Below are 56,385 nucleotides of genomic sequence, written 5' to 3'. Positions count from 1 at the left end.
GGAGAATTACACACAGGCCCAAGAACCCTAAGCCTATAGAAGAATACCTCAAACTTCAGGGAAGGTTTAAACACTTGTTTAAGCCGGAAAATCAAGATAAAATCAAAGAGCTTCAGGAAGAGGTCAACAGGCGTTGGGAGTGGCTCAACAAGATGGAGGAAATCTCTAATAGGGAAGAGTGATGCTGAGTTTAAGGCCGGAAGAGGATAGGAAGTTAAGGGAGCTCCTAACAGAGCTTAACAAGGAGAGCAAGTCAAAAATAGTTCTCCTCATAGACAAGTCTGGACAACTTATTAGCCGGAGTGAATCTCCGGCTTTCTCTTCAGACGACATAACTTTTGCTTCTTTAACTGCAGGAAATGTTGCAGCTTCGGAGGCTCTCTCTAAACTCCTTGGGGATAAAAATCTCAATCATATGTTTACAGAAACAGAAGAAGAAGGTATTTATATGATTCTTATCGCTGATAAGTATATTTTGGTTTCTATCTTTGATAAGAGTTCATCAAACTTGGGAATAGTGAGAGTTAAAATTAAAAAATATTATGAAAATTTACTTGAGATTCTCAATCAAATAGAGGACAGGATAAAGGGAGAATCTTCCGTTACCGAGCATATAGACATTGAAGATATAGACCTTGATACTCTCTTTGAGTAGGGGATTGAATGCCGTTTGTTAACTTTGCTACAAAAGAGATAAACTGTAAAATTGTTTACTACGGACCAGGGCTATCAGGGAAAACTACTAACATTAAGTGGATTTACGATCACATAAAACCGGAAAACAAAGGTGAGATGATTACTCTTGCTACAGAGACTGAAAGAACTCTCTTTTTTGACTTTGTTCCCATTGAAGTTTCAAACGTAAAGGGTTTTAAAGTGAGGTTTCACCTCTACACAACTCCCGGTCAGATCATTTACCAGGCAAGTAGGAAACTCATATTAAAGGGGGTTGACGGAGTAGTTTTCGTTGCTGACTCTCAGGAAGAGAGGCACGATGCCAACTTAGACACTTTAGACGATATGTTGGAGAACCTTAAGGAGTACGACATAGATATTGAAGAGCTTCCCCTTGTTTTCCAGTATAACAAGAGAGACCTTCCCAACATCCTTCCTGTTGAAGTTTTAAGGAAGGACCTTAACAGGTGGAACAGGCCAGACTTTGAGGCGGTTGCTACTAAGGGAATTGGAGTTCTTGAAACATTTAAAGAAATAACCCGTCAAGTTCTGAAGAAGCTCAAAAAGTGAGAGACCTAATCTTAGAAGTTTTAAACTCCGAAACAGAGGAGTTTTACGAGTTTCTGTTTAAGGCAGGCCGTTTAAGGTTTAAACGCTTTGGGAATTTTGTAGAGACCTGTGCCATTTTAAACGCAAAGAGTGGCCACTGTCCTTCAGACTGTAAGTTCTGCGCCCAGTCTTCCCACTTTAAACTTAAGGTAAAGGTTTACCCGTTACTTCCGGAGGAGGAGTTCCTCTTAAGTGCCCTCTCCGCCTTCGATTTGGGGATAGACCGATTTAGTTTTGTGACCAGCGGAGTTTCTCCAACCAAGGAGGACTTAAAAGTTATTGGAAAGGTCGTTGAACGTTTAAAGTCTGAAAGGCCTGATTGTAAAGTCTGTGCCTCTTTGGGACAGTTGAGAAAAGAGGAGCTTTCCTTTTTAAAGTCCTGCGGTTTAGACAGGTATCACCACAACCTTGAAACCTCAAGGGAGTTCTACCCGAAAATCTCTACACTTCAAAAGTGGGAAGACCGATACAGGACAGTTTTAGAGGCTAAAGAGGTCGGTCTTTCAACCTGCTGTGGCGGTATATTTGGACTTGGAGAGAGTGAGGAGGATGTAGTTTCCCTAATTGAGAGTTTGAGAGAGCTCTCTGTTGACTCAATTCCCGTCAACTTTCTCCACCCCATAAAAGGAACTCCGTTGGAGAGAGCAAACTATTTGACTCCTTTAAAGTGCTTAAAGATTTTAACTGCCATAAGGCTTTCAATTCCTGAGGCAGAGATAAGGATTTGCGGCGGAAGGGAAAAAAACCTGAGGGAGCTCCAGCCCCTTTCACTACTTCCTGCCAGCGCCCTAATGGTTGGAAACTACCTGACTACTAAGGGTAGGAACCTTAAAGACGACTACCAGATGATTAAAGACTTGGGGTTAAACTCCAACTTAAGACTTTCCTCAGGTTAAAAAATTCCTTATATTATTGCCAGCTCGGGGCGTGGCGCAGCCTGGTTAGCGCGCTTGGTTCGGGACCAAGAGGTCGGGGGTTCAAATCCCCCCGCCCCGACCATCTTTAGAAATAATTCTCTTTATCTCCTCAGCCTTTTTAATGGCAGCTTCTACAACTTCAGGGTCAAACAGTTTACCTTCTTCTTTCTCTATATACTCTAATACCTTTTCAAGGGAATGCGACTTCTTGTAAGGTCTTTCAGCAGTCATTGCCTCTATAACGTCTGCAACAGCAACTATCTTTGCTAAAAGAGGTATCTGATTGCACTTAAGCCCTTCCGGGTAGCCGCTTCCGTCACACCTTTCGTGGTGGTATAGAACTATCGGTATTATCTCCTGAAAGGCTTTTACCGGATTTAGAATTCTATATCCCCAAACCGGGTGTTCTTTAAGTACTTCATACTCTTCAGGTGTTAGCTTTCCCGGTTTGTCCAGTAATTCCGGAGGGATTCCGAGCTTTCCTATGTCGTGGAGGAGAGCTCCCAACCTGAGCTTCTCAATCTCCTCTTCACTGAGCCCCAAAGCCTTTCCTATTTCAACGGAGATCTTGGCAACTTTTTCGCTGTGCCCCCTTGTCCAATGAGATGTTGCGTCTATTGCATTTGCAAGGGCTCTAACTGCTCCGAACAGGAGTTCTTCTTTCTCTTTCCTCTCTTCTACTACCTTCAGGGCTCCCGAGACTATTTTTCCGATGGTTTCCAAAACCGTTTCCGGGAGGTCTACTCCGTTGGTAATTAGGAACTTAATTTCTGGAGTGATAGATATTACTTTTCCACCCTTACATTCCTTACACAATTTCAAGTCCTTAAATTTGAAGAGGGCCTTTAGAGAAGGAATGATTTCCTTTAAGAGCTCCTCTTCACTAGTTGCTGTAATGAGAACGTTTAAAACTTCCCTTGTAAAGAAGAGTAGTTTTCTGTCAATCTCCCGTTCCTTCTCAAGTTCACTATACATGTTAAGAACTTCAGAGACGATTTTCTGGAGCTCTAAACTCCACTCTTTACCCTCTAACTTCCTGAGGCCTCCCTTTTTCCAGCTGTCAATGGCTTCAACGATCTCGTTAACTGAGGATTCGCCTCTCCTGATGATTAAGTAAACCAAGAGTTCTAAAATTCCGAACAGGACTAACAGGAAAGCGCTTAAAAAGTTCCTGATAAAAGAGAGCAGATTGGCAAGTTTCTCCGTTGAGAATGAAACCTCTATTTTCGCAGGAACTGGGTAGGGGAGATCTTTTAATACAGTGAAGTAGCAGGGGGTAAAGAGGTCTTTTTCACACCTTTTAAACTTTACAGGTTTTCTAACCTCTACCAGCGGCTGAGTTGAGAACTCTTTAATGCTTATTCCGACGACGTCCGGGTCGTTCTCTACAACCTTTTTCAGAACAAAGTAGATTTCCCCGTAGTTGTAGCTCTTCAGAAGGGAGCTTACGTAAGATGATATGAGCTCTGCTTCAGTGTTTGCCTTCCTCTTAAAGTCATTTTCGGTGCTTATCTTCACCAGGTAGGTCGTTCCGGAAAATAGAACGAGGAAGAAGAGTAAGAAAAGAGTAGCTGTAGGGAGAAAAATTCTTCCAAACAGTGTTTTAGGATTTATCAGCCTTGATAGCATCCATTAGCCCCACAAGCCTTGAACGGTGAAGTTCCTCTCTCTTGAGGAAACTGTAAATTTCGTCTCTGTATCTCTTTGACTCCTGAAGGTCAAGTATCTGAGTGTAGAGTTTTATGGCTGCATTTTCTCCCTCAATGTCTTCCTCTATCAGCTTTTTGATTTCTTTACCTGTTTGAGGAGGCCATAAAGATACCGTTGGATTAGCTCCTTCTTTTACCAGTATCTCTGTAAGCCTTCTGGCGTGGACTATTTCGTCGTACATATTCCCTTCCAGTGTTTTTTTTATCTTTTCGTCAGATATCAGGCCGCTGTGGTTTATATACTGGACGATTGCTCCATATTCGTGGGCTATCGCTATGTTACACAGGAATACAAACGGAGGGTCTCCCTGTATAGAGGCCTTGGCATTAACGGGAACCACGAATGGGGCAAGGGAACCGAAAATTAGTTTCAGAAAGCCTCTTCTTTTCATTTCTCCTCCAGTTCTGAGAATCGGTATTCACTAATAATTTTATTGCTATTTTATTGCTAATGTATAATGAATTAGGGATGGTATTGGAGAGAAATAGTTGAACTTAACAGAACCTGAAGTCTATAGGCTTCTTTCCTCTTACTCAATTCCTGTTCCCCGCCACTTGGTCTTTAAAAAGGGAGAGCTCCCCGACTGGAACACCTTTCCTGCCGTAGTTAAAGTCGTCTCAAGGGAAATTTCCCACAAGAGTAACGTTGGAGGAGTCCTCTTTGTAGACAGCAGGGAAGAACTTAAAGAGGCGGTTTCTCTACTTAAGAGGAAATTCCCTCAGGTCAGCGAGTTTATTGTTGAGGAGAAACTCTCAGGTATAGAGGCTTTTATCGGCGTTAAACGGGACTCTTCGTTTCTACACGTTCTTGGAGCAGGAACGGGAGGAATTTTTGTTGAGCTTTTTAAGGACGTTGTGTTCATTCCCGTTAAGTCGACGCGGGAAGAAACTGAAAACCAGTTAAGGAAGACGAAACTCTATAGGCTTATTAGAGGTTTCAGAAACTTTAAGGGGAACCTGGAGCTCTTTTTAGACTTTTTAGAAAAACTGAAAAAACTGCTCCTTAAGAATCCCCAAATTTACGAAATGGACTTAAACCCGGTCTTCATAGCCGAGAACTACGTAGTTCCGGCCGACGGAAGGGCAGTTTTAAAGGAGGTTGAGAGGAGGAGAGAGTTTATTCCACTGCCAGACAAACTGTTCAGACCGAAAAGCATAGCAGTCGTTGGAGCTTCTACAAATCCCAAAAAAGTCGGATACGCTTTAGTTAGGAACTTAGAGAGGTTTAAGGGAAAGGTTTTCCCGGTTAACCCAAAGTATGACAGGGTTTTAGGGTTTAAGTGCTACCCTTCCGTTAAGGATATTCCAGAGCCCGTTGACTGCGTCCTCGTTGCCGTCCCCGCTCCTGTTGTCCCTTCCGTCTTAAGGGAGTGCGGTGAGAAGGGGGTAAAGCTTTCAGTTGTTGTCTCTGCGGGTTTTAAAGAAGCCGGTAGGGAGGACCTTGAGAGGGAAGTTGTTCAAGTTGCAAAGGAGTTTGGAATAAGGGTTTTAGGTCCCAACACTCTCGGCTTTATGGTTCCTTCACTCGGCCTTAACGCTTCCTTCTCAACTACACTTCCGCCTGCCGGAGAAGTTTCGTTTCTATCTCAGAGCGGAGCTCTTATAACTGCCGTAGTTGACGCAGCGGCTAAAGAAGGCATCGGTTTTTCAGAGGTTATAAGCCTCGGAAACCAGTCTGACGTTGAGCTTACCGAGTGTTTTGACTTGGCCGTTCGGAGCCCCGACACGAAAACGGTCCTCTCCTACGTAGAGGGGTTGGAGCTGGGGTGGGAGCTCCTTGACTTTGCCGGGAAGAAACCGGCCGTATTCATAAAGGCAGGCAGGACTGAGAGGGGTAAGAGGGCAGCCCTTTCCCACACAGGTTCTTTAGCTGGGGATTATAAAGTCTTTAAAGATGTTCTTGAGTCTAAAGGGGGAGTGGTCGTTGACTCTTTAGAGGAGGCTTTTGACTGTTGCCGCTTCTTCACAAGCTACGGCAGACTAAAAGGAAATAGACTCTTAATCGTTACTAACGCTGGAGGTCCCGGAACTTTAGCGGCAGACTACGCAGCTGAATTCAGCCTTGAGCTTATTTCTGTTGAGCCTGTAGTTGAGGAGCTCTCCAAGTTTCTTCCACACAACTGGAGCAGGATAAACCCGGTTGACCTGATTGGAGACGCAACTTCAGACAGGTATAGGAAGGCCTTTGAAGTCCTTGAATCCCTTGGCTGGGACTGCTGTCTCGTAATCGTAACTCCTCAGTCTATGACAGATGTACCGGAGATTGCATACGAGGTTGTAAAGCTCAGGGAGAGGAGCGGCAGGGCAGTTGTTGGCTGTTTTATGGGAGGCCGTTCTGTTTCAAAAGGCGTTGAAATACTAAAGAGCGAAAAGATTCCAGTCTATCCAGACCCTTACAGGGCAGTTAACTCAATAAGGAGGGGAGTATGGAGTTCTCAGTTATCATCGGAGGAGAAGCGGGAGAGGGAATAAAGGAAGCGGCTAACCTTCTCTCAAAAGTTTTAGTCAGTATAGGCTATTCTGTCTTTACCTACCACGACTACCCTTCTCTAATTAGAGGAGGCCACAACTTCTCAACCGTCAGGTTCTCTAACGAGGAGGTCTACGCCCCCGTAAAAAAGGCAGATTACATTGTGGCTTTAGACGACAGGAGCGTTAGACGCCATAGGGAAGACGCAAAAGAGAACACAGTTTGGTTCTTAGACGAGAGGGTAAAGGAACCGGTAAACGGGAAAATTATAAGGCTTCCCTTTAGGGAGAAAGCTAAGGGTGTTATGAGGAGTTCTGCCGTTCTGGGAGCTCTCTTAAAGGCCTTCAGGATTTCCAAGGAGGAGGGTTTATCACTCCTCAAAGACCTTAAGAACTTTGAAGAAAACAGGGAAATCTTTGAGTTCTTCTACGACTCATCTGAAGAGCTGGAAGAAATCGTTGAAGTTGAAGGAATTAAAGGGAAATACTTCTCTGGAAGTGAGGGAGTAGCCCTTGGAGCGGTAGACGGAGGCCTTAACGTCTACGTTGCCTACCCTATGACCCCAGCCTCTCCAGTTCTCCACTACCTTGCAGCACACAAGAAAGAGTTCGGAATAAAGGTAGTTCAGCCTGAGAACGAGATTGGCGTTATAAACATGGTTCTTGGGGCAGCCTACGCAGGTGGAAGGGCGATGACGGGAACTTCCGGAGGGGGTTTTGCCCTTATGACAGAAACTTTAAGCCTTGCCGGAATGAGTGAAACTCCGTGTGTCATATACCTTGCCCAGAGGGGAGCTCCCTCAACTGGCGTTCCAACCTATACAGAACAGGCAGACCTTCTCTTCTCCCTCTTTGCAGGTCACGGAGACTTTCCCAGAATCGTTGTTGCTCCCTCTAACGCTTTGGAGTCTTACCTCTTAACTAGGGAGGCTATGAACCTTGCCTGGAAGTTCCAGGTTCCCGTGATAGTCCTCTCAAGTAAGAACGTTGCAGAGAGCTTCTTTACCCAGCCCTTAGAGAGGGAGATGGTTATTGAGGAACCAAAGCTGTGGGACGGAAGCGGAGAGTACAAGCGCTACTGGATAACTGAAGACGGCGTCTCACCCTTGGCCTTTCCGGGAACTAAAGGAGCAGTCGTTAAGGCTACGAGCTACGAACACGACGAGTTTGGAATAACAACAGAAGAACCGAAACAGATAGTTGAGATGAAGGAGAAGAGGGAGAAGAAGAGGGAGACCATAAGGAAGTTCTTTGAGGAGAAGGAGAACACCGTTTCTGTTGGAGGAGACACGAGCTCCAAGAGAGTTCTCTTAACCTGGGGAGAGAACTGGGGAGTCTGCTGTGAGGTTGGAGAGGAGCTTGGCTACAAGGCAGTTAAGCCCAACTACATGGAGCCTTTTCCGGCTAAGAGGTTAAAAGAGGAGCTGAAAGGTGCAGAAGAGGTTGTCGTTGTGGAGCTCTCCCCGGCAGGCCAGTTTGAAAAGCTTTTAAACCTTTACGGGATAGTTCCAACCGGCAGGTTCAGGAAGTACGACACGAGGCCAATTTTTAAAGAAGAGTTTTCTGAATTCCTTTCAAGGAGGGAGAGATGAGCGGATTGAACCTTAAAACTTACGCCGAGAATACCTGGTGCCCCGGATGTGGGAACTTTGGAATACTGAAGGCCTTTGAGATGGCAGTTGAGGAGCTCTCCTCTGAAATCCCAATTGAGAACCTCGTAATTGCCTCTGGAATAGGCTGCCACGGAAAGATTGTTGACTACATAAACCTTAACAGCTTCTACTCAATCCACGGGAGAGCTCTAAACAACTTAGAAGGTATGAGGCTTGTAAACGATAAGCTCGTCTGTGTAGGATTTGTGGGAGACGGAGATATCTACGCAGAGGGGATCTCCCACCTGATATTCGCCGCAAAGAGGAATGTAAACATTACTGCAATAGTCCACGACAACCGATCTTACAGCTTAACTACAGGTCAGTTTACCCCTACGAGCCCTTCACACTTTAAGGGAAAGTCAACCCCCGAAGGTCCCCCCGAAGACCCAGTGAACCCTGTATTAGTTATGCTGTCGGCCGGAGCCACATTTGTAGCAAGGGGTTTTGCCGGAGACATTCCCCATCTGAAAGAGCTGATAAAGGCGGCGATAAAGCATAAAGGCTTTTCCTTCATTGACGTTCTCCAGCCTTGCGTAACCTTCTACAACACTTTCCCTTACTACAGGAAGCACTGCTACAAGCTGGAGGAAATAGGCCACAACCCGAAGGACTTTGACGCTGCAGTTAAGAGAGCTCTTGAGTGGGACTACTCTCAGGACAGTGAAGACTCAAGGATTCCAATAGGAATCTTCTACCAGGTGGAGAAGGAGACCTACGAGGAGAGAGTTTGACACTAACCTATAACTGGTCTATATTTTCCTCTGCAAGTGGCGACGTGGCTCAGGTGGTTAGAGCGGGCGGCTCATACCCGCCAGGTCGGTGGTTCGACTCCACCCGTCGCCACCAATTTTCTTTTTTACCTAACCTATGGAAAACATTAAGTTAAAGGTCAAGAGGGCAGTTGCCCGGTTCTCCCTATTTCCTGAAAACTCCCGCGTTCTCGTAGCCCTATCTGGAGGTCCCGATTCAGTTACGCTCCTTCACGTTCTCCTTTCGCTAAAAGAGGAGATGAACATTACCGTTGGAGCCGTTCACGTTAACCATATGCTTCGGGGAGAAGAATCGGAGAGGGACGAGGCCTTCGTTAGGGAGCTCTGTAGAGACTGGAACGTTCCCCTCATAGTTAAGCGGGTCAACATCCCTGAGGTATCTAAGGGCAAGAACGTTGAGGCTACTGCCAGAAGGGAGAGGTACAGGCTCTTAAGGGAGGCTTTAAGTGAGTGGAACGGAGACTTCGTTGCCCTTGGACATACGGCCTCTGATCTTACAGAGACCGTCCTTTTAAACCTTACGAAGGGTTCCGGAATTAAGGGCTTAAGGGGATTCCTTCCGAAGAGAGACATCTTCGTTCGCCCCCTTTTCCTCGTTACGAGAGAAGAGGTTGAAGCTTACGTTGAGGAGAACAGACTACCCTTTGTTATTGACAGCTCAAACCTGAAGACTGACTACGACAGAAACCTCATAAGGCTGAAGGTTGTTCCTGTTCTCAAGGAGATAAACCCCTCTTTAGAGGAGGCAGTTCTCAGGGAGACGGAACTCCTTAGAGAGCTTGAAGACTTTATTAGTGTTCAAGTTGGTCCTATAGTCTCTTCTCACTTGAAGGACGGGACTTTCTGCGTACCCTTAAAGGTTTTAAAGGAGCTCCACCCCTTTCTCCTGTCGGAAGTGTTCAGGGAGGCCTACAGACAGGTTTCCGGTAGGGAGCTCTCCTACAGAAGCGTTGAGGAGATAAAAGAAGCCCTTAAAAAAGAGGGTTTTAAGCGGTTTTCCTTCCATTCTGGAGTTGTCGTTTATAAAACTCAGGAGCTCCTCTGTATTGAACCGGAAAGAAAAGACGTTGAGGAAGGTTTCTACTACGAGGTAAATCAAGTTCCTTCAACTGTTAAGACGCCTCTCTACACACTTAAGTTCCGGCTCAACTCGGGGGTTCCTCTTGCTCCCCTCTCTTCTTTTAATGAGACAGGTATAATTGTCCGGAGCAGGAAACCCGGGGACAGATTGAGGTTAAAAGGTTTCTCAAAGTCTTTGAAGAAGTTTTTAATTGAGAAGAAGGTTCCTGCCCACTTGAGAGATCGACTCCCCGTTGTTGAAACCAGAGGAGAGATTATTTTTATTCCTCACCTCTACAGGAAGGAGATAGAGGTAAACGGAGACTTTGTTGGAGTTGAACTTGAACCGGAAAGTAAAGGTTTTAATAGGGGAAGAGGAGATTGAGAAAAGGGTAAGGGAGCTCTCAGACGAAATATCCCATAGCTTCCCGTTTAACAACCTGGTTCTCGTTTCCCTTCTTAAAGGGGCGTTTGTCTTTACGGCAGACCTTATCAGGGCTTTAAACCTTGACGTAGAGGTTACTTTTATGGCTTTAAAGAGCTATAGGGGTGAGAAGAAGGAGGAGCTCCGTTTAACCTACCTTCCTGACCTTGATCTTAAAGGAAAACCCGTTCTGATAGTTGACGATATATTTGACACGGGGGAGAGTTTAGAGTTTGCCTATAAAACAGTTGTAAGTATGGGAGCTTCTACCGTTAAAACATGCGTTCTCCTTGATAAGGAAGTTCCAAAGAAGACGGAGCTCCGCCCCGATTTTGTCGGCTTTAAAATCCCAAATTACTTTGTTTTAGGTTACGGATTAGATTTAAACGAGAAGTTTAGAGACCTGCCGTTTATAGGATACTTTGAAGGAGCGGAGAATGGATAAGATGAAGGAAATAGTAAAGAACTTGGTTCTCTGGCTGGCCATAGCCCTTATGATTATTCTGGCCTTTAACTTCTTTAACTCCGGCCAGATGAGGACATCCCAAGAGCCTTTTTCTACTTTCGTTTCCCAGGTAGAGAAAGGGGAGGTTAAGAAAGTTGTAATTCAAGGCCAGAAAGTCGTCGGTATTACGAAAGAGGGAACGCCTTTTGAGACCTACCTTCCCCCTGGCTACAACGACATCATAAAGAAAATGGCAGAGAAGGGAGTTGAAATTCAGGTTAAGCCGGAAGAGGGGAGCCCTTGGTATATAACAGTCCTCGTTTCGTGGCTTCCTATGATCTTCCTGATTCTTCTTTGGCTCAGTATGATGAGGCAGATGAGCGCAGGTAGCAACAAAGCCCTCTCCTTTGCGAAGAGCAGGGCTAAAGTTTTCATAGACAACAAACCGAAGGTAACGTTTAAGGACGTTGCCGGAATTGACGAAGTTAAAGAGGAAGTTTCAGAGATAGTTGACTTCCTTAAAAACCCTAAAAAATACCAGCAGCTCGGAGGAAGGATTCCTAAGGGAGTTCTCCTTGCAGGACCTCCAGGAACCGGTAAGACTCTCCTTGCAAAGGCTATAGCGGGAGAGGCCAATGTCCCCTTCCTATCCGTCAGCGGTTCTGAGTTTGTTGAGATGTTCGTCGGCGTTGGAGCCTCAAGGGTTAGAGACCTCTTTGAGCAGGCAAAGAAACACGCTCCCTGCATTGTATTTATAGACGAGATAGACGCCGTTGGAAGGAGGAGGGGAGCAGGAATCAGTGGAGGCCACGACGAGAGAGAGCAGACTCTAAACCAGCTCCTTGTTGAGATGGACGGTTTTGAGAGCTCTGACGGAATAATCGTAATAGCTGCAACGAACAGGCCAGACATCTTAGACCCTGCCCTTCTGAGGCCTGGAAGGTTTGATAGGCAGATCCACGTTCCCCTTCCGGATGTTAAAGGGCGTTTTGAGATACTCAAGATTCACACGAGGAATAAGCCCTTAGCTGAAGACGTTGACCTTGAGGTTATAGCCCGTTCAACTCCCGGCTTTTCCGGAGCAGACCTTGCAAACATCGTAAACGAGGCCGCCCTTATAGCTGCAAGGAAGAACCACGGAAAGATAACTATGGAGGACTTTGAAGAGGCTAAAGACAAGGTTACTATGGGTATAGAGAGGAAGAGTATGGTTCTCTCTGAGCAAGAAAAGCTCACAACTGCCTACCACGAGGCAGGCCACGCCCTTGTAGCTAAACTACTTCCAAATGCAGATAAAGTCCACAAGGTTACAATTATCCCACGGGGTAGAGCCCTCGGAATCACACAGCAGCTTCCTGAGGAAGACAGGTATACCTACACGAAAGAATACCTCCTTGACAGGCTGGCTGTTCTCTTTGGAGGAAGGGTTGCTGAAGAGCTTGCCCTTGGGACTATATCAACTGGAGCCGGAAACGATATTGAGAGGGCAACAGAGATTGCAAGGAAGATGGTTGCCGAGTGGGGAATGAGTGAGAAGATAGGCCCCCTTGCAGTTAAAATAAGGGAGCAGTTTGGCGAACCTGTGGAGCTTGTAAGTGAAGAGATGAGGAGGCTCATAGATAAGGAGGTTAAGAGGATAATTACGGAAACTTACAACAGGACGAAGGAGCTCCTTTCACAGAACATGGACAAGCTTGAGAACCTGGCCAGAGCTCTCCTTGAGAAAGAGACCCTAACGGGAGAGGAAATTGATAGGGCGATAAACGGGGAGCTCCTTAAAGAACCCCCTGAAAAGGGAGATTCCGGAACTTCAGGTGGGGATTCAGAAAAGAAAGAGAAGAGAGAAGGTAATTCCTCTGTAGAAGGGTTCGGTCTTAATCCACAGCTGGAGGCTTAAGAGTTGGCGTTTGACAGAGAGAGAATAGAGAGAGCAGTTAGGGAAATCCTCATTGCCATTGGTGAAGACCCAGACAGAGAAGGCTTAAAGGACACTCCAAAGAGAGTTGCAAAAATGTATGAGGAAGTTCTTGGGGGGTATAACGACTCTCCCGAGAATCACCTGGTTCTCTTTACGGAAAAATACGACGAAATGATAATTGTTAAAGACATCCCCATCTACTCAATGTGTGAACACCACATGCTTCCTTTCTTCGGAAAAGCTCATGTTGCCTACATTCCCGGAGACAATAAGGTAACCGGTCTTTCAAAACTTGCTAGAATTGTTGACGTTTACGCCAAAAGGCTCCAGCTTCAGGAGAGGATGACAGAACAGATAGCAGATGCTATTATGGAAAAACTCGGAGCCAAGGGTGTTATGGTCGTTGTAGAGGCACAGCACCTCTGTATGATAATGAGAGGTGTAAAGAAGCCCGGTTCCTACACGGTAACCAGCGCAGTTAAAGGGGTGATGAGAAACGAACCTACAAGGATGGAAGCCCTTTTCCTCATAAAAGGTGGGTCATGAGATTTTTAAAGTCGGTTTCTCTTTCTCTGATCTTATTTTCCCTCTCCTCTTGTGCATCTCTGTGGGGAAACGGAAAGAAAGAGAGCCGTCGTCCAGCTCCTCCGCCACCTTCACCTGCTGAACAGAAGGTAAGCAAAAAGGATAAGGCAGAAGGCTACTACCAGATAGGAATAGCCTACTTAGAGTTGGGGGAGATTCCCCTTTCTCTTAACTACCTTTTTAAGGCGAAGAAACTGTCTCCTGACGATCCAAAGATATACAACGCTATAGGCTTGGCCTTTATAAGGAGGGGAGATCTTAACAGTGCAGAGAAGTATTTGAGGAGAGCTCTATCCCTAAATCCCAACTTTTCAGAAGCTTGGCTCAACATGGGAATACTCTACGAGGAGAAGGGGGACTTTAAGAAAGCAAGGGAGTGCTACCAGAGAGCTCTATCTAATCCTCTCTACTTAACCCCAGAAGTCGCCTACTATAGGCTTGCTCTCTTAGACGAAAAACAAGGAAACCTTGATAAGGCTAAGAGAGAACTGATTCTCGCCATAAGGAACAACAGCGACTACGTTCCGGCTTACCTTGAGCTGGCAAAAGTTTTGAAGAGCCAAGGTAATGTTGATAAGGCAAAGGAGGTTTATTATAGGCTAATAGAGCTCTATCCCAACCTACAGCAACCTTACTGTGAGCTTGGTAAAATTTACAAAAAAGAGGGAGACTTAGACAGAGCAGTGAAGTTCTTTAAGAAGTGTATTGAAGTAAAGCCCACTTCTCCACTTGCAGCAAAGGCCAGAATGGAGCTTGATGAGTTAGATGAGAACAGTCCTTAACGGGTTGATAGTTCTGTTTATTATTATCACGGCTGTTTCTTTAGGCTTTTTTATTTACTACCGTTTAACCTTTAATCCATCTGCCTCTTTTACCGGAAAAGTCAGTGCTGTTACGAGTTTAAATTCTGAAAGAAGTTCTGTTTCAAAGCCAACTTTAGAAAAGGATAACCAGGAAAGTGTTCCTGAAGACCTTCTCTCTCAGGTAGAAAATCTGTCATCTGTCGTTACTTCTTACTTTGTAAAAGTAAAAAATGGAACATCAGTTTACCCGGCGCTGGTTTTTAAAATTGTTCCTTTAAGTGGGGGATTGAAAGTTTACCTTTTGACCTTTTATCCTATGGAGTGGCCGTTTGTTAAGGTTTCTATTATGGGTGAGACTTTGGGAGCTCCCCAGGAAGTTTATCAGTGTCCCGGAGGTTTTCTCCTATTGGGTTATAGCGTTAGAGGAATTTTCCCCGTGGAGGTTGAAAGGGGAGAGTTGGGACAGTATGGAGTTCTGATTACTTGGACTGGAAGTGATTTTTACCCAGAACTCTTTGATGAGAGTAAGGGCTGTAAAGACATCGGTTTTGTTTTTAACCTATCGGGAGATTTTTCTGGAGTTTGCTTTGGTGGAGTTTTCTACACCGTTAATGAGCTCTACAGCTCTGTTCCCGACAGTTGTAAAATAATCTTTCAACAGGAGGGAGAAAATGGCAATTTACAGGGCTAAAACAGACAGCTGGTATGTAGAGAGGATAACCTCTTTTCTTGCCGGTTTCTTCGTCTTTGTAAGCGTTCTCTTAGGCCTTATAACCGGAAACAAATATTTCTTCTACTTTACGCTTTTTGTAGGCTTTATGCTCATGTTCTACGCAGTTACAGGAATATGCCCTTCTTCCATTCTCATCCACAAGCTTGGCGTCCCTTCCCTCCTTGAACGTTACTGTAAAGAGGAAGACAAATGAGAAAAGTCCTTGTTCTTCTGCTTCTTCTCTCAAGTGCCTCTTACGGTGCTTCCCCCTACGTTCCTTTAGAGCGCTACCAGAGGGAGTATAAACTCTTAGAGAGAGCCAGAGAGATAGGTCTTGTAAAGGAGCTTGATCTCACTTGTAGACCTCTTACTGAGGAGGACTTTGCGAGGGCTCTCGTTGAAATTTATAACAACAGGAGTTTAGACCCTTCGCTTGCCAAGAGAATATTTGACGAGCTGTACCCAGAGTTTAAGCCGACTGTTGATTCCCTTTTGAGGAGAGAATCTTACAATTACATTAAGCCTTTAAACGACCTATCTCTTGAAGCCTACGGTCTTTCAGATGTTAGCCAGTATAAACTTCCCTACAGTGAAGGATTTGAGGTAGATAGGGGTTTTAACGGAAGGTTTCGTTTCTCTTCATCAGCAAAGTGGGACAGTGTTGTTTTTTACTTAGAGCCGGAAGTCAGAAACACAACTGTAAGGCTTAACAGGGGTTATATTCTCTTTGAGAAGAAAAATATTAGGGTCTCTTTTGGAAAGTCAAGTGTTGTGTGGGGAGCTCCCTATAACGGTGGCCTTCTCTTTACCGATAACGTTAGACCTTGGCTTATGTTTAGACTTGAGAACCCCCATTTTGAGAAGTTTCCCTGGTTTTTAAAACCAATAGGGGATTGGAAAATATCAACTTTTGTATCTCAGCTTGAGAAGGAGAGACCTCGCTCTTACGCTCACGTAATAGGAATGAGGTTTACTTGGCGTCCCTTTGGTTTAAAGAGCTTGGAGATCTCTGCTTCAAGGGCAATTCAGTTTGGGGGCGCTGGAAGGCCTAACTACCATTCTCTCAACGATTATTGGAACGTTTTCCTGGCAAAGCAGGAGAACGAGTCCGGTTCAAGATACGATAACAACCAGTTGATGAGCTACGAAGTTGTCTACTATATGGACTGGCTCAACAGGTTCAAGTTTCAGCCTTTTAAAGGGGGTAAATTCTACTTCATTTACGGTGGAGATGATGCAGTAAAACCCCGAGGTCCAGGAGGTTTTCCTCTACCTCTTGCTTCTGGTCACATTGCTGGGCTTTCCCTTACAAATGGTTACACCGATATGAACATTCAGTATACGGAAACTACAGATTCTGCTGCCCACTGGTATGCACACCACAACTATCCGGCAGGGTTTACCTACCACGGTTTTGTTATAGGTTCAGCAATAGGTGGAGATTCAAAGGAGATAAAGTTCTCCATCAGTCGTGACTTTTCCTTTGCCAATTTGGGGCTTTCCTATTCCTACCAGAGACACGGTGTCTACCACGCTGTTGCCGAAGAGAGGGTCCATTCTTACACTTTAAATCTTGACAGGAAGCTGAATCTGACACAACTTTTCCCTTTGAAAGTTTTCTCATCTCGGCTCTACTTTAGCCTTTCTTACAACCGGGCTGATAACTACTTAAACAGACCCGGAGAGGATAGAGACTACGTGGTTTCTGGCTTAGGTTTGCAGGTTAAGTTCTAAGCTGGCGTAGCTCAGTTGGCAGAGCGGGGCACTCGTAATGCCCAGGTCGGGGGTTCAAGTCCCCCCGCCAGCACCATTTCCTTTAACAACAATAACGTATAATTTCCGTAAATTCCCTTTCAGGAGAATCTATGAGTAGATTTGCCCTTATGCTTGATTTTAGTTTCTCTTCTGTTTTTAAAAACTGGAAGGCTGTTTTGGTTTTCTTCCTGATTATAGTTCTCCTCTTGATTTTTCACTTTGTTCCCGTTCTATCGTTTGTCGGGCAGGTTCTTACGTCACTTCTTCTTACTCAGATTGAGGTTTACTACGGTATAGGTTTTTTAAGGTCAAAGAGTAGAGAGGAGCTCCTCAATTTTCTCAACACTTCAACTGTTAGAAAGATATTCACTGAAAACCTTCAAATCTCGTCCGGAATCTTTTTGGCTTCGTTTATAACAACGACGGTTCTTAGCCTTATAACTGTCGGTTTTCTTATCCTAACCGGGGTTATCTACGATCTTAAAAGTGTGGACAACGTTGAAAACGCCCTTGTTTATGGTTTACTCTACTTCCTTGTTATTTCAACTGTATGGATTGCCTATTTTTACCTGTTTCCTCTTGGCGTCGGTTACAGTATGAGCAGGGAGAGTTTCGGAGAGGCTTTTTTAGGATTCTTCAGAATTTTTACCCCTACCTTCTGGAAAAAGTCAATGAGTTTTCAGTATTTTAAACTTGTAACTTTAGGTGGAATACTCCTTACGGTTTTTTCACTTCTTGCCTTTGTTTTCCTAATAACAGTTGTTCTCTCTCCGCTGGGAGCGGCCGTTCTCTACCTTACAGTCGTTTTCTGGGGTTCCCTATGTGCAGAGAGCTACAGAGTTTCTTTTTTAGAGCCTAATAACGGAGCTCCCGTTAACTAACGACTGAACCACGTCGTAAGCGTTTGAAGCCACTCCCACTTCAAGCTGGTCAAGGAGGCCGAAGTAGTCTAAACAGGTTCCGCAGCAGATTATCTCAACTCCCTTTTCAGAGAGCTCCTTCAGTGCATTCAGTATCTCTTCGTCGGCCCCTTTACAGGCCAACTTAACGGCCGTATTAATCAGAACTATTTTCTCAAGCATAGGGTCTGCGTTGAGGAAGGTCTTTATAAAACCCTTTATCAGTATCTTTCCAAGCTCCGGGTCTTCTCCAACGTAGGAAGAGGCAATGAGAACAACAGGTCTTCCTTTCTTATCTTTTTGAGTTTCTTCCTCTTTACCAGATTCTTTCTTTTCTCCCTTTACTGCAGCTCCCTTTATGATTTTTATGTAGAAAAGTCCGTCTCTTTCCTCAACTTCAACTGAACATCCCTCTTTCTGGGCGAACCGTTTTACGTTCTCCCTTGAGGCTTTGTTGTCAACAATTACGGTTATATCTCCCTCTTCTATCTGTGACAGAGCCTCTTTTGTTCTAAGAACCGGTATCGGGCAGGCCTGACCTCTACAGTCAACTACTTTCACTTTTTACCTCCTTAATCAGTTCTTTAAACTCCTTAAGCCTTTCAAAAGTTAGTCCCAGCTCTGCAACGGAGTTTTCCCCTTTTAAAACTTTCTGCTCTAAACAGAGTAAAAGCTCACAGGGAAGGCAGTAGTTGGCATCTTGTAAATGTCTTTCCCACATTTGGTTAAGGGGAAGTTCTCCTTTAGAAACCCCCAAGCTTTCTGTTCCCTGGAGATTGTCTTTTAAGTAGATAAACCTGCTCCCGTTCCACTCTGATTCAATGAGCGTATACCTACTGTCTCTGAAGGTTCTTATAACCCTCAACGTAGAGCCTCTCTGCGATTTCTCTGAATATCTGTTCTCCTATTCTCCTCAGGCACTCTTTCCTTTTTTCCTCAATTTCAGAGGCAGTTCCGTAGGCGTCGTAGAAGTCGTATCTGCTTATCTGGAAAACTGCTAAAGGTCTTTTGAAACCATACCTTATTAACTTTACGGTTGCTCCAACAGTAACCTGATATTCCCTTGCTACGTCTCTTCTGTCAAACCCAACTGCAGTTGATGAGATGTAGTCTACAGAAGTTTTTACAACTATTGAAACGTCTGGAATCGGTTTTAAGTCAACCTTGAAGCGGGGGTCTTCTGCAAATACATCGTTTGCGACCTGGGTGAATATTGCGTCTAAGGCCTCTTCGGAAGTCCGGTTGGTGACGGGTTCAAGGTAAACGTGTTCAAGTTTTTTAGGTGCCTCCACCCTCTCTGGAGTAGAGGCACACCCGAAGGTAAACAGACCGATTAAAAACAGAATTAGTAATCTCAAAACTACCTCACTACGATGTTAATAATCCTGCTGGGTCTATAGATAAACTTAAAAATCTCTTTCCCTTCTACGGCTCTTTTAACCTTTTCGCTTGAGAGAGCAATCTCTTTAGCCGTTTCCTCGTCTGCGTTTACGGGGAGTGAAACGACGTCTCTCACTTTGCCGTTAACCTGAACAGGAATTTTAACCTCTTCCCTTTCCAGGGCTTTCTCTTCAACCTCCGGCCACCTTTCACAGGCGAGAATTGTTACGTGGCCTGTCATCTCCCACATTTCCTCTGATATGTGGGGAGCAAAGGGTGAGAGCATGATTATTAGCTTTTCTATGGCCTCTTTGAGAGCTCCGTAGTCCCCTTCAGTTTCCGGTTTAAAAGAGGAGATTGCGTTAAAGAGCTCCATAATTGCTGCAATAGCCGTGTTGAACTTAAACCTCTCTGAGAGTTCTCTTGTAACTTTCAGGAGGGTCTCGTGAGTCTTTCTTCTGAGCTCTTTTCCACTCTTTGAGAGCTCACTTGGAAATTCCTGCTCAAAGAGGGAGCTCTTCTCAGAGACGAACTGGTAGACCTTCCTTAAAAACCTGTAGGCTCCCTCTATACCTTCAGTTTTCCACTCAAACTCTGCCTCCGGGGGAGCTGCAAATAGAACGTAGAGCCTCGTAGCGTCTGCTCCGTATTTCTCAACCATATCCTGAGGGTTAACAATGTTGAGCTTAGACTTACTCATCTTAGAAACTTCACCGTATTCTCTCTCAAGCCTATCCATCAGGCCTTCAAAGTCGTCTATAAACTTCTTAACCTCTTCCGTTCCAAGGAGTAAAACGGCGTTGTCTCCGATTGATATGTGATACCTCTTCATCAGTGATCCAATGGTTTCCGGGAACTCTGCTTTCTTTCCTGTTAAAGCCTCTATCAGCGCAGAAACGGGACTGTTCTCTTCTAAATTAAACGCTCTGAGCAGGTTCTTAACGCTTAACCACCTCTTGTTTACCATTCCTTGGGTTAAAAGGTTTAGGAAAGGTTCACCGGCCTTAAAGAAGAGTTCCTGCTCGTCCTTCCTCTCTGCCTTGAAAAGCCCCAAGTCCCTTAAGACTTTCGTAAAGAACCTTGAGTAGAGAAGGTGTAAAACTGCGTGTTCAATTCCCCCTATATATTGGTCAACCACCATCCAGTAGCCTGCTTCTTCTGGGTTGAATGGGAGCTCCGTCTCCTTCGGAGAGCAGAACCTTAGGAAATACCAGGAGGAATCAACAAAGGTATCCATTGTATCCGGGTCTCTCTTTGCCGGAGCTCCACACTTTGGACACTTTGTTTTTATGAACTCTGGGACCCTCTCAAGTGGAGAGCGCCCTTCACCGAGGAGTGGGGCATTTTCAGGGAGTTTAACCGGGAGCTCTTCCTCCGGGACTGGAACGATTCCGCACTTTTCGCAATGGACGACGGGAATTGGCGTTCCCCAGTAGCGCTGCCTTGAGATGTTCCAATCCCTGAGCCTGTACTGAACGGCCTTCTCTCCCTTCCCTAACTTTTCAAGCTCCTCTGTAATCCTCTTCTTGGCTTCTTCGCTCTTTAACCTTGAGAACTTTCCGCTGTTTATGAGGACTCCCGGTTCTGTGTAGGCTTCCTCAAGCTTTTCGGGGAGCTCCTTGCCTTCTGGAACGATAACCACCTTAACTGGAAGGCCATATTTTTTTGCAAACTCAAAGTCCCTCTGGTCGTGGGCTGGAACGGCCATAACGGCTCCAGTTCCGTATTCCATCAGAACAAAGTTTGCAGTGTAGACGGGGACTTTCTCTCCAGTTAAAGGGTGAACTGCGTAGACTCCTAAAAAAACCCCTTCCTTCTCAAGCTCTCCGCTTTCCCTCTTCCTCTTTTCAACTCTCTTCATTTTTTCAACAAACTCTTTAACTGCCTCTTCCTGCTCCGTTCCCTTAGAGAGCTCCAGCGTTAACGGGTGTTCCGGAGCAAGTGCGACGTACGAAACCCCAAATAGGGTGTCCGGCCTCGTAGTAAAAACCTCAATCGTTTTTTCCTTTTCGGGAACTTCAAACTTTACCTTTGCTCCTACACTCTTTCCTATCCAGTTTCTCTGCATCGTTATTACGGGGTCTGGCCAGTGGCCTTTGAGGAGCTCAAGGTCCTTTAGGAGCTCCTCTGCGTAGTCGGTTATCTTAAGAAACCAGCTGTCAATCTCCTTCTGAACAACCTCAGTTCCACACCTCCAGCACCTTCCTTCCTCGTCTACCTGCTCGTTTGCAAGGACTGTTAAACAGGAGGGACACCAGTTGACCGTTGCTTTTGCCCTGTAGGCAAGCCCCTTCTCAAGCATCTTTATAAAGAGCCACTGGTTCCACCTGTAGTATTCCGGAAGGCAGGTTGCTATTTCCCTATCCCAGTCGTAGGAAAGACCTAACCTTTTAAGCTCTTCCTTCATGTTCTCAATGTTTGAGAGAGTCCAGTCCTTAGGGTGAACTCCGCTCTTAATGGCGGCGTTCTCTGCAGGAAGGCCAAAGGCGTCCCAGCCCATCGGATGGAGAACGTTGTAGCCAAACATCCTCTTAAACCTTGCAACTACGTCCCCTATTGAGTAGTTCCTCACGTGTCCCATATGAATCTTTCCAGAAGGGTAGGGGAACATCTCAAGGACGTAGTATTTCTTCTTTGAAGGGTTAGGGGAACTTTTAAAAACACCTTTCTCTTCCCAGACTCTCTGCCACTTTCCCTCTATCTTTTTAAAGTCGTATTTCATCTAAACCCTCCAGTTGGTAAACTCTACTGCCGTAATGATATCCTATTCCACGGAGGTTTGTTATGGCAATTCCGGAGCCTCTCTTAAAAGTTGCTGCAATCTTCTTTGATGTCATCTTTGTTCTGATTGTTGCTTACGTTCTCTTCATCTTCGGCATAAGGATCTACTGGGCTTTTAAGTCAAAGAGGATGAAAGGGAAAGAGATTCCCGAAATTCCCGAGTTCCACAGGCTTAAAAAAGGTAAAGGGGTTATTTACGTTCACTCCCCCAACTGTAGGCCTTGTAAGTTTGTAGACCCTGTCATAAAGAAGCTCTCAAAAGAACTAAAGGGAGTTGTTTTTGTAAAAGTTAACGCGATGGAAAAGCCGGAGGTGGTAAGAGCTTTGGGGGTTCTTGCTACTCCTTCAGTCATCATAACTAAAAACGGTAGAGTTGAAGAGATACTGATAGGACCTGTAAACGAGGGAACTTTAAGGGAGAAGCTAAAGTGAGAATAACTTTTAACGGAGCTGCCCAGGTAGTTACGGGAAGCTGTCACTTTGTTGAGACAAACGGGGTTAAGTTCCTCTTAGACTGTGGTCTATTTCAGGGAAGCGAGGAGCTTGAGGAGTTAAACCCTAAGTTCACGTTTAACCCGAAAGAGGTTGACTTTGTAATCCTTTCCCACGGCCACTTGGACCACTGCGGAAGGCTTCCTTACCTCGTTAAGAAGGGCTTTAGGGGAAAAATCTACGCCACCTCCGGAACTATTGATATTTCTCGGCTCATTCTGATGGATGCAGCTCAAGTTCAGGAGGAGCAGCTTAAAACGGTTAACAGGAGAAGGCTCAGGGAGGGGAAGAGACCGAAGGAGCTCCTCTACACCTTAGACGAAGTCTTTGATACCTTTAACCACTTTAAAGCCTGTGAATACCACAGGTGGTATCAAATCGGATCCGTTAAGTTCCGCTTTTTAGACGCCGGCCACATTCTCTGTTCTGAAACTGTAGAGCTTGAAATTGAGGGAAAGAGAGTTGTTTTCAGCGGAGACATAGGGAACAGAGGGAAGCCCCTCATCAGAGACCCGGAAATTCCCGAGAGGGCAGACGTTGTCATTATGGAGACCACCTATGCAAACAGGAAACACAAGGGTTTTAAAGAGTCTGTAGAGGAGTTTAAAGAGGCAATTCTTTCAACCTTTAAACGGGGAGGCGTCGTTTTAATTCCAACCTTTGCGTTAGAGAGGGCTCAAGACATCCTCTACATCTTAAAAAAGATGTACGAAAATGGGGAGCTCCCACCGTGTAAAGTCTTTTTAGATTCTCCACTTGCCATATCTATAACAAAAACCTTTCATCGCCACCCTGAGTGTTTAGAGGAGAGGGTTTTAAGGGAGCTCCGCGAGAGGGGAGACATTTTTGACTTCCCCTATTTGGAGTTTACCCGCAGAGTTGAGGACTCAAAGAGAATCAACGACTACAGTGGAAGGGCAATAATTATTGCCGGAAACGGAATGTGCACAGGTGGAAGGATACTCCACCACCTCAAACACAGGGCCTGGGACGAGAGGAACTCAATAATCTTCGTAGGATACCAGGCAGAAGGGACGATTGGAAGGCAGATAGTTGACGGAGCTAAGAAGATAAAGGTTTTCAATGAAACCATTGCTGTCAAGCTTAAAGTTTACACGATAAACGGCTTCTCTTCCCACGCCGACCAGCCCCAGCTTCTTGAATGGGTAAAGAGAACTGCCGATAGAAACAGCCGAGTGGTTTTAGTCCACGGAGAAAAGCCCGTAATGGAACAGTTCGTTCCTTTAGTTGAAAGGGAAGTTGGCGTTAAACCGTTGATGCCGGAGCTCTACTTTTCCTTCACAATTTGACAATTCTGTCATCTCTTTTTGACAAAATTCGTCAACTATGCTGAATGGTCTTGATGAAAATCCCCCTCTGCTGGGCTGTTCAGAATTTGGCACATATTTTGCTTAAAGTATTGTACAAAAAAAACTTTATTTAGGAGGTAAAAATGAGGAAACGCTCAGGTTTCACACTCATTGAGCTGATGGTTGTTGTAGCCATTATTGCAATTCTGGCGGCAATTGCCATACCCCAGTATAGAAAGTTCCAGCTGAGGTCTAAAACAGTAGAGGCTAAAGAGAACATTGGTGCAATTGTAACTGCTGAGGAGAGTTTTGCTGCAGAGCACGGCCAGTATGCACAGTGTAGTGGAGCTCCAACTGAGGGAGAAGGAGGGAACGTTGTAACTCCAGGTCCTACAAAACACACCTGGAATGTAAAGACTCGTGGGGCAGGGTTTGACCTGATTGGCTTTAGGCCTGCTGGGGACGTTTACTACGTTTACGGTGTAAAGGGAGGTGAGCCTGAGTCCCCTGCTAAAGCAGGAAACAGTATGGCTAATGATGCTACAGGCTACACCACTGATACATCTATTGATGACAGTGGTAATCTTCAGGATGGAGTTGCTGTTACTGGTGGCCCAGACATTACAATTGCTGCTACTGGTGATCTTGATGGAGATGGTACTAAAGCAGGGTTTTACAGAGATGATGAAACTACCGAGATCAAACCTGATCCTGTTGATGCAGGAGCAAATGAGTTCTAATGTGGTTGATTACTTTGAGGGTACGGGGGAATTTCCCCCGTTTTTTATTTTGGTAAACTTCATTTAATCCAGGAAAAAGGAAGGGTAGTTGGGGAGGAGAGGTTTCACCCTTATTGAGCTTTTATTAGTTGTATTAATTATAGGTATACTTGCAACTGTTTCCTCTTTTTACTATAAACGTTACTCCTTGGCTGCAAAGCGTTTAGAGGCGATTACGAACTTGGGTCATATAAAACAACTTGAGGAAGTCTATAGGGCAGAAAAGGGGAAGTATGTCACCTGTAACTGGTCTCCTACAGACATACCTCCACCTCAAGGAACTTCAGATTGGAACAACGATTCATATTTTTACTTGATCGGTTTTCATCCTGTGGGAATTTTGAGGCATAGATATGGAGTAGCTAAAAGTAACGGCAACTATACCGTGTCCCAGTGTAGGGCAAACGTGGAAACCTGTTACGACAACTCTGTTGTAGAAAACGGTTTTACCAATTCAAGGGATAACATTATTGATATAATTGCAAAGGCAGAAGGGGATCTGGACGGCGATGGAGAGGTGGGGAAGCTTTTTATCCCGGATGAACCTCCTGAAAGAGTTGTTTATGTTAACTATTCTGTTTTTTAGGTTCTCTTATTTTGAAATGGGAGGAGACTTTGGGCGTTCTTGTTCTTAATGATTTAAAAAAAAGTTTCAAGAAAAGTTCACTTTTTGGATTAAAAAAAAAGACGTTCTTAAAGGAATAAGTTTTGAGGTTTTTGAGGAGATATTTGGATTTATAGGACCAAATGGGGCTGGAAAGACAACAACAATTAAGATAGTTATGGACTTTGTTAGACCAGATTCCGGGGAAGTTTTGATATTCGGACGACCAAATACGGACATTTTTGTAAGAAGTAGTTTAGGATTTCTACCGGAGAAGCCTTACATTTACGGTTCTATAACCGGCAAAGAATACTTGGACTTCTGTGCTGATGTTTACGGAATTCCCTATCACGAGAGGAAAAAACTGTTTACACGGCTTCTTGAGTTGGTTGATCTGTTAGGTGTTGAGGAGCAGTCTATCTCTTCCTACTCAAAAGGAATGGTTCAAAGGCTTCTGTTTGCTTCTACCCTTTTAAACGACCCAGACCTCCTTATCTTAGACGAACCGATGAGTGGTCTTGATCCCGTTGGAAGAAACATTATTGCCTCTGTGATGAAGAGCTTAAAGGAGAAAGGAAAAACTGTTTTTTACAGCTCCCATATTATTCAAGACGTTGAAAGACTTTCAGACAGGATTGCAGTTATTGTTGACGGTGAAATAAAGCTTTTAGATAGCATTGCAAACATCGTTCATAAATTCCTGAGGGGTTACGTTATAACGGCAAGAAAGATAGGTAGTAATAACCTAAGAACTTTTAAGGTTAAGGTTGATGGGCTGTGGTCTTTTTTTGAAAAGTTGAGATCTGAAGGTTATGAGATTATAAGCGTTGAACCGGATAGACTTTCCCTTGAGGAGATTCTTGTTTCATACATTGAGGAAAGTAGGAGGGTTAGTTGAGCTGCCTCTCTGTGGCAAAACTTACGTTTAAGGAGCTTTTGAAAGAAAGAGCATTTGTAGGTCTTTTAGTGGCAGAGGTTTTTCTGGTCTTTATCAGTAAACTTATCTCCGACGTTGTTGCCGGCGATACTGTAAAAGTGGCAATGGACTTTTCTTTGGCCTTTTTCTTTTTTATAGTTGCCCTCTACTCTATCTTTTCCTCTGTGGGAAGCACTTTTAGGGATGTTTCAGATAAAGTCATCTACCTGATTTTCTCTAAGCCGGTAAGGAGAAGCGATTACGTTCTTGGTAAGTTTTTCGGGTGTGCAGGAGCTGTAGTTCTTTTTACTTTTATTTCTTTCTTTTTGGTCACTTCGGGGATTTTGATAATTGGAGACGTTGCCCAACTTTACGTTCCCCACGTTGTCGTTGTTGAAAGGGTTTTTCTGGTTTCTCTCTTAACTTTTCTTATGGGTGTTTTTCTCTCTGCCTTTGGAATCCTTTTTGCCCTTTTCTTTACAAGCCACGTTTTAGCCATTCTTTCTGCTGTTTTCCTGTTTGTGGTAGGGCTGGAGCTCTCCCCCGTAAAAGAGCTTGTCGTTTCGTCAAAATACGTTTCCTCCCTCAACAAGTTGATTGTTCAAGTAGCCTACTACCTACTTCCCAACTTTTCTCTCTTTGATATAAAGGACTACGCCGTTCACTTCTCTATAAATGTTTCTCCCATCTACTTTTTGCTGGTCTTTGTATATTTCGTCATTTACACCTCTGCAGTTCTTTTGGTTGCTACCTATCTGTTTGACGGGAGAGAGTTATAGTGAAACGCCTTTTTGTCGCTTTTCTTTTCGTCTTGGTTTCCGTTCCGTTTATGTTGAAGGCTGACCGGATTAAGCCTCGGGTAGATGAGATAATGCCCGTTCTTCCATACTCTTACAGTCAAGTTCTTCTCTCATCTCCCGGTTTTAGGAGCCCAGCTGCTGACCTTCTCTTTATGAACATTTGCTACCTTACCGGAAACGATGTTTTTAACAGGTGGAAAGAGAGGAAGTTTACGGAAGAGGAGTGGAAGCGACTGATTGAAAACGTAGGAGTAGTGGAGAAGTTAGACCCTTACTACTTTGATCCTCTTTACTACCTCGGTGCTTATGTTCCTTGGAACATTGAGAGGAACAAGGAGCTCCTTCTTAGAATCAATTCCATTCTCATTAACGGAAGCCGTTACGTAAAGGATTGGAGAATCCCTTTTTTGGTAGCTTTTAACTACTTCTACTTCCTAAAAGATAAGGTTAAAGGTGCAGAATACCTGAAAATGGCCTCTGAGATGGAGGGAGCTCCCACCTACCTGAAGCTCTTAGTTCCGCGCTTCTATGCTGAGTCGGGAAAAGTTGACCTTGCCATTGCCGTTACTTACGAGGAACTTAAGAGAGCAAAAGAGGATACAGTAAAGAAGGAGTTAAAAAAGCGTTTAAGGGCACTCCTTGCTATAAAGGAGCTTGACAGAGCACTTGAGGTTTACAGGAAAAGGTTTGGGAGATGCCCTTCTGACATTCAGGAGCTTGTTAAGTTAGGGATAATTAGAGCTCTCCCTGAAGATCCTTACGGCGGAAAGTTCTACATAAAGAAAGGTAAGTGTTCCGTTTGGACTACAAGTAACTTAAGGCCGATTAAAAAATCTACTTTTTCCCGGTAAGTTTGTAGCCGTAGCTTCCCAACCTTAAAAGGTTTACTCTCAGGAGTATCTGGTAGTCTATGGCATTGTCGTAGTTCTTTATCCACCTATAAGAGATGTTTCCCGTCCAGCATCCCCTATCTATCTGAATTGAATACTGTCTCTCTCTATCTTCTTTCAGTTTCAGGTCGTATCTCTGCTGGTAGGAGAAGGAGAGATAACGGTTAATCGGAAAGCCTGCTCCCCACCTTAAGTAGGTTATCTTTTCGGGGTTGTTTTGTCTATAGTAGTTGCCCCACAGAGAGGCTCTGCTAAGGTTGAGTGAGATGTGGGTGTTTGAAAACTGGAGTTTCCCTTCCGAAGGGGAAAAGAGAAGAGTTTCCCTTATTCCCAGCCAACTAACGGGAGAGGTATCGGCATCAAGGGAAAGAGTTTCCCAGCTACCTGTAAAGCTGTAGTCTGAAGAAAGGGTAACCCTTGCAATCCTTCCTTTTGGTGAGTAGATGAAGGTTTCTATCTCCGGAGTTAAGGTTCTTTCTCCTTTCAGCCTGTCTGTAAGGTCAAAGAGGGGGTTGGATCTCTGGTCTTTACTCTGTCTGTAAAAGAACGAGAGTTTCGGATTTAGAGAGATGCCGTAACTTCCGAGCCGGAAAAACCTGTTTACCTGCGAGCTGTTTTTAAACTCCCATATGTGTCTGCTTCCTCCCCTCTGGTAAGAGGTCATCAAGTAGCTGAGCTTTGAGCTGTTTTTCACTACTCCGAACTTCTTTATCAACCTAAGTGAAGGTAGAGCATTTAACCTGTAGCTACTTCCTCCGGCTTCTCTGTAAAAGTAGGTAATGTCTGAGCTGAGGTTAAACGTAAGTGGTGTTTTGGGAATAGGAGTATCCATCAGGTAAAAATTAACCTCAGGAACTTTCTGATAAGCTGTATTTGTTGAACCTATGAGGTATCGGAAGTAAGTAGAGTTCATGTTGAGAATTGCCCTTTCCCAGAGTTTTGAACCTGTAACTGTTGACTTTGTATAGAGCTGGGTCTGTTCTTCAACGTTAAAGTCCGACGAGTTTATGTAGTAAGACCTACTGTTTACAATGTTTACGTTCGTTTTAACGTAAGTGTAGTCGTTAGGGTTATACGTGTGGTAAAAGCCAACCCGCCAGTTCTTTTCCTCTTTCCTGTCAAGCTGATAGTAGGTTAAATCTCCCCAGTTTTTCTCCCCTAAAACGTAGCGAAACTCTGCCTCTCCTCCCTCTCCGTTAATGCTCCTCTTCTCGTAAGTAAGGGTAAGGTCTGCACTCCTTCCCAAAACCAGGTAGATGGGTTGCCTATAGGCAAATCCGTCTTTACTCATGTATCCAAGTCTTGGGGTAAGAAGTCCTGATTTCCTCTTTCTCTGAATAGGGCCTGAGAGGTATGGAGAAACCAGTATGGGAATCTCTTTAACTCTAAACGCTACCCACTTTCCGCTGAAAGACTCACCGAGGAGAATTTTAAATTTTTTAGAGGTTACAGACCAGTCGGGACAGACGTGAGAACAAGGAGTATACTCTCCGTCGTAGGCTACCCACTCCTTTTCAGAGATTCTTTCAATCTCCCTTGCCTTGATTCTGTCTGTCGGCGACAGGTAGCCTTCAACCTCTGTTAGAATAGCCCTCTTTGTCTTTACGTTGTAGATTACCTCTTTACAGAAGAGGTGCGCCGGCTTTTCCTCTATCTCTACGTTTCCCCAGACCCGAATGATTCCGGCGTTTCTGTCGTAGAAGGCGTTGTCTCCCTTTATTATGACATCTTGATACCTGACTACTACCTTTCCCGATGCCCTGAGAGTTTTCTCTACGCTTCCCTCTATTTTCTGGGCGGTTATCTGAACGGGAGCTCCGTAAACTGCTACAGGAATTAGAAAAAAGATGGCAGCAGTTAACCTCTTCAAATCTTTCCCCTTTCTCTTTTAATCTTCATAATTTTAAACTGAAATCACTGTTTGGAGGCTATGATGAAAGGAGCAGCAGAACTGGTAAAGAAGGTTGCACTTCTCCAGATAGGCTTTATCTCCCTTGTTTCTGAAAAGGTTGAGAAATTTGTTGAGGAGCTTGAGGAGAAGGGGAAGATCTCTGAAGAAGAGGGAAAGAAGTTCCTAAAACAGTTGAAAGGGCAGTTAGAGAAGCAGAAAGAAGAGATAGCCAAAGAGGTTGAGAAAGTCCTGAAGGAGCTCCCCGTTGCAACGAAAGACCAAGTTGAAGCTCTTGAGAAAGAACTACAATCACTTAAAGCAGAACTTGAGGAGCTGAAGAAGGCTTTAAAGGATAAAGAGAAAAAGTAATGTCTAACCTTTTAAGGCTCTATCAGGTTTTGGGTTCCCTCTACTTCTGCTCCTACGAGCTTCTTGAGAGGTATTTGACCCCTTTGGGAGCTCTCCTGTTCAGCCTTCCTTTTCTTCCCTACAGGGGGCTCCTCTCCTATCCCCCTCCTAAACGTTTAAAGGTGGCACTTGAGAGGCTCGGTGGAGCTTACGTTAAGATAGGTCAGCTTCTTTCTACAAGAGTGGACATCCTTCCTTCAGACTACATAAAAGAGCTGGAGAGCCTACAGGATAGAGTTCCACCACAGCCCCTTGAGGAGCTCCTTCACCACTACCCTGAGCTTAAAGACGCCTTTCTCCACATAGATGAAGAGCCTATAGGCTCCGGCTCCGTTGCACAAGTCCACAGGGCTGTTCTTAAAGACGGTAGGGAAGTTGCCCTGAAAATTATAAGACCGAAGGCTGAAGAGCTCATAAAGAGGGATACCTCAACGCTGAAAATTCTCGTTTCCCTTATCTCATTCGTTCCGGCTGTAAGGGGGTTTAGGATTCCACAGATAGTCTCAGAGTTTGAGAGGATGCTCCTTAACGAGTTAGACCTGACGACTGAAGCTGCATATATGGAGCTCTTTAGGAAGTTTTCCCAGCAGGAGCCTTCCCTCTTTGTTCCGGGGGTTGTGTGGGAGCTCTCCTCTCTTCGTTATTTAACGACGGAGTTTGTCAAAGGAAGAAAACTCTCTCCGGAGCTCTTTGAGGAGTTTTCTGAAGAGGAGAGGAGAGAGCTTGCCGAGAGGTTTGTCCACATCGTTAACAGAACGGTTTTTGAGCTGAGCGTTTTCCACGGAGACCTCCACCCCGGGAACGTATTCCTGTTAGACGACAAACGCTTTGCTTTTGTTGACTTCGGAATTGTTGGAAGGCTCTCTCCCGATACCCTTACAGAGTTTTTTCTCTTTTCTGTAGGGGTTATGAACAGAGATCCAGAACTTATAGTGAGTGCACTGAAACGGATAGGAGCGGTAAGTGAAAAGGTTAATGAGAACCTTTTAAAGCGAGAAATTCTCATTTTCCTTGACAAATACTACAACAGGCCACTCTCACAGATTGACGCCGAAAAGCTCTTTTACGAGGAGCTCTCCGTCGCAAGGCGGTTTAAAGTTGTCCTTCCGGAGGAGCTTGTTACGCTTATGAAAACGATAGCCCATACGGAGTCTATAGCACGGATAATTTACCCCGATTTCCGTCTGCCGCCGGTTTTAAAACCCTACCTTAAAAGAATTGCTCCAAAAACTGTTTTATCTGCGGTTAAGAGGAGAGGCCTTCGGCTGACTATGGACTACGGGGAGTTCCTCTCTGAACTTCCAGATCTTTTAAAGTCCAATTTAAAGCGGGAAGGAAAGGAGCCGGGAGCTCTCTTTTGGAGTGCTGCCGTTTTAGGGTTTTCGGTTGTTCTAACTTTTTCTCCCAAGTTCCTCTTACTCTACCTTCCGTTTCTCTTAGTCTTTAAAAGGTTAGCCTGGAAGTAGTATCCTTTCAAAAACGGAAAGGAGAAGAAGATGGCTGTATATACGGCTCTGATCCACTACCCCGTTTACAACAAAAGCGGCAAGGTTGTAGCAACTTCACTTACAACACTTGACATTCACGATATAGCAAGGGCTTCAAGAACTTTCGGAGTTAAACGCTACTATGTTGTCCAGCCCATAGAGAACCACCTGTGGCTTGCTAAAAAGCTCCTCTCTTTTTGGCAGAGCGGTCACGGAAGGGAATACAACCCGAAGCGTTGGGAAGCTTTAAAGATAGTAAGAGCCGTTCCCTACTTTGAAGACGTCATTTCAGATATAGAAAAGAGCGACGGGGGAAGGCCGAAGGTTGTAGTTACCACTGCCAAGATGTATAAAAATGCTGTTTCATATCCCTTTTTAAGGGAAAGAATAGCAGAAGGAGAGGACGTCATTATCTGTTTCGGAACAGGTTGGGGTTTAACCGATGAGTTCATTTCGTCGGCTGACTACATTTTAGAACCTATAGAGGGAGCTACAGACTACAACCACCTCTCTGTTAGGTCTGCAGCCTCAATTATTCTTGATAGATTGCTTGGAAGGTGAGCCCGAAGGCCCACCGTTAATTTACTCTCCTTTATACTCCCACTTTCCCGTTGTTAAGTATTTGTGGATAGACCTTGCAGCAATTTGGGCGTGTTTAATTGCCGTAACGACCAGGTCGCCGCCGTTAACTACGTCTCCTCCAGCCCAAACTCCCTCTACATTTGTTCTGAACTCATCGTCTACGGTAGAGAGGTTGTTCCACTTGTCTACTTTAAGGCCTTCAAGGTCTTTGTAGGCTACAGGGTTGTCAGCCTGTCCTACGGCAAAGACGACTACGTCGCAGGGAATCTCAAACTCAGAGCCCTCAACAGGTTTGACCTTTGGTCTACCGTTTTCCTGAGGTATGAGTTCCATCTTAACGCACTTTAATGCTTTAACTTTTCCTTCGTTGTCTCCCACAACCTCTACAGGTTGGGTAAGCCAGTTCATCTTTACCCCTTCCTCTTCAAGCATTTCCCACTCATCTTCCCTTGCAGATGAGGAATCTTTAGTTCTCCTATAAACGATTTCTACTTCGTTTCCGAGTCTAACGGCAACTAAGGCACAGTCAACGGCAGTAAATCCGCCACCTACTACTACAACTCTCTTATTTTGGGGGAGCTCTATCTCCCTTTCAGGTGCAAGAAGGGGATGGGTTTCTCCCGTGTTTACTTTCATCAAAAAGCCTACTGCAGAGTAGGAACCTTTAAGGTCAACTCCCGGAATGTCTGGTTTTTTACCCCTTCCAGAGCCTACGGCTATAAAAACGGCGTCATATTCCTGCTTTATCTGGTCTAACGTAATATCCTCTCCGACGACCGTGTTTGTTCTAACTTCAACTCCAAGGTTTAGAATGAGGTTTATATCCCAGTCTAAGGCTTCCCTCGGGAGTCTTGACTCAGGAATTCCGTATCTCATTACTCCGCCAAGGTATGGAAGGGCTTCAAAGATCGTGACTTTGTGGCCTTTTTTAGCTAAAAAGTATGCTGCTGAAAGGCCAGCAGGACCACCACCGATAACGGCAACCTTTTTTCCTGTGTCTTCGCGCTCCTTCTCGTCAACCCAGTTGACGCCGGACATTCTCACGTTATCGGCTATAAACCTTTCAAGGCCTCCAATTGCAACCGATTCTCCGTTTTTTCTCCTCAGTAAAATGCAGGTACTCTCACAGAGCCTCTCCTGAGGGCATACCCTTCCACAGACGGAGCTAAACGGGTTTCTATCCCTTAGTATCTTGTAGCCTTCAATAACGTTTTCCTTCTGAATTGTCTCTATCCACTCAGGGATTCTGCTGTTTACGGGGCAGGAATCCATACAAGTTGGGGTTTTGCAGAGAAGACACCTAATAGATTCGTCCTTTGCAGCTGTGTGGCCGTATCCTAAAACGTATTCGTTGAAAACCCGTTTTCTGACTTCCGGTGGAAGAACCGGCATCGGCATTCTGTCCATCCACCTGTCAAGCCTTTTTTTCATCCTCATCCTCCGTATGGTGTTTAGGAAATTTTACAGTTTTGTAAAAAATTTGTAAAAATCCGCTGACTGTATAATTCCCGAAGAAAAACTCTGGGAGGACTGAATGCCGAAAGTTATCCTTGTTAGACATGGTAAAACTGTTTGGAACGCTGAAGGCAGGTATCAGGGAAAGATGGACATTCCTCTAAACGAAGAGGGGAAAGAGCAGGCAAGGAGAGTTGGAGAGGCCCTTAAGGATTTCCCGATTAAGGCTGTTTTCTCAAGCCCCCTTTCAAGGTGTAGGGATACGGCAAAGGAGATTGCGAAACACCACGGCCTTAAGGTTCAGATTAAAGAAGGTTTTAAGGAGATAGACCACGGGGAATGGGAAGGGATGCTTGCCTCTGAAGTTGAGAAAAGGTATCCGGAGCTCTTAAAACTCTGGAGGACAAGACCTGCTGAAGTTCAGATGCCCGGTGGAGAGAGCTTAAAGAACGTTTATGACAGGGCTGTAAAGGCCTTTGAGGAGGTCGTTTCTCAATTCTCTCCAGAGGATTTAATCGTTATAGTGGGACACGACGCTACAAACAAAGTTCTTATGTGCCACCTGTTGGGTACAGACCTCAACAAGTTCTGGGCTTTTAAGCAGGCAAACTGCGGTATAACCGTTTTGGAGTATGAGCCAGAAAGCGGGAGAGTCGTGGTTCACGTTGCAAACGCCACGGGTCACCTCGGTAAAGAGATAGATTTTGAAGTTCAAAAGTCCCTCTGATGGTTCTTCTTAATTTAAAGGAGTATTTGGGAGACTTTGTAGAAGGTAGGTTTCTCAAGCGGTTGAACCGATTTGTTGTTTTGGTTGAGGTAGGCAAAAAGGTTAAAAAGGCTCACCTGAGTGATACTGGTAGACTCAAGGAGCTCCTTAAAGAGGGAGCTCCCGTCCTCCTCTCTCCAAACCTAAGGGGGAAACTTGACTTTAAGTTCGTAGCCGTTAAAAAGGAAAATGAGTGGGTTTTACTCAACACATCTGTTCACTCAAAAGTTGCGCAGAGAGTTTTAGAGGAAGGGCTTTTAGGTTTTAGACCCAAAAAGATCAAGCCCGAGTTTCCTTTTGGAAGTAGCCGTATAGACTTCCTGATTGACGACAGTCTTCTCCTTGAAGTAAAGGGCTGCAACCTCGTCGTAGGTAAAACCTGCCTCTTTCCAGACGCCCCTACAGAAAGGGGAAGAAGGCACGTTGAGGAGCTCCTTGAGGCCGTGAAAAAGGGATTGCGGGGAGCTCTCCTGTTTTTAGCCTTTAGAGGGTGTAGCTGCTTTAGGCCGAATAGAATAACTGACCCGGAGTTTTCTGAACTTTTTTACACGGCTTTAAAAGATGGTATAGAGTTTTACGGCGTTAAACTTCAGTTTCTTCCCTCAGGAGAAGTGGTTTACAGAGGAAGTTTAATCCTATGCCCTTGACTTTTGATAGAGCTTGTATATTATTTTCCACCCAGATGCTCCATCTCTCCCTCCTCACGTTTAGGCTGCCCCCGAACCTTGGGGGCCTTTTTAAAGAGCTGTCAGTTTTCCCTCTTTAAACAGTTCTAAAGCTTCTTCTAAAAACTTTGCATTTTCCGGAACCCTAAATACTTTTATTCCCACTGAAGAGATTTTCTCAAAGGCTCCCTCTCCAATATCTTTAATTAAGAGAGCTTCTACGCCTTCCCTGTAAAAAGTTTCTGCTATAAGCCTTCCCTTACCCTTTTCCTGTTCAGTTGCCGGGTTTTCTAAAGTTTTAAGTTCTCCTGTTTCTGTATCCACAACTGCAAACAGCTTAGACTTCCCAAAGTGTGGGTTTATCATTTTCTTTCCATCTATCACTTTTTCCAAGACAGGTACGGCAACTTTCATCTCTACTCTCTGGTTAAACAATTTAATTATAGAAATCAAATTAACGGTATATTCAAATATTGAGCTGTATTTGACCTATGTCAAGGAATTCTTCCTCTTTCTGTTTTACTCTTTGAAGTAGAGACTAGAAATTTCAGGAGGAAAATATGTTCGGATTTTTCAAGAAAGGGAACGGAGGAGAGGAGCCAAGCTTCTGTGTTGAGTCAGACCTTGCAACAGGCGTAGGTCTAAAAATGCCATCTGTTCACGAAAGCGTCAACTTTATGTACCAAAAGGTAAAGGAAGCTGGTCTTTCAAACGTCGCCGACCGTTTTGAGGCTATGGAAAAGGTACGCTGTAAGTTCTGTAAAGAGGGAGTCTCCTGTCAGCTCTGCTCAATGGGTCCCTGCCGTATTACCCCACAGACGCCGAGGGGAGTTTGTGGAATTGACGCCCACGGTATCGTTATGAGGAACCTCCTCATAAAGGCCAACATGGGACTTGCAGCCTACACCTACCACTGTAGAGAAGCAGCCCTTACTCTCCTTGAGACTGCAAGGGGTAACACAGTTTACGAGGTTAAAGACCCTTCTAAGATAGACGCTCTTGCCCAGATCTTAGGTGTTGATACTTCACTTCCCCTTGATACAAAGGCTGAAAAGGTTGCCCAGAGAGTTCTTGAAACGCTTTCAGAAAACAAAACTTCAACATTTGTAGAGGCACTTGTTCCAGAGAGTAGGAAAGAAGTTTTCAAAAAGTTGGGGATTACTCCAAAGGGACCAATGAACGAACTTGTAGACTCTGTTGCCCGTTCTATGACAAACATTGACGGTGACTACATCACTCTTGCTCTTGCAGCTCTTAGAAATGGAGTTGCTTCTGCTTTTGGAAGCCTCGTTCCCCTTGAGATGATTCAAGATGCTCTCTACGGAACTCCCTCTCCACACCAGTGCACAGTTGACTTTGGAGTTTTAGACCCAGACTACGTAAACATACTTCCGAACGGTCACGAACCTTTCGTTGGAATGGCACTCATTAAGCTTGCTAAAGACGAAAATTTCCAGCAAATGGCGAGAGAGGCTGGAGCAAAAGGAGTGAAAATCGTCGGTTCTATTGAGACCGGTCAGGAGATTATGGCAAGGGTTGAGTGTGACGACGTATTTGCCGGTTTAACTTCAAACTGGATTTCAATTGAATACTTTCTCTCAACGGGAGCAGTTGATGCTTTTGTTATGGATATGAACTGTTCCCTTGCAAACCTGAAAGAATATGCCGACAAGTATAACTTCAAGCTTATAGCGGTTTCAAACATTATAGGTGTCCCCGGCTCTATCAGGCTTGAGTATGAACCTGGAAACGAGGCAAAGGTGGCTGAGGAGATAATCAAGCTTGCCATTGAGAACTTTAAGGAGAGGAGAAATAAGCAGAAAGCAGACGTTTCAAGGTTCAAGCAGAAGGCTTTAGTTGGTTTTTCTGCCGAGGCTATAGTCAATGCCTTAGGTGGAAGCTTAGATCCACTCCTTGAAGTGATTAAAAGCGGAGACATAAAAGGAATAGCAGCCCTCGTTAACTGTACCTCCCTTGGAAACGGTCCTCAAGACAGTATGACAGTTAACCTTGCTAAAGAGCTTATTAAGAGAGATATCTTAGTTATCGGTGCAGGTTGTGGTAACGCAGGTATGCAGAAGGCCGGTCTTGAAACAGTAGAGGCTGCAGAAAAGTATGCAGGGCCTAAGCTTGCAGGTGTCTGTAAAGCCCTTGGAATTCCACCTGTTCTCTCTTTTGGAACCTGCACAGATACCGGAAGAATCATTATGACTGCTGTTGCAATTGCAAACGCCCTTGGCGTTGACCCGTCACAGCTTCCGGCTGTCGTTACGGCTCCTGAGTACATGGAACAGAAAGCGGTTATTGACGGCTTCTCTGCTGTTGCTATGGGATTCTACACACACGTTTCACCTGTTCCTCCCGTTACTGGTTCAGACAAGGTTGTAAAGCTTCTAACAGAAGAGGTTGAAGGACTTACAGGCGGTAAGATTGCCGTAGGAGACGATCCTGTAGAGGCCGCTAACGCCATGGAAGAGCACATCATGAAGAAGAGAGAACTTCTTGGTATATAGCTAATATCTTCATCTCCTCCCTCCCAGTGAGTGTAACCTTCCCCTATTCTGGGGAGGGCTCTTTATTTTTAAACTGGAGATAACCTTGAGCGTTTTAGATAGGGAAAAAGAGACTATAAGAAGAATGGTTGAAATTTACTGCTGGAAGAAGCACGGAAGCAGGAGAGGGGAGCTCTGCCCCGAGTGTTCCAAGCTTCTCAACTACGCCTTTCAGCGCTTAGATCTGTGCCCGTTTGGAGAGAGAAAACCTACCTGCAAGAAATGTCCTGTTCACTGCTATAGGCCGGACATGAGAGAAAAAATAAGGGAAGTAATGAAGTTTAGCGGCCCGAGGCTCATTATTTACGACCCTATCGGTTGGCTCTTCCATGAGATTAAGGATAAGTTTTCACCTAAAAAGACAGGTCTTTCAAAGCGCTAACGTTTTTAACAACGATTTTGTTCCTTGACTTCTCAATTGTTCCCAGCTCTTTCAGTCTTGCAAGCATTCTTGATACCGTCTCCTTTGTAAGACCTAACTCCATAGAGGCTAAGCTTGTGCTGAAGGTAATTTCCCTTTTTTCCTCTTCTTCATATTTCCTCAGTATGTAAGAGGCTACCTTAGATAGTGCATTTTTGAGGGAGAGACTCTCTATTACGTTCGTTAGGTGCATGAGCCTCTGAGCCATTACCGAGAGCAGGTTCATTCCTATTTCTGGATCTTCTTTTATCAACTTTAAGAACTTTTCCCTTGGAATTACGAGAACTTCTGAATCTTCAATAGCTTCAGCCCAAGCTGGAAAGTTCTTTCCTGTAAAGCTTGCAGCTTCTCCGAAGCAGGCAGGTTTGTCAAAAACTTTAATTATTTGCTCTTTTCCCTTTGATGTTTTAAATATTTTGACTTTTCCCGATTTGAGAATGAAGAAGTAGTTTCCCTTTTCGCCAGGGTTGAATATAACCTCTCCCCGAGAAAAATTTCTTCTTAGAGATATTTGCTCTATTTTCCTTAGCTGTTCCTCAGAAAGTCCGCTGAATAGTAGAACTTCTCTGAGAAATTCCATTTAAACTCCAGAGCAGTAGATATCTCTTAAGAATACTTCCGCTATTTTAGCATCTTCTGGTGTTGTTATTTTTATGTTTCTGTAGTCTCCTTCTATGGAAACTACTGTATACCCGAATTTTTCAAGGAGGGCAGAGTCGTCTGTTACGATAATCTCCTCTTTTTCAGCCCGTTTATGGCACTCAAGTAGAACTTTAAACTTAAAAATTTGAGGTGTTTGAACCAGTATAAGCTTGTCTCTGTTTAAGGTTTTCTCTACTAAAAAGTCTCCCGGTTCTAATGGAGCTCCCACCTCTTTCACAGTTTCTTTAGGTCTTACCCCTAAAATAACGCCGTCTGCTTCATAGTCTGACAGGGCTACTATGAGGTCGTTTATAGTTAAGAGCTCCACTATAGGCCGAACACCGTCATGAACTATAACCTCTTTGGGGTTGAGCTCAGCTGCCTTTAGAAGTCCTTTAAAGACTGAAGACTGTCTCTCTTCACCTCCTTCAACTACTGCTGCTATTTTGGGAAACCGGCTCTGGAGCTCTTTTCCTACGTTTATGTCCTCCTTTGGAAGAACCAAAATAATTGCGTCTATTAGCTCACTTTTATTAAACACTTCAAGGGGAAACTCAACTACGTTTCTTCCCAAAATTTTGAAAAACTGTTTCTTCCCTCCGAACCGCTTTCCAGAGCCAGCGGCCGGTATAACTGCAACTCTCACTTCACCACCTCTTTGAGCCTGCCGAAGATTATCTTCCCGGCAGATGTCTGGAGAATGTTGTTGACTAAAACCTTAACTTTGTGTCCTATCAGGTGTTTTGCGTTGTCAACGACGACCATTGTTCCGTCGTCTAAGTAGCCTACTCCTTGGTTTTTCTCTTTTCCTTCCTTAACTAAGAAGACGACCAACTCCTCGCCTACGGCAACTACAGGCTTCAGTGCGTTTGCAAGGTCGTTTATGTTGAGTATCTCAACTCCTTTAATCGTTGCAACTCTGTTTAGGTTGTAGTCCGTCGTTATCAGCTTTGCGTTGAGTCTTTTGGAGAGCTCTACCAGTTTTGCGTCAACGTCCCTTATCCAGGGAAAGTCCCTTTCATATATCTCAACAGGTGGTTTTTCAAGGGTTTTCAGCTGAGAGACGACATCAAGGCCTTTCTTCCCTTTGGTTCTAACTGTAGGGTCTGTTGAGTCTGCAAGGAGCTGGAGTTCCTCTAAAACAAACCTCGGAATAATTATTTTTCCCTCAATAAAACCGATTTTTGCTATCTCGTAGACCCTTCCATCTATTAGGGCGCTGGTATCAACCACCTTTGGGGTACAGTAGAGGGGAGATTCCTCCTTCAACAGCTCACTGATCGGCCTGTTTGTTCCCAGTTCAACGGCCAAAAAGGCAAACAAGTATGGAAGTGTAAGGAAGAGTATGTCCTGTAGGTATGTAAAAGAAGAGAAAATAGGGTAGAGAGAGAGGGTTATTCCCTTTGCAAGGTAGAGTCCTAAGTAGAAGCCGATAAAGAAGAACAGAATAACCTTTACTGAGAGCTTTTTCTTTAGAACGAATTGGTAAAAAAGAAAAGAGGCTGCCGTTATGAAGATTCCTAATATCAGCGATTGGGTAAGGGTAAAACCGTAGTTTTTGAAAATTACGATTGTTACGAATATGAGGAAGAGGAAAAATCCGCCTACTATTTTTGTTATCACTTCTTTTTAACCTCTTTCAGTATCTTCCTTATCCTCTGTTTAACTTTTTTAACCGGTTCTCCCAGTGAAAGTGATATCTCCTCTGCCAATTTACTGAAGGCTTCCTCAAACATCCTCTTTTCGGAGTAGGAGAGCTCTTTCTCCTTAGACCTGTAAGAGAGGTTTCTAACTACCGTTGCAAGCTCTTTTACGTTTCCCGTTTTGAGCCTATCTACGTTGAGCCTATGGCGAACCGTCCACTTCTCGCTTATGTTCTTTGGAACTTCTGAGAGGAACTGAAAGAGCTCCTCTATCTCCTCTTTAGAGAGAACAGGCCTTATTCCTGAACTTTCGGCACTTTCCTGAGGAACCAGTATTGACATGTTCTTCCCAATGAGGTTAATCCTTAGGTATACGACTTTCCTCCCCCCTATCTCTCTTTCTTCTTTTCCCTCTATCACTCCCACTCCGTGTGGGGGGTAGGCTACTTTGTCTCCTATTCTGAACACTTTAACGCTCCTAATGTGGTTTCCTTACCGGCACCTCCCCTTTTTTTGGTTCTCCGTAGGGGATAGGAATGTACTGAACTGAGGCCTGGCCTGTAGGCTGGTAGTAGAGCTCCATAAGGTCGTAAACTTCTTTAGGAACGTCTGTAGAAACGTTAAGCCCTAAAGATTTAATAACTTCAACTGTTAGCGGGTAGTCGTGAGTCCAGTAGCCGCTGGTTAAAAGGTCTGCTATCTTCTCTGCTCTCTCCTTGTCATACCCTTTTAGTTTCAGGATTCTCTCAATTGTCTCCTTCATCTGAAAGAGGGCTTTTTCTGCAATGTCTGCAAGGATCAGCGTTTCGTCCTTTACGCTTGTTCTATCGTGCTGGAGTTTCTCCTTTACCGCTCTAACTATTGAAGGTGCAGGGAACTGTCCCAGCTGAGGGTCAAGTGGACCTAAGACCGCATTTGTATCCATAACGATTTCGTCAGCTGCAAGGGCTATTAGAGTTCCTCCGGACATTGCGTAGTGGGGAACGATTACTCTGACGGGAGCTTTGTGTTTCGCAAGGGCTGATGCTATCTGAGTTGCTGCAAGGGCAAGACCACCAGGCGTGTGGACTATCAGGTCTATAGGCATGTCTTCGGGGGTCATTCTTATTGCTCTTAATATTCTCTCTGAATCTTCAATTGTTATGAACCTTACCAACGGAAATCCCATAAAAGCTAAACGTTCTTGGCGGTGAATCATAGTAATAACACGGGATTTCCTCTTTTTCTCAATCTCCCTTATGAGTCTCAGCCTGGCCCACTCAAGGTTTTTCTGTTGGAAGAGTGGCCACAGTGAGAATAGGATAATGAGAAACCAGAAGAGGTCAAAGAAGCTAAAGCCGGGCTGTTGGTGCATGGGAGCTCCTTATACAGATTTATACACTATTCTACCATTGTATACTGTAAATTTCACCCTTCCTTTCAGTTTTCTGTTAAGAAAAGGTGTGTTGGAGCTTTTAGATTTTATTAGGTCTTTTGTTAAGATAAACTCCTCCTCGGGGTCAAAAACAGTTATATTTGCCCTTGCTCCCGGCTTTAGCGTTCCAATGTCACTCTTTCTAATTATTTTTGCAGGGTTGACAGACAGTTTTTCAACCATCTGTTCTAGCGTTAAGTATCCTTCCCGAACGAGGTTGAGGGATAGGGATAGTGCCGTTTGGAAACCGATGATACCGAACGGTGCCTGGCAGAACTCAACCAACTTTTCATCTTCGGTGTGGGGAGCGTGGTCTGTTGCTATTGCGTCTGCGACTCCGGTTTTTAGAGCTCTTCTGCAGGCCTCAACGTGGTCTTCCGTCCTAAGCGGTGGGCACATCTTTGCGTTTGTGTTGAACTCTTTAACTGCTTCTTCTGTCAGCGTAAAGTGGTGGGGAGTTATCTCACAGGTTACCCTTACTCCTTCTTTCTTTGCGTTTTCTATGATCTGGAGAGCTCCCTTGCTTGAAACGTGGCAAACGTGTATGTGAGCTCCCGTAAGCTTTGCAACTAAAATGTCCCTCATTGTTCCTACGTCTTCAGCTTCTGGCGGCATTCCGGGAATTCCCAGAAGGCTTGAGAGTGGACCTTCGTTCATGTGGCCGCCTGCTGAAAGGGTCTTATCTTCAGAGTGAGTAAAGACTGGAATTCCCAAACTCCGGGCGTAGTCCATTGCGTTTCTCAAAACCTTTGAATCTTTAGGAGTTTCTCCATCGTCGGAAATAGCAACGATGCCTGTCTTAACCATAAGGCCTATCTCTGCAAGCTCCTCTCCTTTCAGCCCTTTCGTTATTGCTCCGATGGGGAAAACGTCACACAGTCCGACCCTTTCGGCCTTTTCAACGATATACCTCGTAACCGTAGGGTTGTCGTTTACCGGGTCTGTGTTTGCCATACAGCAGACGGACGTAAAACCGCCCGCTACCGCTGCCTTTGAGCCGGACTCAATGTCTTCCTTCCACTCCTGCCCCGGGTCTCTAAGGTGGCAGTGAAGGTCTATAAAACCGGGAGTCAGAACTAAACCTGAAACGTCAATTACCTTTTCTGCTTCAATGCTGCTTATGTTCTTCTCTACCTTTACAATCCTTTCACCTTCAACGAGAACGTCAAACTCTCCGTTTATGCCTTGAGAAGGGTCTACTACTCTGGCTCCCTTAAAGAGTAGTCTTGCCATTATTTCTCTCCACTTTTCTGCTTGTGACACCTTGCGCAGTTTTTGGGGGTTTTGGCGTCAAAGGCCTTCGTTCCGTTGTGGCACGCGCCACAGTACTTACCGTTCCAGATGTCCTGCATTGTGAACTTGTCTTCACCAAACTTCTTCTTAAAGAGCTTCGGGTGGCAGTAAGAACAGTGCTGTTTTTTCACTTTAACGTGGTAGACGTGACTGAATACAACGTCTCCGTATTTGTTCTTGAACACCAAGTCCCTGTTTAAAACTCCCCCTTCAAGGCATCCTGCTAATATCAGTGAAACTCCTGCTAAGGAGAGTATTCCTGCGCTCAATCTTTTCATTGAACTTCCTCCTTCAGTTTCTCAAGTCTTTTACAGAGAAGAGAAAGAACGACCATTCTAACGGCAAGTCCCATCTCAACTTGGTTAAAGATTAACGTTCTTTCAGAAATGACAACGTCGTTTGTTAGCTCAACTCCTCTGTTGAAAGGTCCCGGGTGGAGAATTACCGTTTCTGGTTGGAGTTTCTTGAGTTTCTCTCTGTTCAACCCGAAGAGTTCTGAGTACTCCCTAACTGAAGGAAACGTTTTCTTTGCGTTCTGTCTCTCAAGCTGAATCCGAAGGAGAATTATTGCATCTGAGACTTTTACGACTTCGTTAAAACTCTTTAAAACCTTAACTCCCAAAGACTCCGGATACCTCGGAATCATTGTTGATGGGCCGTAAACGAAGACCTCTGCTCCAAGCTTTCTAAAAAGGATTGCGTCTGAACGGGCAACTCTGCTGTTTGTAATATCTCCTACGATTGTAATTCTCTTTTCCTTAAGTGTTCCAAAGTGCTCAGTTAAAGTGGCTGCGTCTAAGAGGGCTTGGGTCGGGTGCTGGTGTCTCCCGTCTCCGGCGTTTACTATTGCTGCCCTTACGAAAGGCTTTGCGGTGTAGGGAGCTCCCTCACAGGGGTGCCTTAGAACGATCACATCTGGGTGCATCATGTCAAGGTTTTTTAATGTATCTATGAGGCTTTCTCCCTTCTTCACTGAACTCGCAGAGGTGCTGATGTTTATCACGTCTGCAGAGAGGAACTTTCCGGCTTTCTCAAAAGAGGAGCGGGTTCTTGTAGAAGGCTCAAAGAAGAGGTTTACAACACACTTACCCCTTAACACCGAAAACTTCTTTTTTCCTTCCCTGAGAACTCCCTTTACTAACTGAGCCGTTTCATAGATTTTCTTAAAAAGCTCAGGGCTTATATCTTCGGCGGAGAGAAGGTGTTCCATTACTCCCTCACAGCTTCAAGAGCTTTAACTAACATCTTTATCCCTTCCCGGACTTCAACTGCAAGTCTATGGGCTTCAAGCCCTTCACACTCGGCAAGCTCCCTTGCAGCTCCACTTACCCGCTTGAAGCCTTCAGGGCTTACGTAAAGAACAGAGGAGCGTTTTACAAAGTCGTAAACTCCCAGCGGTGAGAAGAACCTTGCGCTTCCACCTGTAGGGAGAACGTGGTTTGGTCCCAAAACGTAGTCTCCCAAACTTTCACAGGTATAGTGGCCTAAGAAGATCGCCCCTGCGTGTTTAATATTGTCTAAGAGGGCAAATGGTTCTTTAGTTGCAACTTCCAAGTGCTCCGGGGCAACTTCGTTTGCCACTTCACAGGAGTGGTAAACGTCCCTTGTTAGAAAAACGGTTCCAAAGTTCTCAATTGACTTCTTTGCTATCTCTTTCCTCTTGAGGTTTTCAAGTTTTTCTCCGACTGCCTTCACAACCTCTTCTGCAACCTTTTCACTGTGGGTGACTAAGAAAGCCCCTGCTAATTCGTCGTGTTCAGCTTGAGAGAGGAGGTCTGTTGCAACCCAGTCTGGGTTTGCAGTCTCGTCAGCAATTACCAGTATCTCACTTGGGCCAGCAACCATATCTATGTCAACAGTTCCAAACAGGAACTTCTTTGCAAGGGCAACGTAGATGTTTCCGGGGCCAACTATCTTGTCAACCTTTGGAATACTCTCTGTTCCAAAAGCTATAGCTGCAACTCCGTGGGCTCCTCCAACCCTGTAAACTTCGTCAACTCCAGAAAGTTTTGCTGCAACTAAGGAGTATGGGTTAACCTCAAGAGAGCCTATTGCTGGAGTTATCATTACGACTTTCTCAACTCCCGCAACCTTTGCAGGAACTGCGTTCATTATTACAGAAGAGGGGTATGAAGCTTTCCCACCAGGAACGTAAATCCCTGCGCTTTCTAAAGGAATAACTTTTTGACCTAAAATGATTCCGGGTTCTGTTACAAAGTAGGAATTTTCCTTCTGGTGTTGGTGGAAAGCTTTGACCCTCTCAACGGCAAACTCTATTGCTTTTACGACCTCTTCAGGGACTTTTTTAAAGGCCTCTTCAATCTCCTCTTCTGAAACCCTTACGTTTTCGGGAGTTAGCTCAACTCTGTCAAACTTCTTTGCATAGCTGAAAACGGCACTGTCTCTAAAGTTCTTTACGTTCTCTATTATTTCTAAAACGGCAGGAGCAAACTTTGACTCAAGGCCCTGTCCTCTGTTTCTTATTCGGGAGAGCTCCGGATCTTCTTTCCAGTTCTCCTTCCTCAGGTCAACTATTCTCATTTAATTTCTCCCTTTTTGTTTTTTCGTTTGCCTATTATATGATATTGGGGCTAAACCGTTTAGGAGGGGTGTTTGAGGAAACTTGTTTTAAGTTCTCTAGTTCTTCTCTTTATTGTTAGTTGCGGTTCAGGAGGAGGTTCAAAGGACGCAGATGTTTCTTATAACTTTTCGGGGCTTTTGGTTCCTGCTTATTTTAAGGATGAGACTTTTTGGGATGTTTTAGAGGGAGCTCCCTCTTCTCCAAACTTTTACGTTGTTGTTAACCCCAGCAACGGACCCGGAACGGAGTCTGATCCCTTCTTTTCTGACGTTATCTTGGAGTTCCGTAGAAATGGGAAAAGCCCTATCGGTTACGTTTACACCTCTTGGGGAGAAAGACCGCTATCAGAGGTAGAGTCTGACGTAGATAGGTGGTTAGGCTTCTATCCGGAGGTTTCGGGTTTCTTTTTTGATGAGGTTTCAGTTGATTCAGATAAGCTTCCTTACTACAGGGAGTTATACAGATACGTTAAGTCAAAGGGCAAATATACCGTCGTCTTAAACCCGGGAACTCTCCCGTCAAGTGAGTTATTTTCGGTATCTGACCTTGTTGTTATTTTTGAAGCAGACTACTCAAATCTGAAAAACCTATCGGCTTCGCCGGATTTTAAAAAGTCCGCCTGTATAGTTACAGGTGTTCCTAAGACTAAGTGGAAAAGTGTTTTAAACACTTTAAATGGCAAGTGTTCTTTTGTCTATATTACCTTGGAAAAAGGTTCAAACCCTTACGGTTCTTTGCCGGATTTTTTTAGTGATGAAGTAAAGGCCGTGTTTGGCGAGCTTTAGTGGCGGAGAGGGCGGGATTCGAACCCGCGGTACGGGCTTTAAACCCGTACACCCGCTTAGCAGGCGGGCGCCTTCAGCCAGCTCGGCCACCTCTCCAAGAAGTGGTGAGCCCGGGAGGATTCGAACCTCCGACCTACGGATTAAAAGTCCGTTGCTCTACCAGCTGAGCTACGGGCCCAATTTGTGGCGGAGGGGGAGGGATTTGAACCCCCGGAGGGCTGGTTAGGCCCTCAGGTGATTTCAAGTCACCCGCCTTCAGCCAGACTCGGCCACCCCTCCGCGTTGCGGTAAGGAAAAATATACCTTATGTTTTATCGTGTCAAGAGATGTAGGGAGGTGGCTATGGTTCCAAAGGAGCTCCTCAACATACTGGTCTGTCCAAAGTGTAAAGGCGATCTTGAGTACAGGGAAAAAGAGCAGAAGTTGGTCTGTCACAAGTGTAAACTTGCCTACCCGATAGTTGACGACATCCCGGTGATGCTTATAGATGAGGCAGAAGAGATAGATGAGTGAGCTGAGCTTTTTCTTCTCTCTTCTCATAATAGTTGTATTTTTAGGTTCAACCGCTTACGGTATTTACAGAACCTTAAAGAGGAGAAGGAATGGTTGACATAAAGAACCTGAACTTAGAGGAGCTGAAGGAGTTTGTAAAAGAGTTAGGCTTTGAGCCTTACAGGGCAAAGCAGATAGCCCAGTGGCTCTACAAGAAGAGGGTTAAGTCCTTTGACGAGATGACCAACATCAGTAAAAAAGCGAGGGACTTCCTTTCCCAAAAGGCCAGAATAGATGTTTTAAAAACCGTTAAAGTTGAAGAGTCCTCAGACGGAACGAGGAAATACCTCTTTGAGCTTCCAGACGGAAACTGGATAGAGTCCGTTTTTATCCCTGAGAAGGACTGGAATACACTCTGCGTCTCTACTCAGGTAGGATGTCCTGCTGGGTGTAAATTCTGCTTAACTGCCAAAGACGGCTTTACCAGAAACCTAACGGCAGCAGAGATAGTTGACCAGTACATCCACGTTCAGAGGGATGTTGGAGAGAACAGGAGAATCTCAAACGTTGTCTTTATGGGAATGGGGGAGCCCCTTTTAAACTTTGACAACGTTAAAAAGGCCGTTGAGATAATGACCCACAGGGACATGTTAGACCTTTCAACCAGAAAAGTGACCGTCTCTACCGTAGGAGTCGTTCCCGGAATAGAGAGAATGGCAAAGGAGATGAACAAGGTAAAACTTGCCGTTTCACTACACGGAACTACCGACGAGCAGAGGGAAAAAATAGTTCCGATGAACAGGAAGTGGCCTATTGGTGAAATTATTAGAGTTCTCAGGAAATATCCTGCCGACAACAACAGAAGAATAATGATTGAATACGTTATGCTTAGAGGGGTTAACGACTCTTTAGAGGATGCAAGGAGGCTCGTTAAACTGATAAAGGGTCTTCCCGTTAAGGTTAACCTGATTCCCTTTAATCCGTATCCGGGAGCTCCCTTCCAGCCAACACCAAGGGAGGAGATTGAGAAGTTTCAGAAAGTCCTCTGGGATTACAACATTGCTGCCTTCATCAGGGAATCCCGAGGTCAGGACATATCTGCAGCTTGCGGTATGCTTAGAACAAAGGAGAAGAAAACAGCTTAGGAGGGAGTCATGGCTCTACCGTTTACCACTTACCTCTTTCGGAAGAAAGAGGAGCTTCCGCACTTAACAGACGAGTTGATTCTTCTCTTAAACGAAATAGCCGTTGCCTGTAAGGAGATTTCAGGAAAGGTAAGAAAGGCCGGCCTCTTAGGAGTTTTAGGCAGTGCTGGGAAGGTAAACGTTCAGGGAGAAGAAGTCCAGAAACTTGACGAGCTTGCAAATCAGATTCTCCTTGAGAACCTTAAAACTTGCGGGAAAGCCTGCCAGATAACCTCTGAAGAGGTTGAAGACGCCCTCATAGTCTCAGAGTCAGGCTACGCCGTTGCCTTTGACCCGTTGGACGGCTCTTCAAACATAGATGTTAACGTAAGCATCGGAACTATCTTTTCAATTCATAAAGACACGGTTATGCAGCCTGGAAGGGAGCAGTTGGGTGCCGGTTACGTTATCTACGGCCCTTCAACGATGTTAGTTATGAGTTTAGGAGACGGCGTTGTCGGTTTTACGTTAGACCCTGAGTCCGGAAACTTCCTCCTGTCCCACCCGAAAATAGAGCTCCCGGAGAAGGGAAAAATCTACTCAATAAACGAGGCAAACAGGGACAAGTGGACAAGTGAAGGCTTAAGGTGGTTCATAGACTACTTAAAGTCAGAGAAATATACCCAAAGATATGTAGGCTCAATGGTTGCAGACGTTCACAGAACACTCCTAAAGGGTGGAATCTTCATCTACCCTGCCGATGAGAAGAACACAAACGGAAAGTTGAGGCTTCTTTACGAGGCAAAGCCTATGGCTTTTCTCATTGAACAGGCAGGAGGTCTCTCGTCAGACGGGAAACAGTCTCTACTTGATATCTTTCCTGCGGAGCTCCACCAGAGAGTTCCGGTTATCATCGGAAGTAGGTGGGAAGTTGAGAAGTGTTTAGAATACATAAAAGAATATGGATAAAAGCCCCTTTAGGAGGGAGAGATGGAGCATTACGACGTAGTTGTAGTCGGAGGAGGCCCTGCAGGTTTTAGTGCTGTTAAAACGGTTAGGGAGCTCTACCCGGAAAGGAGCGTCTTGTTAATAAACGACAGGGAAGATCTTCAGATACCTTGTGCCCTCCCCTACGTGGTTTCGGGAGTCATTCCACCCGATAAGAACCGCTACCCCCTTCAAAAAGTAAAAGAGACGGGGGCTTTCTTGCTGATAGACAAGGTCGTCTCTATAAACCCTTCAGACTCTTCCCTCTTTACCGCTGGCGGGAGGGCCGTTTCATACGAGAGACTTATACTCGCAACGGGCTGGGTTCCAAGGAGGCTTCAGGTTCCCGGAGAAGAACTCCAAAATGTCTACTACGTAGACACTTCAACAAAGTCCGTTGAAGAGTTTGTAAGGAAGGTTAGAGAGGCAGAGAAAATTGTTTTAATCGGTGGAGGTTTTATCTCCATCGGTTTTGCAGACCTCATCAGCCGGAACTTGCCGGAAAAAGAGGTAACTGTCGTTGAGGCCTCTAACAGAATAGCCTCCGGAGTTTTCTCTTCTAAAACCCTTGAGGAGATGGAGAGGAGGTTAAAAGACCAGGAAGTTGAGATTCTCAAAGAGGAAAGAGTTGTCGGATTTGAAGGTAGGAATTCTGTAGAGAGAGTCGTCTTAAGTTCCGGAAGGTTAAATGCAGACCTTGTCTTCATTTTTATCGGTTTCCTTCCGAACACAAAGCTTGCGGTAGACTCAGGCATAGAAACGGAGAGAGGATTTGTAAAAGTTGACAGGTTTCTAAGAACCTCTGCAGACAACGTTTTAGCCGCCGGCAACTGCATACTCCACACAAGCGCCATAGACGGAGAGTTTACGCCGGGAATGGTTGCCTCAGTTTCCGCAAGGGACGGCAGGATTGCCGGAGCCAACGTCTCTGGTCCACAGGTTGAGGATACGGGCATTATTCCCGCTGGAGTAACAGAGGTAGGAGGGAAGTTCTACGGTTTTGCTGGCTATACGGAGGAACTTCTTGAGAAGAAAGGTTTTTCTTTTAAAGAGATAACTGTTAACTCGGCAGATGCCTATCCAACGGCACTAAACGCGCACCCTCTAACTGTAAGGCTCTACTTTCTGAAAAATAGGAGACTTGTTGGAGGAGAGGTTATCGGAGAGAGCAAGTTCGTCTCGTCGGCAGTTGACTTCCTTTCAGATCTTATCGCTTCTAACAAGAAAGCCGAAGACTTGCTATCACTCGTAACTGTTGCCTTCCCGCCTATAACGCCGCCGCCACTCCTTCAGCCGATTCAAGAGGGAGCTCTCCTCTTCCTTAAGGAGGAGTTTTGAAAAAAGTTGCAGTAGTTGATATAGGCTCAAACACGGTAAAGCTGTTTCTATACGAGGTAAAGGGAAAGAAGATAAAGAAGGTCTACTCCGAATCAATCTACTTAAGGCTCTTAAACTACCTGAAAAATGGCAGGTTAGAGGAAGAAGGAGTTGAGGAACTCCTTCTAACCCTTAAGAGTTTTAAACGGAGAGTTCAGGAGTTTAGTCCAGACTGCACCTTTGCCGTTGCCACCTACGTTTTAAGGGTTGCGGAGAACGGAAGAGGGGTTTTAAAGAGGGCAAGGAAGTTCTTTGAAGTAGTTCTCCTATCAGGGGAAGAGGAGGCCTACTACTCGGCACTTGGAGCTCTATTAGATGTAAAGGTTGATGAGTGTCTCCTCTTTGACATCGGAGGAGGAAGCTTAGAGGTCTGTGAAGTCTTAAACAGAGAGCCTAAACACTGTAAAAGCTACCCACTGGGAACGCTGGAGTTCAAAGACGCCGTTGAGAACGGAGTCATAAAGGATGTAAGGAAAATACGCTGGAAGGTTCGCTACTTTGTCAACCCTTACGATTTTGAGCTAAGCGAGAGCTCCGTTTTAGTGGGAGTTGGGGGCAGCGTAAGGGCTCTAAAAAAAGTTTACGGAAAGAGGAGGATAAAGAAGAAAGCCCTTAAGTCAATAGTGGAGAAGCTCCTATCTTTAACTCCCCAAAAGATATCGGAGTTCTACGAAATTTCCTTAAGTAGGTCACAAACTGTAACCGTTGCAGCTGTAGTTGCCCTTGAGCTAATGGATATATTTAAGTGTAAGGAACTTGTAATATCTCGCTACGGTTTAAGAGAAGGCCTTATCTACAAAAAGGTAGTTTTAGATGGAGAGTGTTAACCTAAAAGACCCTAAGCTCTACATAAACAGAGAGCTCTCTTGGCTTGAGTTCAACAGGCGAGTTTTGGAGGAGGCTGAAGACAAAACGAATCCACTCCTTGAACGCCTAAAGTTTATAGCCATATTCTTTACAAACCTTGATGAGTTCTTCATGATAAGGGTAGCTGGCCTGAAGAAACAGGTTGCCGCCGGCGTGAACAGGCCTTCCTTTGACGGCCTTACTCCAAAAGAACAGCTAAAGAGAATTTCAAGGAAGACAAGGGAGCTCCTCAAGATAACCGAGAAAGACTACAAAACCCTGCTGAAACTTCTAAAAGAAGAGGGAATAAAAATCTACACCTACGGAGAGCTCCCTAAAAAACTGAAGAAGAAGGCCGATAAATACTTTAAAGAACTTGTATTTCCCGTTTTGACTCCCCTTGCAGTTGACCTGACCCACCCCTTTCCACATCTTCCCTCTCTTTCTTTTAACATCATAGTTGAGATGCTCTCTGAGGAGCTCCGATTCGGCCTCGTCCCAATTCCAAAGGTGTTACCCCGCTTTGTAAAGCTTGAGGAGGGAGTCTACGTTTACCTTGAAGAACTGATACTTGAACACCTAAAGGAACTCTTTCCCAACCAGAAGATTAGAAGCGTTGCTACTTTCAGGCTCACAAGAGACGCAGATATAGTCATTCAGGAAGACGAGGCAGACGACCTTCTTGAAGAGGTTGAGAAGGGACTCAGAAAGAGGCGTTTCGGTCAGCCAGTCCGTTTAGAAATAAACGGCGGTTCAGAGATGATCCTATCTTTTCTGAAAGACGAATTGGAGCTCTTAGACGATGACATCTACCAGCTTAAAATTCCCCTCAACCTGTCAGACCTGTGGAGTCTTTACAGGGAAATAGAAAGGTCGGACCTCAAGTTCCCGCCCTACGTCCCTTACTATCCGCCACAGTTTGAGGTTGGAGTTTTCACAGCTCTAAAAAAAGGAAAGGCTGTTCTCTTTCACCCTTACGAGTCCTTTGACCCGGTTGTGGAGCTCGTAGAGGAGGCAGCCGAAGATCCTAACGTCCTGGCAATAAAGCAGACCCTCTACAGAGTCGGTAAGAATTCTCCGATAGTTGAAGCATTAAGCAGGGCTGCACAGAACGGAAAAGAGGTAACGGCAGTTGTTGAGCTAAAAGCCCGCTTTGACGAGGAGAGTAACATTGTTTGGGCGAGAAAGTTGGAGGAGGACGGAGTCCACGTAGTATACGGAGTTCCTGGTCTTAAAACCCACGCAAAGCTGCTCATGATAGTGAGGAAAGAGGAAAACGGTATAAAGAGATACCTCCACCTTGGAACGGGAAACTACAACGTTGAAACGGTAAAGGTCTATTCAGACGTAAGTTTTCTAACTTCAGACGACGACATTGGAGAGGACGTTTCAAGGATATTCAACGTCATAACCGGCTACTTCCACCCTCCGAAGTTAAAAGAGCTCTTCATATCCCCAGTCAACCTGAAAAAGAAAATACTTGAGCTCATAGAGGAGGAGGCATCTTTAGGAGAGAGGGGAAGGATCATTGCAAAGATGAACTCGCTTGTTGACCCTGAAATAATAGAGGCTCTTTACAGAGCTTCTCAAAAAGGAGTGAAGAGTGACCTGATAGTCAGAGGAATCTGCTGTCTAAGGCCGGGGATAGAGGGTGTCAGTGAGAACATAAGAGTAATCAGTATTGTTGGAAAGTACTTAGAACATGCAAGAATTTTTTACTTCGGTAAGGACGACTTAGTCTTTATAAGCAGTGCTGACTGGATGCCCCGAAACTTCCACAGGAGGGTAGAGACCTTAGTTCCAATAAAGAACGAAAAATTAAAGGAAAAGCTTAAAAATATTTTAAAGATACAGCTGAAGGATACGGCAAAGGTTAGAATACTCCAGAGTGATGGAACCTATGTTAGGCCTGAAAAGAGAGACTTTAACTCCCAGGAGTTCTTTGAAAAATGGGTAAGAGAGTATTCCTTGTAAGACACGCTAAAGCCTTAAAAAGAGAGAATTGGGATAAAGACGACTGTCTTCGTCCTCTAACAGAAGAGGGAATTAAAGAGTTTAAAGCGTTCCTTGACTGGTTAAGCCCCGTTCTACCTAAAAAAGCTTTAATCGTTTCATCCCCCTGCGAGAGAGCTCTCCACACTGCAAAGCTTATTTCAAAGAAGCTTAACGCTGAGCTTAAAATAGAGGAGCTCCTTTCCCCAGACGCTGAACCTGAAAACTACAAAAAAGTACTTAACAAGTATAAGAATAGGAAAAACCTGTTTCTTGTAGGCCACGAACCAGACCTTTCTCTCTTCCTTAACTACCTAACCTGCTTAAGTCCCTCAAAAGTTGCCTTTAAAAAAGGGGCGGTTGTGGAGCTCCGGGGAAGTTCCTCTAACCTAAAGCTTTTTGCCTTTTATAACCCGAAATCCTTAAAAAATTAACCTCTAATTCTTGACAACAGAAAACAGCCTCCTATATTTTCTGCTCGTCAAGTTTAAGAGAAACAGAGCTTGACACAGTTAAGGAGAGAGCATAAATTTAGCTCTCGCCTAAACGGAAGGTCTTTGACAGGAGAATAAGGGACACGCACCCTGCGGAGAGGAAAAGCCCGACGGGGCTTGTAATTGAGGTGTTCCGCAGGTTTTTGTAGCCTTGCGAAACTGAGCCAGAAATAGCTTTGTGATATTTTGCTGGAGAGTTTGATCCTGGCTCAGCGCGAACGCTGTCGGCGTGCCTAACACATGCAAGTCGTGGGGCAGCAGGCCGGAACCTTTTGGTTCTGGTGCTGGCGACCGGCGAACGGGTGAGTAACGCGTGAGCAACCTACCCCGAGGAGGGGGATAACCCGGGGAAACCCGGGCTAATACCCCATAAGCGCACGGCCTGCATGGGCTGTGTGAAAAGGGTGGCCTCTGGGCTTTGCCTAAGCTGCCGCCTCGGGATGGGCTCGCGTCCCATCAGGTAGTTGGTGGGGTAACGGCCTACCAAGCCTACGACGGGTAGCCGGCCTGAGAGGGTGGTCGGCCACACCGGGACTGAGACACGGCCCGGACTCCTACGGGAGGCAGCAGTGGGGAATCTTGGGCAATGGGCGCAAGCCTGACCCAGCGACGCCGAGTGGAGGAAGAAGCCCTTCGGGGTGTAAACTCCTGTCGCCGGGGACGAGGCGGGGATGGGTTAAGAGCCCATCCCTGTGACGGTACCCGGAGAGGAAGGGACGGCTAACTACGTGCCAGCAGCCGCGGTAATACGTAGGTCCCGAGCGTTGCGCGAAATTACTGGGCGTAAAGAGCGCGTAGGCGGGCCAGTAAGTCAGAGGTGAAAGCCCCCGGCTCAACCGGGGAATTGCCTCTGATACTGCTGGTCTAGGGTCCGGAAGACGCTGGCGGAATTCCCGGTGTAGCGGTGAAATGCGTAGATATCGGGAGGAACACCGGTGGCGAAGGCGGCCAGCGAGGACGGAACCGACGCTGAGGCGCGAAAGCGTGGGGAGCGAACCGGATTAGATACCCGGGTAGTCCACGCTGTAAACGATGGGTGCTGGGCGTTGGCCACGAGAGTGGTCAGTGCCGAAGCTAACGCGTTAAGCACCCCGCCTGGGGAGTACGGCCGCAAGGCTGAAACTCAAAGGAATAGACGGGGGCCCGCACAAGCGGTGGAGCATGTGGTTTAATTCAATGCTACGCGAAGAACCTTACCAGGGCTTGACATGCCGGGGGTAGCCCTGGCGAAAGTCAGGGTTGAGGCCCCTTTGGGGGCCCACCCGGCACAGGTGGTACATGGCCGTCGTCAGCTCGTGCCGTGAGGTGTTGGGTTAAGTCCCGCAACGAGCGCAACCCCTGCCCTTAGTTGCCAGCGGGTAAAGCCGGGCACACTAAGGGGACTGCCGGCGATAAGCCGGAGGAAGGGGGGGATGACGTCAGGTCAGTATGCCCCTTACGCCCTGGGCTACACACGTGCTACAATGGCCGGGACAGAGGGAAGCGAAGCCGCGAGGCGGAGCGAAACTCAGAAACCCGGTCCCAGTTCGGATTGCAGGCTGCAACTCGCCTGCATGAAGCTGGAATCGCTAGTAACGGCCGGTCAGCTACACGGCCGTGAATACGTTCCCGGGCCTTGTACTCACCGCCCGTCACACCCCGGAAGCTGGTTCTACCAGAAGTCCCCGGGCTAACCCACGGAAGTGGGAGGCAGGGGCCGAAGGTAGGGCTGGTGACTGGGGTGAAGTCGTAACAAGGTAGCCGTAGGAGAACCTGCGGCTGGATCACCTCCTTTTATGGAGAAAGGGGTGGGCAGGTTCCTGCCCCTGAAGAATTGCAGGGTGCGTGTCCCTTATCCTCTTGTTAAGGGCCAGTAGCTCAGTTGGTCAGAGCGTACCCCTGATAAGGGTAAGGTCGGTGGTTCAAGTCCACCCTGGCCCACCATAGAGTGGGGACGTAGCTCAGCTGGGAGAGCGCCTGCCTTGCAAGCAGGCGGTCGCCGGTTCAAGTCCGGCCGTCTCCACCATACTAATAAACTGGTCTTTGACAGCAGAATAAGGGAACCAGTACTGAGGCGGTAATAGGCCGAGGTGCTAAGGGCACACGGTGGATGCCTTGGCGCCAGCAGGCGAAGAAGGGCGTGGTAAGCTGCGAAAAGCCCCGGCGAGGCGCAAACAGCTGAAGACCCGGGGATGCCCGAATGGGGAAACCCGGCGGGGAGAAAGCCCGTCATCCCGCTCTGCGGGAGGCGATACCCTCCGAACTGAAACATCTCAGTAGGGGGAGGAAAGGAAATCAACCGAGACTCCCTGAGTAGCGGCGAGCGAAAGGGGACCAGCCCAAACCGGATGGGTGGAAAAGCGGGCAGGCGTTGCCCATCCGGGGTAGCGGGACGTACCTGGAAGGAGCTGCCCCTCCTTCGGGGAGTTACAAAAGTGCTGGGTAGCCGAAAGGTCTGGGAAGGCCTGCCGTAGAGGGTGAAAGCCCCGTAGGCGAAACCCGGCACTCTCCCTGGGGTACGATCCCAAGTACCGCGGGACACGAGGAATCCTGCGGGAATCAGGGGGGCCCACCCTCCAAGGCTAAGTACTCGCTGGCGACCGATAGCGCATAGTACCGTGAGGGAAAGGTGAAAAGAACCCCGGTTAGGGGAGTGAAATAGAACCTGAAACCGTGTGCCTACAAGCGGTCGGAGGGGAGCGTTGCTTCCTGACGGCGTACCTTTTGCGTAATGGGCCAGGGAGTTACTCTCGGCGGCGAGGCTAAGCCGGAAGGCGGAGCCGTAGGGAAACCGAGTCCGAACAGGGCGCATAGTCGCTGGGAGTAGACCCGAAACCGTACGATCTACCCATGGCCAGGTTGAAGTCCGGGTAACACCGGATGGAGGACCGAACCCACCGGTGCTGAAAAACCGGGGGATGAGCTGTGGGTAGGAGTGAAAAGCTAATCGAGTACGGAGATAGCTGGTTCTCCCCGAAATAGCTTTAAGGCTAGCCTCACGGACGAGTCTGCTGGAGGTAGAGCTACTGGTGGGGCTAGGGCCCCGAAAGGGGTACCGAACCCCGCCAAACTCCGAATGCCGGCAGATGCTCCGTGGGAGTCAGTCTGCGGGGGATAAGCTCCGTGGACGAGAGGGAAACAGCCCAGACCGCC

General features: G+C 45.7%; 56 protein-coding genes, 8 tRNA genes and 2 rRNA genes (2 of these 66 running past the window's edge). 45 read left to right on the top strand and 21 right to left on the bottom strand.

The features are described 5' to 3' along the window. From ACZ424_RS03335 to ACZ424_RS03315, 5 genes are all read left to right on the top strand, one after another. Positions 1–182, top strand: partial view of a thiamine pyrophosphate-dependent enzyme gene (locus ACZ424_RS03335; protein WP_464905098.1) — the 3' portion only. The gene continues 799 nt to the left of window position 1, outside the view; only the last 182 of its 981 coding nucleotides appear in the window; its start codon lies off the left edge, out of view; it ends in the stop codon at positions 180–182. Next, positions 182–655, top strand: coding sequence for a roadblock/LC7 domain-containing protein (locus ACZ424_RS03330; RefSeq protein WP_464905097.1), 474 nt, complete (start codon positions 182–184; stop codon positions 653–655). Before ACZ424_RS03335 ends, ACZ424_RS03330 begins: the two co-directional genes overlap by 1 nt. Before the next feature lie 8 nt (positions 656–663). Beyond that, complete coding sequence (locus ACZ424_RS03325; RefSeq protein ID WP_464905096.1) at positions 664–1,245, top strand: GTP-binding protein; 582 nt, start codon at positions 664–666, stop codon at positions 1,243–1,245. Beyond that, positions 1,242–2,180: a biotin synthase BioB gene (bioB, locus tag ACZ424_RS03320; RefSeq protein WP_464905095.1), complete on the top strand. Its 939-nt coding sequence runs from the start codon at positions 1,242–1,244 to the stop codon at positions 2,178–2,180. The genes ACZ424_RS03325 and bioB overlap by 4 nt, the downstream gene beginning before the upstream one ends. Before the next feature lie 25 nt (positions 2,181–2,205). Further along, positions 2,206–2,283: transfer RNA gene (locus tag ACZ424_RS03315), tRNA-Pro, on the top strand. Here the strand turns inward: ACZ424_RS03315 and ACZ424_RS03310 are convergent. Further along, on the bottom strand, positions 2,262–3,830 hold the full coding sequence (locus tag ACZ424_RS03310; protein ID WP_464905094.1) for an HD-GYP domain-containing protein: 1,569 nt from the start codon (positions 3,828–3,830) through the stop codon (positions 2,262–2,264). The genes ACZ424_RS03315 and ACZ424_RS03310 overlap by 22 nt on opposite strands. After that, positions 3,805–4,302, bottom strand: a complete 498-nt coding sequence (locus ACZ424_RS03305) for a ferritin-like domain-containing protein (protein ID WP_464905093.1) — start codon at positions 4,300–4,302, stop codon at positions 3,805–3,807. The genes ACZ424_RS03310 and ACZ424_RS03305 overlap by 26 nt, the downstream gene beginning before the upstream one ends. Positions 4,303–4,399: 97 nt before the next feature. On the opposite strand from ACZ424_RS03305, the gene ACZ424_RS03300 reads away from it, so the two are divergent. From ACZ424_RS03300 to ACZ424_RS03235, 14 genes are all read left to right on the top strand, one after another. Beyond that, the gene (locus ACZ424_RS03300) at positions 4,400–6,382 is read left to right on the top strand and encodes an acetate--CoA ligase family protein (protein ID WP_464905092.1); all 1,983 of its coding nucleotides are present in this window, start codon (positions 4,400–4,402) and stop codon (positions 6,380–6,382) included. Beyond that, the gene (locus ACZ424_RS03295) at positions 6,337–7,971 is read left to right on the top strand and encodes a 2-oxoacid:acceptor oxidoreductase subunit alpha (RefSeq protein WP_464905091.1); all 1,635 of its coding nucleotides are present in this window, start codon (positions 6,337–6,339) and stop codon (positions 7,969–7,971) included. The genes ACZ424_RS03300 and ACZ424_RS03295 overlap by 46 nt, the downstream gene beginning before the upstream one ends. Then, positions 7,968–8,765, top strand: a complete 798-nt coding sequence (locus ACZ424_RS03290) for a thiamine pyrophosphate-dependent enzyme (protein WP_464905090.1) — start codon at positions 7,968–7,970, stop codon at positions 8,763–8,765. Before ACZ424_RS03295 ends, ACZ424_RS03290 begins: the two co-directional genes overlap by 4 nt. Positions 8,766–8,803: 38 nt before the next feature. Then, a tRNA-Met gene (locus tag ACZ424_RS03285) sits at positions 8,804–8,880 on the top strand. 21 nt (positions 8,881–8,901) lie between these two features. Next, complete coding sequence (gene tilS / locus ACZ424_RS03280; RefSeq protein WP_464905089.1) at positions 8,902–10,248, top strand: tRNA lysidine(34) synthetase TilS; 1,347 nt, start codon at positions 8,902–8,904, stop codon at positions 10,246–10,248. After that, entirely contained in the window at positions 10,205–10,732 is a 528-nt protein-coding gene (gene hpt / locus ACZ424_RS03275) for a hypoxanthine phosphoribosyltransferase (RefSeq protein WP_464905088.1), read from the top strand. Before tilS ends, hpt begins: the two co-directional genes overlap by 44 nt. A gap of 1 nt (position 10,733) precedes the next feature. Further along, entirely contained in the window at positions 10,734–12,629 is a 1,896-nt protein-coding gene (gene ftsH / locus ACZ424_RS03270) for an ATP-dependent zinc metalloprotease FtsH (RefSeq protein WP_464905207.1), read from the top strand. Positions 12,630–12,632: 3 nt separating this feature from the next. Then, complete coding sequence (gene folE / locus ACZ424_RS03265) at positions 12,633–13,196, top strand: GTP cyclohydrolase I FolE (RefSeq protein ID WP_464905087.1); 564 nt, start codon at positions 12,633–12,635, stop codon at positions 13,194–13,196. After that, positions 13,193–14,017 carry a tetratricopeptide repeat protein gene (locus ACZ424_RS03260; RefSeq protein WP_464905086.1) on the top strand — a complete coding sequence of 275 codons (825 nt, stop codon included), beginning with the start codon at positions 13,193–13,195 and terminating at the stop codon, positions 14,015–14,017. The genes folE and ACZ424_RS03260 overlap by 4 nt, the downstream gene beginning before the upstream one ends. Continuing rightward, complete coding sequence (locus ACZ424_RS03255) at positions 14,001–14,729, top strand: hypothetical protein (RefSeq protein ID WP_464905085.1); 729 nt, start codon at positions 14,001–14,003, stop codon at positions 14,727–14,729. Before ACZ424_RS03260 ends, ACZ424_RS03255 begins: the two co-directional genes overlap by 17 nt. Continuing rightward, a complete protein-coding gene (locus ACZ424_RS03250; protein WP_464905084.1) occupies positions 14,710–14,964 on the top strand; it encodes a YgaP family membrane protein in 255 nt (84 codons plus the stop codon). The genes ACZ424_RS03255 and ACZ424_RS03250 overlap by 20 nt, the downstream gene beginning before the upstream one ends. Continuing rightward, complete coding sequence (locus tag ACZ424_RS03245; protein ID WP_464905083.1) at positions 14,961–16,484, top strand: capsule assembly Wzi family protein; 1,524 nt, start codon at positions 14,961–14,963, stop codon at positions 16,482–16,484. The genes ACZ424_RS03250 and ACZ424_RS03245 overlap by 4 nt, the downstream gene beginning before the upstream one ends. Further along, a tRNA-Thr gene (locus ACZ424_RS03240) sits at positions 16,485–16,560 on the top strand. A 55-nt stretch (positions 16,561–16,615) separates the two neighbouring features. After that, positions 16,616–17,386: a hypothetical protein gene (locus ACZ424_RS03235; protein ID WP_464905082.1), complete on the top strand. Its 771-nt coding sequence runs from the start codon at positions 16,616–16,618 to the stop codon at positions 17,384–17,386. On the opposite strand, the gene yedF is transcribed toward ACZ424_RS03235, so the two are convergent. Genes yedF through leuS form a run of 4 tightly spaced genes read right to left on the bottom strand, consistent with a single transcriptional unit; the run spans position 17,354 to position 21,506 of the window. Next, positions 17,354–17,965, bottom strand: coding sequence for a sulfurtransferase-like selenium metabolism protein YedF (yedF, locus tag ACZ424_RS03230; RefSeq protein WP_464905081.1), 612 nt, complete (start codon positions 17,963–17,965; stop codon positions 17,354–17,356). The genes ACZ424_RS03235 and yedF overlap by 33 nt on opposite strands. After that, positions 17,952–18,269, bottom strand: coding sequence for a hypothetical protein (locus ACZ424_RS03225; RefSeq protein ID WP_464905080.1), 318 nt, complete (start codon positions 18,267–18,269; stop codon positions 17,952–17,954). The genes yedF and ACZ424_RS03225 overlap by 14 nt, the downstream gene beginning before the upstream one ends. Beyond that, complete coding sequence (lptE, locus tag ACZ424_RS03220; protein WP_464905079.1) at positions 18,238–18,762, bottom strand: LPS assembly lipoprotein LptE; 525 nt, start codon at positions 18,760–18,762, stop codon at positions 18,238–18,240. Before lptE ends, ACZ424_RS03225 begins: the two co-directional genes overlap by 32 nt. 2 nt (positions 18,763–18,764) lie before the next feature. Further along, complete coding sequence (gene leuS / locus ACZ424_RS03215) at positions 18,765–21,506, bottom strand: leucine--tRNA ligase (protein WP_464905078.1); 2,742 nt, start codon at positions 21,504–21,506, stop codon at positions 18,765–18,767. A gap of 62 nt (positions 21,507–21,568) precedes the next feature. On the opposite strand from leuS, the gene ACZ424_RS03210 reads away from it, so the two are divergent. The 7 genes from ACZ424_RS03210 to ACZ424_RS03180 all read left to right on the top strand — a co-directional run bounded on the left by ACZ424_RS03210 (position 21,569) and on the right by ACZ424_RS03180 (position 27,317). Beyond that, positions 21,569–21,997, top strand: a complete 429-nt coding sequence (locus tag ACZ424_RS03210; protein ID WP_464905077.1) for a thioredoxin family protein — start codon at positions 21,569–21,571, stop codon at positions 21,995–21,997. Beyond that, positions 21,994–23,367, top strand: a complete 1,374-nt coding sequence (locus ACZ424_RS03205) for an MBL fold metallo-hydrolase RNA specificity domain-containing protein (protein ID WP_464905076.1) — start codon at positions 21,994–21,996, stop codon at positions 23,365–23,367. The genes ACZ424_RS03210 and ACZ424_RS03205 overlap by 4 nt, the downstream gene beginning before the upstream one ends. A gap of 143 nt (positions 23,368–23,510) precedes the next feature. After that, a complete protein-coding gene (locus ACZ424_RS03200) occupies positions 23,511–24,107 on the top strand; it encodes a type IV pilin protein (protein WP_464905075.1) in 597 nt (198 codons plus the stop codon). Between the two features lie 88 nt (positions 24,108–24,195). Next, a complete protein-coding gene (locus tag ACZ424_RS03195; protein ID WP_464905074.1) occupies positions 24,196–24,732 on the top strand; it encodes a prepilin-type N-terminal cleavage/methylation domain-containing protein in 537 nt (178 codons plus the stop codon). Positions 24,733–24,820: 88 nt separating this feature from the next. Continuing rightward, positions 24,821–25,648: an ABC transporter ATP-binding protein gene (locus ACZ424_RS03190; protein ID WP_464905206.1), complete on the top strand. Its 828-nt coding sequence runs from the start codon at positions 24,821–24,823 to the stop codon at positions 25,646–25,648. Continuing rightward, positions 25,645–26,445 (top strand): ABC transporter permease, encoded by an 801-nt coding sequence (locus ACZ424_RS03185; RefSeq protein ID WP_464905073.1) that lies wholly within the window; start codon positions 25,645–25,647, stop codon positions 26,443–26,445. Before ACZ424_RS03190 ends, ACZ424_RS03185 begins: the two co-directional genes overlap by 4 nt. Next, positions 26,445–27,317: a hypothetical protein gene (locus tag ACZ424_RS03180; protein WP_464905072.1), complete on the top strand. Its 873-nt coding sequence runs from the start codon at positions 26,445–26,447 to the stop codon at positions 27,315–27,317. Before ACZ424_RS03185 ends, ACZ424_RS03180 begins: the two co-directional genes overlap by 1 nt. On the opposite strand, the gene ACZ424_RS03175 is transcribed toward ACZ424_RS03180, so the two are convergent. Next, on the bottom strand, positions 27,301–29,226 hold the full coding sequence (locus ACZ424_RS03175; protein ID WP_464905071.1) for an LPS-assembly protein LptD: 1,926 nt from the start codon (positions 29,224–29,226) through the stop codon (positions 27,301–27,303). The genes ACZ424_RS03180 and ACZ424_RS03175 overlap by 17 nt on opposite strands. A gap of 63 nt (positions 29,227–29,289) precedes the next feature. Here ACZ424_RS03175 and ACZ424_RS03170 point away from each other — a divergent pair, with 63 nt between their 5' ends. Genes ACZ424_RS03170 through ACZ424_RS03160 form a run of 3 tightly spaced genes read left to right on the top strand, consistent with a single transcriptional unit; the run spans position 29,290 to position 31,703 of the window. Further along, positions 29,290–29,616 (top strand): phasin family protein, encoded by a 327-nt coding sequence (locus tag ACZ424_RS03170; protein WP_464905070.1) that lies wholly within the window; start codon positions 29,290–29,292, stop codon positions 29,614–29,616. After that, positions 29,616–31,121, top strand: a complete 1,506-nt coding sequence (locus ACZ424_RS03165) for an ABC1 kinase family protein (RefSeq protein ID WP_464905069.1) — start codon at positions 29,616–29,618, stop codon at positions 31,119–31,121. The genes ACZ424_RS03170 and ACZ424_RS03165 overlap by 1 nt, the downstream gene beginning before the upstream one ends. Positions 31,122–31,151: 30 nt before the next feature. Beyond that, the gene (locus ACZ424_RS03160) at positions 31,152–31,703 is read left to right on the top strand and encodes an RNA methyltransferase (protein ID WP_464905068.1); all 552 of its coding nucleotides are present in this window, start codon (positions 31,152–31,154) and stop codon (positions 31,701–31,703) included. A 21-nt stretch (positions 31,704–31,724) separates the two neighbouring features. Here ACZ424_RS03160 and gltA read toward each other — a convergent pair whose 3' ends face one another. Then, complete coding sequence (gene gltA / locus ACZ424_RS03155) at positions 31,725–33,155, bottom strand: NADPH-dependent glutamate synthase (protein WP_464905067.1); 1,431 nt, start codon at positions 33,153–33,155, stop codon at positions 31,725–31,727. Positions 33,156–33,258: 103 nt separating this feature from the next. On the opposite strand from gltA, the gene cobC reads away from it, so the two are divergent. Together cobC and sfsA are read left to right on the top strand one after the other, a co-directional pair. After that, entirely contained in the window at positions 33,259–33,906 is a 648-nt protein-coding gene (gene cobC / locus ACZ424_RS03150) for an alpha-ribazole phosphatase (protein ID WP_464905066.1), read from the top strand. After that, the gene (gene sfsA / locus ACZ424_RS03145; protein ID WP_464905065.1) at positions 33,906–34,592 is read left to right on the top strand and encodes a DNA/RNA nuclease SfsA; all 687 of its coding nucleotides are present in this window, start codon (positions 33,906–33,908) and stop codon (positions 34,590–34,592) included. Before cobC ends, sfsA begins: the two co-directional genes overlap by 1 nt. 90 nt (positions 34,593–34,682) lie before the next feature. On the opposite strand, the gene ACZ424_RS03140 is transcribed toward sfsA, so the two are convergent. Beyond that, on the bottom strand, positions 34,683–35,024 hold the full coding sequence (locus tag ACZ424_RS03140; RefSeq protein ID WP_464905064.1) for a NifB/NifX family molybdenum-iron cluster-binding protein: 342 nt from the start codon (positions 35,022–35,024) through the stop codon (positions 34,683–34,685). A 146-nt stretch (positions 35,025–35,170) separates the two neighbouring features. Between ACZ424_RS03140 and cooS the strand changes: the two genes are divergently transcribed. Then, positions 35,171–37,123, top strand: a complete 1,953-nt coding sequence (cooS, locus tag ACZ424_RS03135) for an anaerobic carbon-monoxide dehydrogenase catalytic subunit (RefSeq protein WP_464905063.1) — start codon at positions 35,171–35,173, stop codon at positions 37,121–37,123. Between the two features lie 85 nt (positions 37,124–37,208). Beyond that, entirely contained in the window at positions 37,209–37,544 is a 336-nt protein-coding gene (locus tag ACZ424_RS03130; RefSeq protein ID WP_464905062.1) for a nitrous oxide-stimulated promoter family protein, read from the top strand. Here ACZ424_RS03130 and ACZ424_RS03125 read toward each other — a convergent pair. From ACZ424_RS03125 to hisD, 9 genes are read right to left on the bottom strand one after another with little or no spacing between them, the layout of a single operon-like run. Then, entirely contained in the window at positions 37,516–38,163 is a 648-nt protein-coding gene (locus tag ACZ424_RS03125; RefSeq protein WP_464905061.1) for a Crp/Fnr family transcriptional regulator, read from the bottom strand. The two genes, ACZ424_RS03130 and ACZ424_RS03125, sit on opposite strands and share 29 nt — an antisense overlap. Next, entirely contained in the window at positions 38,164–38,871 is a 708-nt protein-coding gene (ispD, locus tag ACZ424_RS03120; protein WP_464905060.1) for a 2-C-methyl-D-erythritol 4-phosphate cytidylyltransferase, read from the bottom strand. Then, on the bottom strand, positions 38,868–39,848 hold the full coding sequence (locus tag ACZ424_RS03115) for a PIN/TRAM domain-containing protein (RefSeq protein ID WP_464905059.1): 981 nt from the start codon (positions 39,846–39,848) through the stop codon (positions 38,868–38,870). The genes ispD and ACZ424_RS03115 overlap by 4 nt, the downstream gene beginning before the upstream one ends. Next, entirely contained in the window at positions 39,845–40,336 is a 492-nt protein-coding gene (locus ACZ424_RS03110) for a CarD family transcriptional regulator (protein ID WP_464905058.1), read from the bottom strand. The genes ACZ424_RS03115 and ACZ424_RS03110 overlap by 4 nt, the downstream gene beginning before the upstream one ends. A gap of 10 nt (positions 40,337–40,346) precedes the next feature. Then, entirely contained in the window at positions 40,347–41,222 is an 876-nt protein-coding gene (locus tag ACZ424_RS03105; RefSeq protein WP_464905057.1) for an SDH family Clp fold serine proteinase, read from the bottom strand. Positions 41,223–41,231: 9 nt separating this feature from the next. Beyond that, positions 41,232–42,515: a dihydroorotase gene (locus ACZ424_RS03100; RefSeq protein ID WP_464905056.1), complete on the bottom strand. Its 1,284-nt coding sequence runs from the start codon at positions 42,513–42,515 to the stop codon at positions 41,232–41,234. Continuing rightward, a complete protein-coding gene (locus ACZ424_RS03095) occupies positions 42,515–42,853 on the bottom strand; it encodes a cytochrome c3 family protein (RefSeq protein ID WP_464905055.1) in 339 nt (112 codons plus the stop codon). The genes ACZ424_RS03100 and ACZ424_RS03095 overlap by 1 nt, the downstream gene beginning before the upstream one ends. Beyond that, positions 42,850–43,785 (bottom strand): aspartate carbamoyltransferase catalytic subunit, encoded by a 936-nt coding sequence (locus tag ACZ424_RS03090; protein ID WP_464905054.1) that lies wholly within the window; start codon positions 43,783–43,785, stop codon positions 42,850–42,852. Before ACZ424_RS03090 ends, ACZ424_RS03095 begins: the two co-directional genes overlap by 4 nt. Further along, on the bottom strand, positions 43,785–45,116 hold the full coding sequence (gene hisD, locus ACZ424_RS03085; RefSeq protein ID WP_464905053.1) for a histidinol dehydrogenase: 1,332 nt from the start codon (positions 45,114–45,116) through the stop codon (positions 43,785–43,787). Before hisD ends, ACZ424_RS03090 begins: the two co-directional genes overlap by 1 nt. Positions 45,117–45,188: 72 nt before the next feature. Between hisD and ACZ424_RS03080 the strand changes: the two genes are divergently transcribed. Then, positions 45,189–45,941: a spherulation-specific family 4 protein gene (locus ACZ424_RS03080; protein WP_464905052.1), complete on the top strand. Its 753-nt coding sequence runs from the start codon at positions 45,189–45,191 to the stop codon at positions 45,939–45,941. On the opposite strand, the gene ACZ424_RS03075 is transcribed toward ACZ424_RS03080, so the two are convergent. The 3 genes from ACZ424_RS03075 to ACZ424_RS03065 form a co-directional block, all read right to left on the bottom strand. Then, a tRNA-Ser gene (locus ACZ424_RS03075) sits at positions 45,942–46,037 on the bottom strand. 6 nt (positions 46,038–46,043) lie between these two features. Further along, positions 46,044–46,119 (bottom strand) — tRNA-Lys (locus ACZ424_RS03070). Positions 46,120–46,125: 6 nt separating this feature from the next. Beyond that, positions 46,126–46,220 (bottom strand) — tRNA-Ser (locus ACZ424_RS03065). 63 nt (positions 46,221–46,283) lie between these two features. Here ACZ424_RS03065 and ACZ424_RS03060 point away from each other — a divergent pair. The 11 genes from ACZ424_RS03060 to ACZ424_RS03010 all read left to right on the top strand — a co-directional run. Continuing rightward, complete coding sequence (locus ACZ424_RS03060; protein WP_464905051.1) at positions 46,284–46,454, top strand: Trm112 family protein; 171 nt, start codon at positions 46,284–46,286, stop codon at positions 46,452–46,454. Positions 46,455–46,543: 89 nt separating this feature from the next. Continuing rightward, entirely contained in the window at positions 46,544–47,578 is a 1,035-nt protein-coding gene (gene rlmN, locus ACZ424_RS03055) for a dual-specificity RNA methyltransferase RlmN (protein ID WP_464905050.1), read from the top strand. A gap of 9 nt (positions 47,579–47,587) precedes the next feature. Beyond that, complete coding sequence (fbp, locus tag ACZ424_RS03050) at positions 47,588–48,526, top strand: class 1 fructose-bisphosphatase (protein WP_464905049.1); 939 nt, start codon at positions 47,588–47,590, stop codon at positions 48,524–48,526. A 21-nt stretch (positions 48,527–48,547) separates the two neighbouring features. Beyond that, complete coding sequence (locus tag ACZ424_RS03045) at positions 48,548–49,882, top strand: NAD(P)/FAD-dependent oxidoreductase (protein ID WP_464905048.1); 1,335 nt, start codon at positions 48,548–48,550, stop codon at positions 49,880–49,882. Next, a complete protein-coding gene (locus ACZ424_RS03040; RefSeq protein ID WP_464905047.1) occupies positions 49,879–50,748 on the top strand; it encodes a Ppx/GppA phosphatase family protein in 870 nt (289 codons plus the stop codon). The genes ACZ424_RS03045 and ACZ424_RS03040 overlap by 4 nt, the downstream gene beginning before the upstream one ends. Continuing rightward, complete coding sequence (gene ppk1, locus ACZ424_RS03035; RefSeq protein ID WP_464905046.1) at positions 50,735–52,741, top strand: polyphosphate kinase 1; 2,007 nt, start codon at positions 50,735–50,737, stop codon at positions 52,739–52,741. The genes ACZ424_RS03040 and ppk1 overlap by 14 nt, the downstream gene beginning before the upstream one ends. Then, positions 52,717–53,193, top strand: coding sequence for a phosphohistidine phosphatase SixA (gene sixA / locus ACZ424_RS03030; RefSeq protein ID WP_464905045.1), 477 nt, complete (start codon positions 52,717–52,719; stop codon positions 53,191–53,193). Before ppk1 ends, sixA begins: the two co-directional genes overlap by 25 nt. A 246-nt stretch (positions 53,194–53,439) precedes the next feature. Continuing rightward, positions 53,440–55,027: ribosomal RNA gene (locus ACZ424_RS03025) — 16S ribosomal RNA — on the top strand. Between the two features lie 72 nt (positions 55,028–55,099). Further along, positions 55,100–55,176 (top strand) — tRNA-Ile (locus ACZ424_RS03020). Between the two features lie 6 nt (positions 55,177–55,182). After that, positions 55,183–55,258 (top strand) — tRNA-Ala (locus tag ACZ424_RS03015). A gap of 57 nt (positions 55,259–55,315) precedes the next feature. Beyond that, positions 55,316–56,385: ribosomal RNA gene (locus ACZ424_RS03010) — 23S ribosomal RNA — on the top strand; it runs 1,901 nt beyond the window's last position. The 16S and 23S rRNA genes sit together here with 2 tRNA genes alongside, the layout of an rRNA operon.

It is taken from the genome of Thermovibrio ruber, from assembly GCF_055380895.1.
This window is presented reverse-complemented; position numbering and strand designations above follow the sequence as displayed.

Coding starts and splice junctions, on each gene's coding strand:
- ACZ424_RS03295 (WP_464905091.1), top strand. CDS start 6,337: ATGGAGTTCTCAGTTATCATCGGAGGAGAAGCGGGAGAGGGAATAAAG.
- cobC (WP_464905066.1), top strand. CDS start 33,259: ATGCCGAAAGTTATCCTTGTTAGACATGGTAAAACTGTTTGGAACGCT.
- ACZ424_RS03330 (WP_464905097.1), top strand. CDS start 182: ATGCTGAGTTTAAGGCCGGAAGAGGATAGGAAGTTAAGGGAGCTCCTA.
- fbp (WP_464905049.1), top strand. CDS start 47,588: ATGGCTCTACCGTTTACCACTTACCTCTTTCGGAAGAAAGAGGAGCTT.
- ACZ424_RS03245 (WP_464905083.1), top strand. CDS start 14,961: ATGAGAAAAGTCCTTGTTCTTCTGCTTCTTCTCTCAAGTGCCTCTTAC.
- ACZ424_RS03060 (WP_464905051.1), top strand. CDS start 46,284: ATGGTTCCAAAGGAGCTCCTCAACATACTGGTCTGTCCAAAGTGTAAA.
- ACZ424_RS03290 (WP_464905090.1), top strand. CDS start 7,968: ATGAGCGGATTGAACCTTAAAACTTACGCCGAGAATACCTGGTGCCCC.
- ACZ424_RS03100 (WP_464905056.1), bottom strand. CDS start 42,515: ATGGCAAGACTACTCTTTAAGGGAGCCAGAGTAGTAGACCCTTCTCAA.
- cooS (WP_464905063.1), top strand. CDS start 35,171: ATGTTCGGATTTTTCAAGAAAGGGAACGGAGGAGAGGAGCCAAGCTTC.
- sixA (WP_464905045.1), top strand. CDS start 52,717: ATGGGTAAGAGAGTATTCCTTGTAAGACACGCTAAAGCCTTAAAAAGA.
- ACZ424_RS03105 (WP_464905057.1), bottom strand. CDS start 41,222: ATGCACCAACAGCCCGGCTTTAGCTTCTTTGACCTCTTCTGGTTTCTC.
- ppk1 (WP_464905046.1), top strand. CDS start 50,735: ATGGAGAGTGTTAACCTAAAAGACCCTAAGCTCTACATAAACAGAGAG.
- ACZ424_RS03095 (WP_464905055.1), bottom strand. CDS start 42,853: ATGAAAAGATTGAGCGCAGGAATACTCTCCTTAGCAGGAGTTTCACTG.
- hisD (WP_464905053.1), bottom strand. CDS start 45,116: ATGAGAATAGTTGACCTGAGGAAGGAGAACTGGAAAGAAGATCCGGAG.
- ACZ424_RS03210 (WP_464905077.1), top strand. CDS start 21,569: ATGGCAATTCCGGAGCCTCTCTTAAAAGTTGCTGCAATCTTCTTTGAT.
- sfsA (WP_464905065.1), top strand. CDS start 33,906: ATGGTTCTTCTTAATTTAAAGGAGTATTTGGGAGACTTTGTAGAAGGT.
- ACZ424_RS03305 (WP_464905093.1), bottom strand. CDS start 4,302: ATGAAAAGAAGAGGCTTTCTGAAACTAATTTTCGGTTCCCTTGCCCCA.
- ACZ424_RS03200 (WP_464905075.1), top strand. CDS start 23,511: ATGAGGAAACGCTCAGGTTTCACACTCATTGAGCTGATGGTTGTTGTA.
- ACZ424_RS03160 (WP_464905068.1), top strand. CDS start 31,152: ATGGCTGTATATACGGCTCTGATCCACTACCCCGTTTACAACAAAAGC.
- rlmN (WP_464905050.1), top strand. CDS start 46,544: ATGGTTGACATAAAGAACCTGAACTTAGAGGAGCTGAAGGAGTTTGTA.
- tilS (WP_464905089.1), top strand. CDS start 8,902: ATGGAAAACATTAAGTTAAAGGTCAAGAGGGCAGTTGCCCGGTTCTCC.
- ACZ424_RS03045 (WP_464905048.1), top strand. CDS start 48,548: ATGGAGCATTACGACGTAGTTGTAGTCGGAGGAGGCCCTGCAGGTTTT.
- ACZ424_RS03260 (WP_464905086.1), top strand. CDS start 13,193: ATGAGATTTTTAAAGTCGGTTTCTCTTTCTCTGATCTTATTTTCCCTC.
- leuS (WP_464905078.1), bottom strand. CDS start 21,506: ATGAAATACGACTTTAAAAAGATAGAGGGAAAGTGGCAGAGAGTCTGG.
- ACZ424_RS03250 (WP_464905084.1), top strand. CDS start 14,710: ATGGCAATTTACAGGGCTAAAACAGACAGCTGGTATGTAGAGAGGATA.
- ACZ424_RS03170 (WP_464905070.1), top strand. CDS start 29,290: ATGAAAGGAGCAGCAGAACTGGTAAAGAAGGTTGCACTTCTCCAGATA.
- ACZ424_RS03140 (WP_464905064.1), bottom strand. CDS start 35,024: ATGAAAGTTGCCGTACCTGTCTTGGAAAAAGTGATAGATGGAAAGAAA.
- ACZ424_RS03090 (WP_464905054.1), bottom strand. CDS start 43,785: ATGGAACACCTTCTCTCCGCCGAAGATATAAGCCCTGAGCTTTTTAAG.
- ACZ424_RS03310 (WP_464905094.1), bottom strand. CDS start 3,830: ATGCTATCAAGGCTGATAAATCCTAAAACACTGTTTGGAAGAATTTTT.
- ACZ424_RS03125 (WP_464905061.1), bottom strand. CDS start 38,163: ATGGAATTTCTCAGAGAAGTTCTACTATTCAGCGGACTTTCTGAGGAA.
- ACZ424_RS03255 (WP_464905085.1), top strand. CDS start 14,001: ATGAGAACAGTCCTTAACGGGTTGATAGTTCTGTTTATTATTATCACG.
- ftsH (WP_464905207.1), top strand. CDS start 10,734: ATGAAGGAAATAGTAAAGAACTTGGTTCTCTGGCTGGCCATAGCCCTT.
- ACZ424_RS03235 (WP_464905082.1), top strand. CDS start 16,616: ATGAGTAGATTTGCCCTTATGCTTGATTTTAGTTTCTCTTCTGTTTTT.
- gltA (WP_464905067.1), bottom strand. CDS start 33,155: ATGAAAAAAAGGCTTGACAGGTGGATGGACAGAATGCCGATGCCGGTT.
- ACZ424_RS03325 (WP_464905096.1), top strand. CDS start 664: ATGCCGTTTGTTAACTTTGCTACAAAAGAGATAAACTGTAAAATTGTT.
- ACZ424_RS03165 (WP_464905069.1), top strand. CDS start 29,616: ATGTCTAACCTTTTAAGGCTCTATCAGGTTTTGGGTTCCCTCTACTTC.